The 57,359-nt window shown below is 71.2% G+C and carries 48 protein-coding genes and 2 tRNA genes (1 of these 50 running past the window's edge); 29 read left to right on the forward strand and 21 right to left on the reverse strand.

What is annotated here, in order from left to right; genetic code table 11:
• The 14 genes from tuf (at window position 1) to acuI (ending at window position 19,471) form a co-directional block, all read left to right on the forward strand.
• Complete coding sequence (gene tuf / locus ACTJK8_RS21660) at window positions 1-1,191, forward strand: elongation factor Tu (protein ID WP_012319185.1); 1,191 nt, start codon at window positions 1-3, stop codon at window positions 1,189-1,191.
• Window positions 1,192-1,399: 208 nt separating this feature from the next.
• A tRNA-Trp gene (locus tag ACTJK8_RS21665) sits at window positions 1,400-1,476 on the forward strand.
• Between the two features lie 182 nt (window positions 1,477-1,658).
• Window positions 1,659-1,955, forward strand: a complete 297-nt coding sequence (gene secE, locus ACTJK8_RS21670) for a preprotein translocase subunit SecE (RefSeq protein WP_012320779.1) — start codon at window positions 1,659-1,661, stop codon at window positions 1,953-1,955.
• Between the two features lie 58 nt (window positions 1,956-2,013).
• Window positions 2,014-2,547 carry a transcription termination/antitermination protein NusG gene (nusG, locus tag ACTJK8_RS21675; protein WP_012320778.1) on the forward strand — a complete coding sequence of 178 codons (534 nt, stop codon included), beginning with the start codon at window positions 2,014-2,016 and terminating at the stop codon, window positions 2,545-2,547.
• A gap of 217 nt (window positions 2,548-2,764) precedes the next feature.
• A complete protein-coding gene (rplK, locus tag ACTJK8_RS21680; RefSeq protein ID WP_043074305.1) occupies window positions 2,765-3,214 on the forward strand; it encodes a 50S ribosomal protein L11 in 450 nt (149 codons plus the stop codon).
• 11 nt (window positions 3,215-3,225) lie between these two features.
• A complete protein-coding gene (gene rplA / locus ACTJK8_RS21685; protein ID WP_012320776.1) occupies window positions 3,226-3,924 on the forward strand; it encodes a 50S ribosomal protein L1 in 699 nt (232 codons plus the stop codon).
• A gap of 301 nt (window positions 3,925-4,225) precedes the next feature.
• Window positions 4,226-5,869: a B12-binding domain-containing radical SAM protein gene (locus ACTJK8_RS21690; protein WP_012320775.1), complete on the forward strand. Its 1,644-nt coding sequence runs from the start codon at window positions 4,226-4,228 to the stop codon at window positions 5,867-5,869.
• A gap of 535 nt (window positions 5,870-6,404) precedes the next feature.
• Window positions 6,405-6,923 (forward strand): 50S ribosomal protein L10, encoded by a 519-nt coding sequence (rplJ, locus tag ACTJK8_RS21695; protein WP_012320774.1) that lies wholly within the window; start codon window positions 6,405-6,407, stop codon window positions 6,921-6,923.
• A gap of 49 nt (window positions 6,924-6,972) precedes the next feature.
• On the forward strand, window positions 6,973-7,350 hold the full coding sequence (gene rplL / locus ACTJK8_RS21700; protein ID WP_012320773.1) for a 50S ribosomal protein L7/L12: 378 nt from the start codon (window positions 6,973-6,975) through the stop codon (window positions 7,348-7,350).
• Window positions 7,351-7,594: 244 nt separating this feature from the next.
• The gene (gene rpoB, locus ACTJK8_RS21705; RefSeq protein WP_012320772.1) at window positions 7,595-11,719 is read left to right on the forward strand and encodes a DNA-directed RNA polymerase subunit beta; all 4,125 of its coding nucleotides are present in this window, start codon (window positions 7,595-7,597) and stop codon (window positions 11,717-11,719) included.
• A 175-nt stretch (window positions 11,720-11,894) separates the two neighbouring features.
• Window positions 11,895-16,106, forward strand: a complete 4,212-nt coding sequence (gene rpoC / locus ACTJK8_RS21710; protein WP_012320771.1) for a DNA-directed RNA polymerase subunit beta' — start codon at window positions 11,895-11,897, stop codon at window positions 16,104-16,106.
• Between the two features lie 410 nt (window positions 16,107-16,516).
• Window positions 16,517-17,614 (forward strand): cell wall hydrolase, encoded by a 1,098-nt coding sequence (locus tag ACTJK8_RS21715; protein WP_012320770.1) that lies wholly within the window; start codon window positions 16,517-16,519, stop codon window positions 17,612-17,614.
• Window positions 17,615-17,826: 212 nt separating this feature from the next.
• Window positions 17,827-18,411 (forward strand): hypothetical protein, encoded by a 585-nt coding sequence (locus tag ACTJK8_RS21720; RefSeq protein WP_012320769.1) that lies wholly within the window; start codon window positions 17,827-17,829, stop codon window positions 18,409-18,411.
• Between the two features lie 73 nt (window positions 18,412-18,484).
• Window positions 18,485-19,471: an acrylyl-CoA reductase (NADPH) gene (gene acuI, locus ACTJK8_RS21725; protein ID WP_012320768.1), complete on the forward strand. Its 987-nt coding sequence runs from the start codon at window positions 18,485-18,487 to the stop codon at window positions 19,469-19,471.
• A 12-nt stretch (window positions 19,472-19,483) separates the two neighbouring features.
• Here the strand turns inward: acuI and ACTJK8_RS21730 are convergent, their stop codons facing one another.
• Window positions 19,484-20,293 (reverse strand): class I SAM-dependent methyltransferase, encoded by an 810-nt coding sequence (locus ACTJK8_RS21730; RefSeq protein WP_043074302.1) that lies wholly within the window; start codon window positions 20,291-20,293, stop codon window positions 19,484-19,486.
• Window positions 20,294-20,420: 127 nt separating this feature from the next.
• Between ACTJK8_RS21730 and greA the strand changes: the two genes are divergently transcribed.
• The gene (gene greA / locus ACTJK8_RS21735) at window positions 20,421-20,894 is read left to right on the forward strand and encodes a transcription elongation factor GreA (protein WP_012320766.1); all 474 of its coding nucleotides are present in this window, start codon (window positions 20,421-20,423) and stop codon (window positions 20,892-20,894) included.
• Window positions 20,895-20,900: 6 nt separating this feature from the next.
• Here greA and ACTJK8_RS21740 read toward each other — a convergent pair whose 3' ends face one another.
• Window positions 20,901-21,773 carry a LysR family transcriptional regulator gene (locus tag ACTJK8_RS21740; RefSeq protein WP_012320765.1) on the reverse strand — a complete coding sequence of 291 codons (873 nt, stop codon included), beginning with the start codon at window positions 21,771-21,773 and terminating at the stop codon, window positions 20,901-20,903.
• A 133-nt stretch (window positions 21,774-21,906) separates the two neighbouring features.
• Between ACTJK8_RS21740 and wrbA the strand changes: the two genes are divergently transcribed.
• Window positions 21,907-22,509 (forward strand): NAD(P)H:quinone oxidoreductase, encoded by a 603-nt coding sequence (wrbA, locus tag ACTJK8_RS21745; RefSeq protein WP_012320764.1) that lies wholly within the window; start codon window positions 21,907-21,909, stop codon window positions 22,507-22,509.
• Between the two features lie 133 nt (window positions 22,510-22,642).
• Here the strand turns inward: wrbA and ACTJK8_RS21750 are convergent, their stop codons facing one another.
• Window positions 22,643-23,641, reverse strand: a complete 999-nt coding sequence (locus ACTJK8_RS21750) for an L-threonylcarbamoyladenylate synthase (RefSeq protein ID WP_440762488.1) — start codon at window positions 23,639-23,641, stop codon at window positions 22,643-22,645.
• 137 nt (window positions 23,642-23,778) lie between these two features.
• Between ACTJK8_RS21750 and ACTJK8_RS21755 the strand changes: the two genes are divergently transcribed.
• The 5 genes from ACTJK8_RS21755 (at window position 23,779) to ACTJK8_RS21775 (ending at window position 29,666) form a co-directional block, all read left to right on the forward strand.
• Window positions 23,779-25,518 carry an acyl-CoA dehydrogenase gene (locus ACTJK8_RS21755; RefSeq protein WP_440762489.1) on the forward strand — a complete coding sequence of 580 codons (1,740 nt, stop codon included), beginning with the start codon at window positions 23,779-23,781 and terminating at the stop codon, window positions 25,516-25,518.
• Window positions 25,519-25,528: 10 nt separating this feature from the next.
• Window positions 25,529-26,296, forward strand: coding sequence for an enoyl-CoA hydratase-related protein (locus ACTJK8_RS21760; protein WP_043074300.1), 768 nt, complete (start codon window positions 25,529-25,531; stop codon window positions 26,294-26,296).
• Entirely contained in the window at window positions 26,293-27,135 is an 843-nt protein-coding gene (locus ACTJK8_RS21765; protein WP_440762490.1) for an SDR family NAD(P)-dependent oxidoreductase, read from the forward strand. The genes ACTJK8_RS21760 and ACTJK8_RS21765 overlap by 4 nt, the downstream gene beginning before the upstream one ends.
• 243 nt (window positions 27,136-27,378) lie before the next feature.
• Complete coding sequence (locus ACTJK8_RS21770; RefSeq protein WP_012320759.1) at window positions 27,379-29,064, forward strand: B12-binding domain-containing radical SAM protein; 1,686 nt, start codon at window positions 27,379-27,381, stop codon at window positions 29,062-29,064.
• 281 nt (window positions 29,065-29,345) lie between these two features.
• Window positions 29,346-29,666, forward strand: a complete 321-nt coding sequence (locus ACTJK8_RS21775; protein ID WP_012320758.1) for a DMT family transporter — start codon at window positions 29,346-29,348, stop codon at window positions 29,664-29,666.
• Window positions 29,667-29,669: 3 nt separating this feature from the next.
• Here ACTJK8_RS21775 and ACTJK8_RS21780 read toward each other — a convergent pair whose 3' ends face one another.
• The 5 genes from ACTJK8_RS21780 to ACTJK8_RS21800 all read right to left on the reverse strand — a co-directional run bounded on the left by ACTJK8_RS21780 (window position 29,670) and on the right by ACTJK8_RS21800 (window position 35,088).
• Complete coding sequence (locus tag ACTJK8_RS21780; protein WP_012320757.1) at window positions 29,670-31,355, reverse strand: methyl-accepting chemotaxis protein; 1,686 nt, start codon at window positions 31,353-31,355, stop codon at window positions 29,670-29,672.
• 97 nt (window positions 31,356-31,452) lie between these two features.
• Entirely contained in the window at window positions 31,453-32,457 is a 1,005-nt protein-coding gene (locus ACTJK8_RS21785) for a magnesium transporter CorA family protein (protein ID WP_012320756.1), read from the reverse strand.
• Between the two features lie 239 nt (window positions 32,458-32,696).
• A complete protein-coding gene (locus tag ACTJK8_RS21790; RefSeq protein WP_043074299.1) occupies window positions 32,697-32,969 on the reverse strand; it encodes a hypothetical protein in 273 nt (90 codons plus the stop codon).
• 53 nt (window positions 32,970-33,022) lie between these two features.
• Window positions 33,023-34,300 carry a class I SAM-dependent RNA methyltransferase gene (locus ACTJK8_RS21795; RefSeq protein ID WP_440762491.1) on the reverse strand — a complete coding sequence of 426 codons (1,278 nt, stop codon included), beginning with the start codon at window positions 34,298-34,300 and terminating at the stop codon, window positions 33,023-33,025.
• Window positions 34,297-35,088: a TlyA family RNA methyltransferase gene (locus tag ACTJK8_RS21800; protein ID WP_440762492.1), complete on the reverse strand. Its 792-nt coding sequence runs from the start codon at window positions 35,086-35,088 to the stop codon at window positions 34,297-34,299. The genes ACTJK8_RS21795 and ACTJK8_RS21800 overlap by 4 nt, the downstream gene beginning before the upstream one ends.
• Before the next feature lie 109 nt (window positions 35,089-35,197).
• Between ACTJK8_RS21800 and ACTJK8_RS21805 the strand changes: the two genes are divergently transcribed.
• Complete coding sequence (locus ACTJK8_RS21805; protein ID WP_012320752.1) at window positions 35,198-35,737, forward strand: superoxide dismutase family protein; 540 nt, start codon at window positions 35,198-35,200, stop codon at window positions 35,735-35,737.
• On the opposite strand, the gene ACTJK8_RS21810 is transcribed toward ACTJK8_RS21805, so the two are convergent.
• The 4 genes from ACTJK8_RS21810 to ACTJK8_RS21825 form a co-directional block, all read right to left on the reverse strand.
• Window positions 35,730-36,185 carry an acyl-CoA thioesterase gene (locus ACTJK8_RS21810; protein ID WP_012320751.1) on the reverse strand — a complete coding sequence of 152 codons (456 nt, stop codon included), beginning with the start codon at window positions 36,183-36,185 and terminating at the stop codon, window positions 35,730-35,732. The genes ACTJK8_RS21805 and ACTJK8_RS21810 overlap by 8 nt on opposite strands.
• Before the next feature lie 25 nt (window positions 36,186-36,210).
• The gene (locus ACTJK8_RS21815) at window positions 36,211-36,348 is read right to left on the reverse strand and encodes a hypothetical protein (RefSeq protein ID WP_012320750.1); all 138 of its coding nucleotides are present in this window, start codon (window positions 36,346-36,348) and stop codon (window positions 36,211-36,213) included.
• A 149-nt stretch (window positions 36,349-36,497) separates the two neighbouring features.
• Window positions 36,498-36,767: a hypothetical protein gene (locus ACTJK8_RS21820; RefSeq protein ID WP_012320749.1), complete on the reverse strand. Its 270-nt coding sequence runs from the start codon at window positions 36,765-36,767 to the stop codon at window positions 36,498-36,500.
• 164 nt (window positions 36,768-36,931) lie between these two features.
• Entirely contained in the window at window positions 36,932-37,117 is a 186-nt protein-coding gene (locus ACTJK8_RS21825) for a YegP family protein (RefSeq protein ID WP_012320748.1), read from the reverse strand.
• Window positions 37,118-37,339: 222 nt separating this feature from the next.
• Between ACTJK8_RS21825 and ACTJK8_RS21830 the strand changes: the two genes are divergently transcribed.
• Window positions 37,340-39,478: a molybdopterin-containing oxidoreductase family protein gene (locus tag ACTJK8_RS21830; protein WP_024829112.1), complete on the forward strand. Its 2,139-nt coding sequence runs from the start codon at window positions 37,340-37,342 to the stop codon at window positions 39,476-39,478.
• Between the two features lie 53 nt (window positions 39,479-39,531).
• Here the strand turns inward: ACTJK8_RS21830 and ACTJK8_RS21835 are convergent, their stop codons facing one another.
• The 6 genes from ACTJK8_RS21835 to ACTJK8_RS21860 form a co-directional block, all read right to left on the reverse strand.
• Complete coding sequence (locus tag ACTJK8_RS21835; protein ID WP_440762493.1) at window positions 39,532-42,711, reverse strand: efflux RND transporter permease subunit; 3,180 nt, start codon at window positions 42,709-42,711, stop codon at window positions 39,532-39,534.
• Window positions 42,708-44,204 carry an efflux RND transporter periplasmic adaptor subunit gene (locus ACTJK8_RS21840; RefSeq protein ID WP_440762494.1) on the reverse strand — a complete coding sequence of 499 codons (1,497 nt, stop codon included), beginning with the start codon at window positions 44,202-44,204 and terminating at the stop codon, window positions 42,708-42,710. Before ACTJK8_RS21840 ends, ACTJK8_RS21835 begins: the two co-directional genes overlap by 4 nt.
• Window positions 44,201-44,605, reverse strand: coding sequence for a FixH family protein (locus ACTJK8_RS21845; RefSeq protein ID WP_012320744.1), 405 nt, complete (start codon window positions 44,603-44,605; stop codon window positions 44,201-44,203). Before ACTJK8_RS21845 ends, ACTJK8_RS21840 begins: the two co-directional genes overlap by 4 nt.
• A gap of 80 nt (window positions 44,606-44,685) precedes the next feature.
• Window positions 44,686-45,105, reverse strand: coding sequence for a hypothetical protein (locus ACTJK8_RS21850; protein ID WP_440762495.1), 420 nt, complete (start codon window positions 45,103-45,105; stop codon window positions 44,686-44,688).
• A gap of 150 nt (window positions 45,106-45,255) precedes the next feature.
• Complete coding sequence (locus ACTJK8_RS21855; RefSeq protein ID WP_012320742.1) at window positions 45,256-46,776, reverse strand: DEAD/DEAH box helicase; 1,521 nt, start codon at window positions 46,774-46,776, stop codon at window positions 45,256-45,258.
• Between the two features lie 266 nt (window positions 46,777-47,042).
• A complete protein-coding gene (locus ACTJK8_RS21860; RefSeq protein ID WP_440762496.1) occupies window positions 47,043-48,986 on the reverse strand; it encodes an OPT family oligopeptide transporter in 1,944 nt (647 codons plus the stop codon).
• Between the two features lie 452 nt (window positions 48,987-49,438).
• On the opposite strand from ACTJK8_RS21860, the gene ACTJK8_RS21865 reads away from it, so the two are divergent.
• A complete protein-coding gene (locus ACTJK8_RS21865) occupies window positions 49,439-50,416 on the forward strand; it encodes a helix-turn-helix domain-containing protein (protein WP_059409482.1) in 978 nt (325 codons plus the stop codon).
• A 215-nt stretch (window positions 50,417-50,631) separates the two neighbouring features.
• Here the strand turns inward: ACTJK8_RS21865 and ACTJK8_RS21870 are convergent.
• Window positions 50,632-50,716: transfer RNA gene (locus ACTJK8_RS21870), tRNA-Leu, on the reverse strand.
• A gap of 118 nt (window positions 50,717-50,834) precedes the next feature.
• Entirely contained in the window at window positions 50,835-51,140 is a 306-nt protein-coding gene (locus ACTJK8_RS21875; RefSeq protein ID WP_020095633.1) for a FliM/FliN family flagellar motor switch protein, read from the reverse strand.
• A 116-nt stretch (window positions 51,141-51,256) separates the two neighbouring features.
• Here ACTJK8_RS21875 and lipB point away from each other — a divergent pair, with 116 nt between their 5' ends.
• Window positions 51,257-51,988 (forward strand): lipoyl(octanoyl) transferase LipB, encoded by a 732-nt coding sequence (lipB, locus tag ACTJK8_RS21880; RefSeq protein ID WP_059409481.1) that lies wholly within the window; start codon window positions 51,257-51,259, stop codon window positions 51,986-51,988.
• 34 nt (window positions 51,989-52,022) lie between these two features.
• Here lipB and ACTJK8_RS21885 read toward each other — a convergent pair whose 3' ends face one another.
• Window positions 52,023-54,185: a carbohydrate porin gene (locus tag ACTJK8_RS21885; protein ID WP_440762497.1), complete on the reverse strand. Its 2,163-nt coding sequence runs from the start codon at window positions 54,183-54,185 to the stop codon at window positions 52,023-52,025.
• Window positions 54,186-54,538: 353 nt separating this feature from the next.
• On the opposite strand from ACTJK8_RS21885, the gene ACTJK8_RS21890 reads away from it, so the two are divergent.
• The 4 genes in view from ACTJK8_RS21890 to ACTJK8_RS21905 are tightly spaced (at most 53 nt apart) and all read left to right on the forward strand, a layout consistent with a single transcriptional unit that may run on beyond the window.
• Complete coding sequence (locus ACTJK8_RS21890) at window positions 54,539-55,102, forward strand: iron transporter (RefSeq protein WP_041372370.1); 564 nt, start codon at window positions 54,539-54,541, stop codon at window positions 55,100-55,102.
• 17 nt (window positions 55,103-55,119) lie between these two features.
• A complete protein-coding gene (locus ACTJK8_RS21895; RefSeq protein WP_440762498.1) occupies window positions 55,120-55,470 on the forward strand; it encodes a cupredoxin domain-containing protein in 351 nt (116 codons plus the stop codon).
• Window positions 55,467-56,900, forward strand: a complete 1,434-nt coding sequence (locus tag ACTJK8_RS21900) for a 4Fe-4S binding protein (protein ID WP_012320734.1) — start codon at window positions 55,467-55,469, stop codon at window positions 56,898-56,900. Before ACTJK8_RS21895 ends, ACTJK8_RS21900 begins: the two co-directional genes overlap by 4 nt.
• Before the next feature lie 53 nt (window positions 56,901-56,953).
• On the forward strand, window positions 56,954-57,359 hold the 5' portion of the coding sequence (locus tag ACTJK8_RS21905) for an FTR1 family iron permease (protein WP_012320733.1). Its footprint extends 419 nt past the window's final position; the window shows 406 of its 825 coding nt (coding positions 1-406); the start codon lies at window positions 56,954-56,956; its stop codon lies off the right edge, out of view.

Raw genomic sequence — 57,359 nt, forward strand, 5'->3', positions numbered from 1 at the left:
ATGGGCAAGGAAAAGTTCTCCCGCACCAAGCCGCACTGCAACATTGGCACGATCGGCCACGTCGATCACGGCAAGACGTCTCTGACGGCTGCGATCACGAAGGTTCTGGCCGAGACGGGCGGGGCGACGTTCACGGCCTACGACCAGATCGACAAGGCGCCTGAGGAGAAGGCGCGCGGGATCACGATCTCGACGGCGCACGTGGAGTACGAGACGCAGAACCGTCACTACGCGCACGTCGACTGCCCCGGCCACGCCGACTACGTGAAGAACATGATCACGGGCGCGGCGCAGATGGACGGCGCGATCCTGGTTGTGTCGGCGGCCGACGGCCCGATGCCGCAGACCCGCGAGCACATCCTGCTGGCCCGCCAGGTCGGCGTGCCGGCGCTGGTGGTGTTCCTCAACAAGGTCGACATGGTCGACGACGAGGAGCTGCTGGAGCTGGTCGAGCTCGAGGTGCGCGAGCTGCTGTCGAAGTACGACTTCCCCGGCGACGACATCCCGATCACCAAGGGCTCGGCGCTGATGGCGCTCGAGGACAAGGAGCCGAAGATCGGCAAGGAGGCGGTCCTGGCGCTGATGGCGACCGTGGACGCCTACATCCCGCAGCCGGAGCGTCCGATCGACATGCCGTTCCTGATGCCGATCGAGGACGTGTTCTCGATCTCGGGCCGCGGCACGGTGGTGACGGGTCGCGTCGAGCGCGGCATCGTGAAGGTGGGCGAGGAAGTCGAGATCGTCGGCATCCGGGCGACCACCAAGACGACGGTGACCGGCGTCGAGATGTTCCGCAAGCTGCTCGACCAGGGCCAGGCGGGCGACAACGTCGGCGTGCTGCTGCGCGGCACGAAGCGCGAGGACGTGGAGCGCGGCCAGGTGGTGTGCAAGCCGGGTTCGGTGAAGCCGCACTCGAAGTTCAAGGCCGAGGCGTACATCCTGACCAAGGAGGAGGGCGGGCGCCACACGCCGTTCTTCACCAACTACCGGCCGCAGTTCTACTTCCGGACCACGGACGTGACCGGGATCTGCACGCTCCCCGAGGGCACCGAGATGGTGATGCCGGGCGACAACGTGACCATGGACGTGGCGCTGATCGTGCCGGTGGCCATGGAGGAGAAGCTGCGCTTCGCCATCCGCGAGGGCGGCCGCACCGTCGGCGCCGGCGTCGTCGCCGCCATCAACGACTGAGCCCGCTGCCGGGGCGGCGCCGCGCGCCGCCCCGCCTCTCCGGCGCCGGTCCCCGTCTCGACGGGGGCCGGCGTCGTCGTTTCGGGGGGCAGAGCCGATCGGCGTCGCTTCCCGGCCGCTTCCCGGCCGCTCCCCGACCCCTTCCCGGCCACTTCCCGCGCGCGACCCCTTGCAAGCCGCGCCGCGATGGGGCATTGGGCGGTGCGCTAGGAGTGTAGCTCAACTGGTCAGAGCGCCGGTCTCCAAAACCGGAGGTTGCGGGTTCGAGTCCCTCCACTCCTGCCAGACATTCAGCCCGATCCCGCGCGGTGGCCCGGTCGACAAGCCGGGGGAGTTGCGCTAGAGCGGGCGCAATCCGAGATCTGAAGCGACCGTCGGTGCGGGCCCATCCGGGTCCTCGGCGCCGACGTTCGCATTCCCGGATGCGGTCTCTGCCTCGGGGCCGAACACGCACAGATACTGGCGCCATGGCATCGAACGAAGCGACCAAGAAGGTGGACCTGGTGCGCGGCGCGGCCCGCGGTCCCGCGAATCCGCCGCCCGCCCGGCCCGCGACCCCTGCCCGCGCGCCGCAGAAGCGCGCCACGCCGGGCGAGTTCTTCGCCCAGGTGCGCGACGAGGCCCGCAAGGTCACGTGGCCGACCCGCCGGGAAACCACGATCACGACGATCATGGTGTTCGTCATGGTCGTGGCCGCGAGCCTGTTCTTCACGGTCGTGGACCAGGCCCTGCGCTTCGTGGTCGGCCTGATCCTGGGCGTCTGAGGGCGGCTCGCCGCCGAACGGGGGTGTCCCCGGGGACTTGTCGGAGTTGAACGGAACCGTGTCGAAGCGCTGGTACATCGTCCACGCCTACTCGAACTTCGAGAACAAGGTCGCCCAGTCCATCAAGGACCAGGCGGCCCAGCGCGGGCTGACCGAGCTGTTCGACGAGGTGATGGTCCCGACCGAGAAGGTCGTGGAGGTGCGCCGCGGCCGGAAGGTCGACGCCGAGCGCAAGTTCTTCCCCGGCTACGTGCTGGTGAAGTGCGACCTCACCGACGAGGTCTACCACCTGATCAAGAACACCCCGAAGGTCACGGGCTTCCTCGGCGCCGACAAGTCGAAGCCGGTGCCGATCCCGGACGCCGAGGCCGAGCGGATCAAGGGCCAGGTCGCCGAGGGCGTCGACCGGCCGAAGCCCTCGATCTCCTTCGAGATCGGCGAGACCGTCCGTGTCGCCGACGGCCCGTTCGCTAGCTTCAACGGCACCGTCGAGGAGATCGACGACGCCCGCTCCCGCCTCAAGGTGGCGGTGTCGATCTTCGGCCGCGCCACGCCGGTCGAGCTCGAATACGCCCAGGTCGAGAAGGCCTGAGCCTCCTGATCGCGGCGGCGCTCCGGCCGCCCGCCCGTTCCGGCCGTCGCCCCGCGGCGGCCGCGAAACCGCCGCATCCCGGTGAGGATGCGGCACCATCCGCGGGAGAACCGCCCGGCTTCGCCTCCGGGATCCACGGCTCGCACCGCGACCTGCAACCGTCCGACCCGCCGCGCTTCAGGCCGCGTGGGGGCGGATTCTCATTGGGAGCAGTCCCATGGCGAAGAAGATCACGGGCTACGTGAAGCTTCAGGTCCCGGCCGGCGCCGCCAACCCGTCGCCGCCGATCGGCCCCGCGCTCGGTCAGCGCGGCCTCAACATCATGGAATTCTGCAAGGCCTTCAACGCGAAGACCGCGCAGATGGAGAAGGGCACCCCGATCCCGGTGATCATCACCGCGTATCAGGACCGCTCCTTCACCTTCGAGATGAAGCAGCCCCCGGTCACCTTCTTCCTGAAGAAGGCCGCCGGCCTGAAGCTCGGCAAGAAGCCGGCCTCCGGCTCCAAGACCCCGGGCAAGGGCCCGACGGTCGGCAAGATCTCGGAAGCGCAGCTCCGCGAGATCGCCGAGAAGAAGATGCCCGACCTCAACTGCGACACGGTCGACTCGGCCGTCGCGATGATCCGTGGCTCCGCGCGGGCCATGGGCCTCGAAGTCGTCGCGTAAGGGAGGGCAGCATGGCTAAGGAAGGCAAGCGCATCCGCGCCGCCCGCGAGGGCATCGAGGCGACCAAGCTCTACGCCCTCGACGAGGCGATCAAGCTGGTGAAGGAGCGGGCGACCGCGAAGTTCGACGAGACCGTCGAGGTCTCGATGAACCTCGGCGTCGATCCCCGCCACGCCGACCAGATGGTCCGCGGCGTCTGCAACCTGCCGAACGGCTCCGGCCGGACGGTGCGCGTGGCGGTCTTCGCCCGCGGCGCGAAGGCGGACGACGCCCGCGCGGCCGGTGCCGACATCGTCGGTGCCGAGGATCTCCTCGAGATCGTGCAGGGCGGCAAGATCGAGTTCGATCGCTGCATCGCGACCCCCGACATGATGCCGCTGGTCGGCCGTCTCGGTAAGGTGCTGGGCCCGCGCGGCCTGATGCCGAACCCGAAGGTCGGCACCGTCACCATGGACGTGAAGGGCGCCGTCGCCGGCGCCAAGGGCGGCTCGGTCGAGTTCCGCGTCGAGAAGGCCGGCATCGTCCACGCCGGCGTCGGCAAGGTCTCGTTCGACGCCGACAAGCTCGTCGAGAACATCAAGGCCTTCGCGGACGCCGTCGCCAAGGCGAAGCCCGCGGGCGCCAAGGGCACCTACGTCCAGCGCATCGCCGTCACCTCGACGATGGGCCCGGGCGTGAAGGTCGAGCCGAACACGGTTCTGACCGCCTGAGGCGAGGCACAGCGTCCACGCTGCGGAGCGCCCGGCCGGGAACGGCCGGGCGTTCTCCGTCGTGGGGGGCTCGCACCGGATCCCGGAGCGGGTCCCGCCGAGAGCCTCCCCGCCGCCCCGGAGCGGGGCGGTGTCGCGCCGCGCGTATCCCCGTCGCGGTTACGAAGGGCGCCGGCGCGATACGGCCCGGGCCTCGGCAGGAAGACAAGCCGCGGTGGCCGCCACCGGGCCCGCGCTCCTCACGCCATTCTTAACCGCCGAGGGGGGCGCCAACGGCCGCGGCTGTGCTAGATAGGGCGCCATGCGATGCACCCTGACGGTCACCTCCAAGCGACGCATCCTGTGCGTCTTTCCCGCCTACACGCCGTCCTTCGGGACATTCTCCCACGCCTACCCGCTGATGGGCGGGGTGAAGGCGTTCATGCCGCCGCAGGGGCTGCTGCTGATCGCGGCCTACATGCCCGAGGCGTGGGAATGCCGGTTCATCGATGAGAATATCCGCCGCGCCGGCCCGGCCGACTTCGCCTGGGCCGACGCGGTCTTCGTCTCCGGGATGCACATCCAGGAGCCGCAGATCCACGACATCCGCGACCGCGCCCGCGCCGCCGGCAAGGTCACGGTGCTGGGCGGCCCCTCGGTCTCGGGCGCCCCGGAGAAGTACGGCGACTTCGACTACCTCCATATCGGCGAGATCGGCGACGCCACCGACCAGCTCGTCGCGCGCCTCGACGGCGACGTCACCCCGCCGCCCGACCAGGTGGTGCTGGAGACGAAGGACCGCCTCGCGCTCGCCGACTTCCCGGCCCCGGCCTACGAGCACGCGCCGCTCAAGCGCTACCTGATCGGCTCGCTGCAGTTCTCCTCGGGCTGCCCCTACCGCTGCGAGTTCTGCGACATCCCGCAGCTCTACGGCCGCCAGCCCCGCCTGAAGAGTCCCGAGCAGATGTGCGCCGAGCTCGACGCCATCGTCAGCCAGCCGGGCCATCCGGCGGTGGTCTACTTCGTCGACGACAATTTCATCGGCAACCGCAAGGCGACGCGCGAGATGCTGCCGCACCTCGTCGCGTGGCAGAAGAAGAACAACTACCCGCTCCAGTTCGCCTGCGAGGCGACGCTGAACATGGCCAAGCAGCCCGAGATCCTCGAGCTGATGCGGCAGGCCAACTTCATGACGGTGTTCGTCGGCATCGAGACGCCGGAGGCGGAGGCGCTCAAGGGCATCGACAAGACCCACAACGCCGCCGTGCCGATGTACGAGGCGATCGAGACCCTCAATTCCTACGGCCTGGAGGTGACTTCCGGCATCATCCTCGGCCTCGACTCCGACACCGACAAGTCCGAGCAGAACCTGATCGACTTCATCGACCGCTCGGCCATCCCGGTCCTGACCATCAACCTGCTCCAGGCGCTGCCCAAGACCCCGCTCTGGGACCGGCTGGAGCGCGAGGGCCGGCTGCTGCACGACGCCAGCCTCGAGTCGAACGTGCTGTTCAAGCGGCCCCACGATTCGGTGGTGTCGAGCTGGCGCCGGGCGATCGCGCACGCCTACGAGCCCGAGAAGATCTTCGAGCGGTTCAAGCACCAGTGCGCGGTGACCTACCCGAACCGGATCACCACGCCGACGGCCGGCAAGCTGACCTTCACCAACCTGCGCCGCGGCCTGATCCTGGGCTTCAACATCATCACCCGGGTCGGGATCTTCTCCGACTACCGCAAGCCGTTCTGGAGCGCGGCCGGCTACGCGCTGAAGCGCGGGCAGATCGAGGCGGTGTTCAACATGGGTTTCGTGGCCCACCACCTGATCCGCTTCACCCGCGAGGCCCTGCGCGGCGAGCACAACGCCTCGTTCTACGCCGCGAAGGCCGCGGAGGCGAAGGCCGCCCGCGACCGGAGCTGGTGGGAGGCGGCGCGGCGCAAGCTCGTGCCGGAGCGCGAGGCGGCGTAGCCCGGGTCCCGGGCCCGTCGGAGCGATGCAGCCGCGGCAGGGCTCCCGAGCAAGTCCTTGCCTGCGGCGGAAAAGTCGCGTTCCGGCCCTTGGCAGGCGGCTTGCTAGGCTCTATACACCGCGCCTCACGCATTTCATCCTCACGGAAGGAGAACGGCCGATCGGCCGGTTTCCGCTCGAAATGTCGCCCGGGCAACCGGGTGGCACTGGCCGGAAGGATCCCAGGGGCGACGAGCCCCGCGGAGCCTTGTCCGGCCATGTCCTGTCCGAGACTGCAGGTGCCGGTTCGCCGGCTTAATCCGCCAGCCTGCACAGACGGGGAAGACCGAATTCGTAAAGCCTCGCCCGGCCCCGGCCGCGGAGGGGTGTCGGTTTGAACCAACTCGCCCGAGGCGGCCCGGAAGGGTGCGCGCGGGGACAGGGCCGCGAAGCGTCGTTCGGACGTTCCCGGTCTTCCTGAAGGCCGAGACCACGTCCGGGCGGCATGTGCAACCGGCGGACCCGAGACCGGGTTCCGCCAACCGGAGAGAGCCCAGTGGACCGGACAGCTAAAGCTGATCTCGTCTCGACGCTCAACGGCGTGTTCAATGAGAGCGCCGTCGTCGTCGTGGCCCACTACAAGGGCCTCACGGTCGCCGACATGCAGAAGCTGCGCGCGCAGATGAAGCAGGCCGGCGCCACCGTGAAGGTCGCCAAGAACAGCCTCGCCGGCATCGCACTCGATGGCACGGACGTCGCCTCCATCAAGCCGCTCCTGAAGGGCCCGACCCTGCTCGCCTATTCCGGCGATCCGGTCGCTGCCGCGAAGGTCGCGGTCGATTTTGCCAAGGCTAACGACAAGCTCGTGATCCTCGGCGGCGCGATGGGGAAGACCGCCCTGAACCCGGACGGCGTGAAGGCGCTCGCCTCGCTCCCGTCCCTCGACGAACTGCGCGCCAAGATCGTGGGCCTCGTGCAGGCGCCCGCGACCAAGATCGCTCAGGTCGTCAACGCGCCGGCTTCCAAGCTCGCCCGCGTGTTCGGGGCCTATGCCAAGAAGGACGAGGCCGCCTGAGGCCCTTCAAAATCCATCCGTTCAAACCGATATCTGAGAGGAATTCAAAATGGCTGATCTCGCCAAGCTCGTCGACGACCTGTCCTCGCTGACCGTGCTCGAGGCCGCTGACCTGGCCAAGATGCTCGAGGAGAAGTGGGGCGTCTCGGCGGCCGCTGCCGTCGCCGTCGCCGCCGGCCCGGCCGCCGGTGGTGCCGCCGCCGCCGTCGAGGAGCAGACCGAGTTCACGGTCGTCCTCGCCTCCGCGGGCGACAAGAAGATCGAGGTCATCAAGGAGGTCCGCGCGATCACCGGCCTCGGCCTCAAGGAGGCCAAGGACCTGGTCGAGGGCGCGCCGAAGCCGGTCAAGGAAGGCGTCGCCAAGGACGAGGCCGAGAAGCTCAAGGCCCAGCTCGAGAAGGCCGGCGCCAAGATCGAGCTCAAGTAAGTCGACGATGGGCCGGTCCCGGCCCATCACCCCACGGAGGCTCCGCGCGAGCCTGTCGTGACCGGAGCCCGCGGGTCAGCGCCCGCGGGCTTTAGGCCGCTTCGGCGGATGGTCCCGCGAGGGACCGGCAAGAGATTCGGATCGGTGGCGCGGCTCGGCGGGGCGCGCGTCACGGCCCGGTGCGGGAGGTCCCTTTCGGGAACGCTTCCCCGGGCGCGAGGCACGCGGGTAGGAGCGAGGTCACATGGCCAACACGCTGGTCGGTCGCAAGCGCATTCGGAAGTTCTTCGGCAAGATCAAGGAAGTTGCCGAGATGCCGAACCTCATCGAGGTTCAGAAGGCGTCCTACGACCAGTTCCTGATGGTCGACGAGCCCGAGGGCGGGCGCGCCGACGAGGGGCTGCAGAGCGTGTTCAAGTCGGTGTTCCCGATCTCCGACTTCGCCTCCACGGCGCTGCTGGAGTTCGTGCGCTACACCTTCGAGGCGCCCAAGTACGACGTGGACGAGTGCCGCCAGCGCGGCATCACCTTCGCGGCGCCGCTGAAGGTCACGCTGCGCCTCATCGTGTTCGATGTCGATCCCGACACCCAGGCCAAGTCGGTCAAGGACATCAAGGAGCAGGACGTCTACATGGGCGACATGCCCCTGATGACGGAGAACGGCACCTTCATCGTCAACGGCACCGAGCGCGTCATCGTCTCGCAGATGCACCGCTCGCCGGGCGTGTTCTTCGACCACGACAAGGGCAAGACCCACTCCTCGGGCAAGCTCCTGTTCGCCGCCCGCATCATCCCGTACCGGGGCTCCTGGCTCGACGTCGAGTTCGACGCCAAGGACATCGTGCACGTCCGCATCGACCGGAAGCGCAAGCTGCCGGCGACGTCGCTGCTCTACGCGCTCGGCCTCGACGGCGAGGAGATCCTGTCGACCTTCTACAACAAGGTCGTCTACGACCGGGACGGCGCCGACTGGCGCGTGCCGTTCGACGCCGAGCGCATGAAGGGCATGAAGGCGACCGTCGACCTGATCGACGCCGATTCCGGCGAGGTCGTGCTCGAGGCCGGCAAGAAGCTCAACGCCCGCAACGCCCGCCAGATCACCGAGAAGGGCACCAAGTTCCTCAAGGCGACCGACGAGGATCTCGTCGGCCAGTACGTCGCCGAGGACCTCGTCAACGCCCAGACCGGTGAGATCTGGGCCGAGGCCGGCGAGGAGGTCACCGACAAGCTCCTGAAGAGCCTGGAGGAGGTCGGGATCACCGAGCTGCCGGTGCTCGACATCGACCACGTCAACATCGGCCCGTACATCCGCAACACGCTGGCGGTGGACAAGAATTCCAACCGCGAGGGCGCGCTGTTCGACATCTACCGGGTCATGCGCCCGGGCGAGCCGCCGACCCTCGAGACCGCCGAGGCGATGTTCCACTCGCTGTTCTTCGATTCCGAGCGCTACGACCTCTCGGCGGTCGGCCGCGTGAAGATGAACATGCGTCTCGACCTCGACGCCGCCGACACGGTCCGCACCCTCCGCAAGGAGGACATGCTGGCGGTGGTCAAGGCGCTCGTGGAGCTGCGCGACGGCAAGGGCGAGGTCGATGACATCGACCACCTCGGCAATCGCCGCGTCCGCTCGGTGGGCGAGCTCATGGAGAACCAGTACCGTCTGGGCCTCCTGCGCATGGAGCGCGCCATCCGCGAGCGCATGAGCCAGGTCGACATCGACACGGTCATGCCGCAGGACCTGATCAACGCGAAGCCCGCGGCCGCGGCCGTGCGCGAGTTCTTCGGCTCGTCGCAGCTGTCGCAGTTCATGGACCAGACCAACCCGCTCTCCGAGGTGACGCACAAGCGCCGCCTCTCGGCGCTTGGCCCGGGCGGTCTGACCCGCGAGCGCGCCGGCTTCGAGGTGCGCGACGTGCACCCGACCCACTACGGCCGCATCTGCCCGATCGAGACGCCGGAAGGCCCGAACATCGGCCTGATCAACTCGCTCGCCACCTTCGCGCGGGTGAACAAGTACGGCTTCATCGAGACCCCGTTCCGCCGCGTGCGCGACGGCGTGGTCACCGACGAGGTCGCCTACCTCTCCGCCATGGAGGAGGCGAAGTACTACGTCGCCCAGGCGAACGCCCAGATGGACGAGAACCGCAAGCTCACGGAGGACCTCGTGGTCTGCCGCCGGGCTGGCGAGGTGATCGTCGTCGGGCCTGAGCGCGTCGACCTCATGGACGTGTCGCCGAAGCAGCTCGTCTCGGTCGCCGCGGCGCTGATCCCGTTCCTCGAGAACGACGACGCCAACCGCGCGCTCATGGGCTCGAACATGCAGCGCCAGGCGGTGCCGCTGGTCCGCGCCGACGCCCCGTTCGTGGGCACCGGCATGGAAGCGGTGGTCGCCCGCGATTCCGGCGCCGCCATCGCGGCCCGCCGGGCCGGCATCATCGATCAGGTGGACGCCACCCGTATCGTCATCCGCGCCACGGAAGAGGCCGACGCCAACAAGCCCGGCGTCGACATCTACCGTCTTCAGAAGTTCCAGCGTTCCAACCAGTCGACCTGCATCACGCAGAAGCCGCTGGTCCGCGTCGGCGAGTTCGTGAAGAAGGGCGAGATCATCGCCGACGGTCCCTCGACCGAGTTCGGCGAGCTGGCGCTCGGCCGGAACGTGCTCGTCGCGTTCATGCCGTGGAACGGCTACAACTTCGAGGACTCGATCCTGCTGTCGGAGCGGATCGTGAAGGATGACGTGTTCACCTCGATCCACATCGAGGAGTTCGAGGTGATGGCCCGCGACACCAAGCTCGGGCCGGAGGAGATCACCCGCGACATCCCGAACGTTTCGGAAGAAGCGCTCAAGAACCTCGACGAGGCCGGCATCGTCTATATCGGTGCCGAGGTGAATGCGGGCGACATCCTCGTCGGCAAGATCACCCCGAAGGGCGAGAGCCCGATGACGCCGGAGGAGAAGCTGCTCCGCGCCATCTTCGGCGAGAAGGCCTCGGACGTGCGCGACACCTCCCTGCGGGTGCCGCCGGGCGTCACCGGCACGATCGTCGAGGTCCGGGTGTTTAACCGCCACGGCGTCGACAAGGACGAGCGCGCCCAGGCGATCGAGCGCGAGGAGATCGAGCGGCTCGCGAAGGACCGCGACGACGAGCAGGCGATCCTCGACCGCAACACCTACGCGCGTCTCGCGGATGTGCTGATCGGTCAGGCGCCGGTGGCCGGGCCGAAGGGCTTCAAGAAGGACACCACGCTCACCCGCGAGCTGATCAACGACTACCCGCGCTCGCAGTGGTGGCAGTTTGCCGTCATCGACGACCGTCTCATGACCGAGATGGAGGCGATGCAGAAGCAGTACGACGAGTCGAAGAAGCGCCTTGAGCAGCGCTTCCTCGACAAGGTCGAGAAGCTGCAGCGCGGCGATGAGCTGCCCCCCGGCGTCATGAAGATGGTCAAGGTCTTCGTGGCGGTGAAGCGCAAGATCCAGCCGGGCGACAAGATGGCCGGCCGTCACGGCAACAAGGGTGTCGTGTCGCGGATCGTGCCGATCGAGGACATGCCGTTCCTGGAAGACGGGACGCACGCCGACATCGTGCTCAACCCGCTGGGCGTGCCCTCGCGCATGAACGTCGGGCAGATCCTGGAGACGCACCTGGGCTGGGCGGCTGCGGGCCTGGGTCGCAAGGTGTCGAAGGCGGTGGATGCCTATCTGAAGACCCAGGACATCGCGCCGCTGCGGGAGGAGATGAAGGCGATCTACTCCCCCGGCGAGCTCGACGGCCTGACGGACGAGGAGCTGGCCGAGGCCGGCAACAACGTCCGCCGCGGCGTGCCGATGGCCACCCCGGTCTTCAACGGCGCCAAGGAGGCCGACATCGAGCAGATGCTGGAGATGGCCGGGCTGGACCGCTCGGCGCAGTCGACGCTCTACGACGGGCGCACCGGCGAGCCCTTCGACCGCAAGGTCACCATGGGCTACATCTACATGCTGAAGCTCCACCACCTCGTGGACGACAAGATCCACGCGCGCTCGATCGGCCCGTACTCGCTCGTCACCCAGCAGCCGCTGGGCGGCAAGGCGCAGTTCGGCGGCCAGCGCTTCGGCGAGATGGAGGTCTGGGCGCTCGAGGCCTACGGCGCGGCCTACACGCTGCAGGAGATGCTCACGGTGAAGTCGGACGACGTGGCCGGCCGCACCAAGGTCTACGAGGCGATCGTCCGCGGCGACGACACGTTCGAGGCCGGCATCCCCGAGTCGTTCAACGTGCTCGTCAAGGAGATGCGCTCGCTCGGCCTCAACGTCGAGCTCACCTCCTCCAAGAAGGCGGCCAACGACCAGCTGGAGCCGCCGGCGGACGCGGCCGAGTAAGAGAGAACCACACCTCCCGTGGCGGCGGGTCACCGCCGCCACGGTCGAGCGGGAAGGGGAGGGGCCTTCCGAGGTTGGACGACGGTGAGCAGCGCCCGCGCGGGGCGCGGCGCCGGATCTTTTTCAGGACGCGGTGGCCCGGCGCGGGGCTGCCGGCGTCAACAAGGAGCGGATCATGAACCAAGAGGTCATGAACCTTTTCAACCAGCAGGCCCAGCCGGTCAGCTTCGACCAGATCAAGATCTCGATCTCGTCCCCGGAGAAGATCCTCTCCTGGTCGTACGGCGAGATCAAGAAGCCCGAGACCATCAACTACCGGACCTTCAAGCCCGAGCGCGACGGCCTGTTCTGCGCGCGCATCTTCGGACCGATCAAGGACTACGAGTGCTTGTGCGGCAAGTACAAGCGCATGAAGTACAAGGGCGTCATCTGCGAGAAGTGCGGCGTCGAGGTCACCCTCGCGCGCGTCCGGCGCGACCGCATGGGCCACATCGAGCTGGCCGCCCCCGTCGCGCACATCTGGTTCCTGAAGTCGCTGCCGAGCCGCATCGGCCTGCTGCTCGACATGGCGCTCAAGGACCTCGAGCGGATCCTGTACTTCGAGTCGTACTGCGTCATCGAGCCGGGCCTCACCCCCCTGAAGGAGCGTCAGCTCCTGTCGGAGGAGGAGTACCTGCGCGCGCAGGAGGAGTACGGCGAGGACAGCTTCACGGCCATGATCGGCGCCGAGGCCATCCGGCGCATCCTGCAGGAGCTCGACCTCGACAAGATCGCCAACGACCTGCGCGAGGAGATCGCGGTCACCACCTCGGAGCTGAAGCCCAAGAAGCTCCTGAAGCGGCTCAAGATCATCGAGGCCTTCCAGATGTCCGGCAACAAGCCGGAATGGATGATCCTCACGGTCGTGCCGGTGATCCCGCCGGACCTGCGCCCGCTGGTCCCGCTGGACGGCGGCCGCTTCGCGACCTCCGACCTGAACGACCTGTACCGCCGCGTCATCAACCGCAACAACCGCCTGAAGCGGCTGATCGAGCTGCGCGCGCCCGACATCATCATCCGCAACGAGAAGCGGATGCTGCAGGAGGCGGTCGACGCCCTGTTCGACAACGGCCGCCGCGGCCGCGTCATCACGGGCGCCAACAAGCGCCCGCTGAAGTCGCTCGCCGACATGCTGAAGGGCAAGCAGGGCCGGTTCCGCCAGAACCTGCTCGGCAAGCGCGTCGACTACTCGGGCCGCTCGGTCATCGTGGTCGGCCCGGAGCTGAAGCTGCACCAGTGCGGCCTGCCCAAGAAGATGGCGCTGGAGCTGTTCAAGCCGTTCATCTACGCGCGCCTCGACGCCAAGGGGTTCTCGGCCACCGTCAAGCAGGCCAAGAAGCTCGTCGAGAAGGAGAAGCCGGAGGTCTGGGACATCCTCGATGAGGTGATCCGCGAGCACCCGGTGATGCTGAACCGCGCGCCGACGCTGCACCGCCTCGGCATCCAGGCCTTCGAGCCGAAGCTGATCGAGGGCAAGGCGATCCAGCTGCACCCGCTGGTCTGCGCCGCGTTCAACGCCGACTTCGACGGCGACCAGATGGCCGTGCACGTCCCGCTGTCGCTCGAGGCGCAGCTGGAAGCGCGCGTCCTGATGATGTCGACCAACAACATCCTGCACCCGGCCAACGGTCAGCCGATCATCGTGCCGTCGCAGGACATCGTGCTCGGCCTCTACTACCTGTCGATCGTGGCCGAGGGCGCGCCGGGCGAGTACAAGCCCGACAACGCCAAGAACCCGATGCAGGGCGTCTACGGCGACATGGGCGAGCTCGAGCACGCCCTGGCCGCCAAGGCCGTGTCGCTGCACTCGAAGATCAAGTGGCGCTGGACCGGCATCGGCCCGGACGGCGAGCCCCTGACCAAGACCTACGAGACCACCCCCGGCCGCGTGATCCTCTCCGGCGCTCTGCCGAAGCACGCCAAGGTGCCCTTTGACGTCGTCAACAAGCTGATGACCAAGAAGGAGATCTCGGCGATGATCGACACCGTCTACCGCCACTGCGGTCAGAAGGAGTCGGTGATCTTCTGTGACCGGATCATGGCGCTCGGCTTCAACCACGCGTTCAAGGCCGGCATTTCGTTCGGCAAGGACGACATGGTCGTGCCGGAGAACAAGTGGTCGATCGTCGACACGACCCGCGCGCTCGTGAAGGATTACGAGCAGCAGTACAACGACGGCCTGATCACCCAGGGCGAGAAGTACAACAAGGTGGTCGATGCCTGGGCCAAGTGCTCGGACAAGCTGGCCGCCGAGATGATGGGCCGCATCTCCAGCGTCCAGAAGGACGAGAAGGGTGCGGACAAGCAGGTCAACTCGATCTACATGATGAGCCACTCGGGTGCCCGTGGCTCGCCTGCCCAGATGAAGCAGCTCGCGGCGATGCGCGGCCTCATGGCCAAGCCGTCGGGCGAGATCATCGAGACCCCGATCATCTCGAACTTCAAGGAAGGTCTGGACGTGCTGGAGTACTTCAACTCCACGCACGGTGCCCGTAAGGGCCTCGCCGACACCGCGCTGAAGACCGCCAACTCCGGCTACCTGACCCGCCGCCTCGTCGACGTGGCGCAGGACGCGGTCATCCGCGAGGTGGATTGCGGCACGACGAGCGGCATCAAGATGCGCGCCATCGTGGATGCCGGCCAGGTCGTGGCGACGCTCGCCACCCGCATCCTCGGCCGCGCCACGGCGGAGGATCTGGTGGCCGCCGACGGCACGGTGATCGTCAAGACCGGCGAGACCATCGAGGAGCGGCACCTGCCGGCGATCAACGCCGCCGGCATCCAGGAGGTGAAGATCCGCTCGGTGCTGGTCTGCGCGACCAAGAGCGGCGTCTGCGCCACCTGCTACGGGCGCGACCTCGCCCGCGGCACGCCCGTCAACATGGGCGAGGCCGTCGGCGTCATCGCGGCGCAGTCGATCGGCGAGCCGGGCACGCAGCTCACGATGCGCACCTTCCACATCGGTGGTGCGGCCCAGATCGCCGACTCGTCCTTCATCGAGTCGAGCTTCGAGGGCACGATCAAGATCCGCAACCGGGCCGTGGCCAAGAACACGGACGGTGACCTGATCGCCACCGGCCGCAACGTGGCGGTCGTCATCGTCGGGTCGGACGGGGTCGAGCGGGCGGTCCACCGCCTGCAGTACGGCGCCAAGCTCCGGGTCGACGAGGGTGACAAGATCAAGCGCGGGCAGCGGATCGCCGAGTGGGATCCCTACACCCGTCCGATCCTCACCGAGGTGGACGGCATCGTGGCCTACGAGGATCTGGTCGACGGCCAGTCCATGACCGAGACCACCGACGAGTCGACCGGCATCGCCAAGCGCGTCGTCGTCGACTGGCGCGGCTCGGCCCGGACCTCGGACCTGAAGCCCGCGATGGTCGTGGTCGACCGGGACGGCAAGGCGCTCAAGCTGCCGCGCGGCTCGGACGCCCGCTACTTCCTGCCGGTCGACGCCATCATCGGCTTCGACCCGGGCGCGACGGTCAAGGCCGGCGACATCCTCGCCCGCGTCTCGACCGACTCGGCCAAGACCCGCGACATCACCGGCGGTCTGCCGCGGGTGGCGGAGCTGTTCGAGGCGCGGCGCCCGAAGGACGCGGCGATCATCGCCGAGAAGTCGGGGACCATCGCGTTCGGCCGCGACTACAAGAACAAGCGTCGGCTCACGCTGACGCCGCATGACGGCTCGGAGGCGGTCGAGTACCTGATCCCGAAGGGCAAGCACATCCACCTGCAGGACGGCGACGTGGTCGAGCTCGGCGATTACATCGTCGACGGCAACCCGGCGCCGCACGACATCCTGGCGATCAAGGGCGTGGAGGAACTCGCGGCCTACCTCGTCAACGAGATCCAGGAGGTCTACCGGCTGCAGGGCGTGTCGATCAACGACAAGCACATCGAGGTGATCGTCCGTCAGATGCTGCAGAAGGTCGAGGTGACCGACGGCGGCGACTCGGACATCCTCTCGGGCGACCAGATCGATCGCACGGAGCTGACCGACTACAACGAGAAGCTGCTCGCCGAGGGCAAGAAGCCGATCCAGGGCGTCCCGGTCCTGCTCGGCATCACCAAGGCTTCGCTGCAGACGAAGTCGTTCATCTCGGCGGCCTCGTTCCAGGAGACCACCCGCGTCCTCACCGAGGCGGCGGTCAACGGAAAGGTCGACACGCTGGAAGGCCTGAAGGAGAACGTCATCGTCGGCTCGCTCATCCCGGCCGGCACGGGCTCGATGGTGGCGGACATCCGCTCCATCGCCCGCCGCCGCGACGCGATGATCCTGCAGCAGAAGCAGGCCGAGAGCGGCGCGATGCCGGTCGAGGAGCTTCCGCCGGCCGCTGCCGAGTAAGATCACGGGTCGGACTGAGACGAGAGAGGGCGGCCTGCGGGCCGCCCTTTCCTTTTGTGGCGCGCCTTTCTCGGCGCGGCCGACTTTGCGGGCGCCGCGAAGCGATCCAGGGCGGCACCGCGAGTCCCGACGTCCCGCTGCCCTGGGCCCCATCGCTCCGCCCAGGGTGACGGTGAGGGCCGCGTCGACGGCAGCCGCCAACCCGAGCGCGGATCGAGACACCCGCAACCGTGCGGCCTTAACGGCGGCTCAACCATACCGCGCGATAAATCCCGTGCGGCCGCAGAAACACCCTGGAAACGGGGAGGATCGGGCCGGTTCGGGTGCGTGAGTGCGGGTCTGGCGTCGTGGGCACGAGACGAGGACGGGAATCGAGCCTGCGCTGGCTCTCGGCGGCCCTGACGCCCTGGATGGTCGGGCTGGGCCTCCTGGTGTCGTTCACCGCCGATGCCGGCACGGAGAACGCCATCGGGGCGAGCCGGCTCGGCGTGATCGACGCCGGCACGGTCCCGCCGCTGCCGCCCGGCACCGTGCTGATCGGATCGGCGCTCCGCCGCCTCGGGGACGAGCCGCCGCAGGCCGTCTTCAAGACCGGCGCGCACGTCTTCCCGGTGGTGCAGCGGGCCGGCAAGGGCGACCCCGCCCGGCCGCCGGCCGAGAGCTTCGCCCGCCGGGCGGCCAACCTGCGCGAGGCCGGTGGCGCCCTGGTCTTCGGCGACGTCACCGGCAGCGTCACCGGCGTGCTGACGCAGGGCTCCGCCGTCTGGGATCCGGAGTCCGAGCCGGAGGCCGCCTTCGTCCCCGTGCCGGATCTCGGCCTCACCACCGGCAGCGGCACCGCCGCCTCCACGGGCGAGGGGACGGCCGACCTCACCGAGGACGGCGGCCCCGAGCGCTTCGACGGCTCGACTCCGCCGGTGCCCCGCGCCATCGCGCTGTCCTCCACGACGCCGGCACCCGCGGACGCCATCCCGGTCGAGATCGCCGCGGCGAGCCTCGCGCTCCCCGATTTCGCGATCCGCACCGAGCGCCCGGACAATGCCCAGCCGGTGCCCGAGGACGCGCGCCGGCGCTACGCCGACCTGATCGACCCGAACGCCCTCGACAAGGAGCAGCGCTGCCTCTCGGAGGCGGTCTATTTCGAGGCCCGGAGCGAGCCCGAGGCCGGCCAGGCCGCCGTCGCCCAGGTGGTGCTCAACCGGGTGAAGAGCGGCCTCTACCCGGCGAGCGTCTGTGGCGTCGTCTACCAGAACCGGCACCACTACATGGGCTGCCAGTTCTCCTTCGCCTGCGAGGGCAAGTCCCTGCGCATCACCGACGCCGGCGCCTGGGAGAGCGCCACCCGCATCGCCCGCTCGGTGATCGAGGGCCGGACCTACCTCGCCGAGGTCGGCGCCGCGACCCACTACCACGCCGACTACGTGCGCCCGGGCTGGGCCCGCCGCCTGCGCAAGATGGACGTGATCGGCCGGCACATCTTCTACCAGCTCCGGGCCGGCCAGACCTGACCCCAGCCGGATCCGGCTTCGTAAGAGAGACTGTGGAAGATCCGAACAATCCTACCTAGGTAGGCGACGTCTAAGCAGTCGAAACCAAGGGTTAATTTTACCTTCGTTCCCGATAATGCTTGCGCGCCGGGCAACGAGTCTGGCCTCTGGTACGTCGAGACGAGCGCCGCGTCCGCGCCGCGTCTCGTAGTAATGCGTATCAGAGGACTCCCATGACCGCGCCGGTCGCTCGCACCGCTCTCCTCGCCGCCGCCCTCGGCGGCGCGCTCCTCGCTGCACCCGCCCAGGCCGGCGGCTGCTACGGCTCCGAATGCTATCGCCGCGTCGTCACGCCGCCGGTCTACGACACCGTGCAGGAGAACGTGCTGGTGCGTCCGCCCCGCACGGTCTACCGCACCACGCCGCCGGTCTACGACACGGTGTCGGAGCGCGTGATGGTCTCGCCCGGCGGCCGCTACTGGCAGACCAGCCGCGGCCCCGGCGGCGAGCTGATCGGCTGCTGGGTGACCACGCCGCCGCGCTTCGCCGTCCGCACCCGGACCGTGCTGATCCGCCCGGCGCAGACGATCCCCGAGACGATCCCGCCGGAATACGCCAGCGTCAGCCGCCGCGTCCTCGTGGCGCCCGCCCGGGCCGGCTGGGCGCCGATCGGCGGGGGGTACGGCTACCGGCCCGCGGCCTACGGTGGCCCGGTCGTCGGCTCGATCCCGGACGCCCTCGGCATCACCGGGGCCAGTTCGTCGGATATCGGCGTCGGTCTCGGCTTCTACACGGGCAGCCGGTACGAGGGATACTGAGCCGGCAGCGACCGCCGTCGCCTTGATTCCGGGCGGCCCGGCCACACCTCACCGCGCAGCACGGGAGGTGACGATGGGGACGTTCAAGGCCTGGGTGGTCGAGAAGAACGAGGCCGGCCAGAGCCTCGCCTTCAGGGATTTCGACGACGCCGACCTGATGGACGGCGACGTCACCGTGCGGGTGACGCACTCGACCCTGAACTACAAGGACGGCCTCGCGCTCACCGGCAAGTCGCCGGTGGTGCGCCGCTTCCCGATGATCCCCGGCATCGACTTCTCGGGGATCGTCGAGACCTCGGACCATCCGGAGTACCGGCCGGGCGACGCGGTCGTGCTCACCGGCTGGGGCGTCGGCGAGACGCATCTCGGCGCCTACGCGCAGCGCGCCCGGGTCAGGGGCGACTGGCTGGTGCCGCTGCCCCGGGGACTCACGGCCGAGCAGGCCATGGCGGTGGGCACCGCCGGCTACACGGCGATGCTGTGCTGCATGGCGCTGGACGCCCACGGCGTGAGGCCCGAGCACGGCCCGGTCATCGTCACCGGCGCCTCGGGCGGCGTCGGCTCCGTCGCGGTGGCGCTCCTCGCCCGGGCGGGCTGGCACGTGATCGCCTCCACCGGCCGGGACGGCGAGTCCGACTACCTGAGAGGGCTCGGCGCCGCCGAGATCCTCGACCGGGCCGAACTGTCCAAGCCCGGAAAGCCGCTGGGCAAGGAGCGCTGGGCCGCGGGCGTCGACGCCGTGGGCTCCACGACCCTCGCCAACGTCCTCGCCATGACCCGGGCGGACGGCGCCGTCGCGGCCTGCGGGCTGGCGCAGGGCATGGACCTGCCGACCTCGGTGGCACCCTTCATCCTCCGCGGCGTCTCGCTGCTCGGCATCAACAGCGTGACGACCCCGCAGAAGAAGCGGCGCGAGGCCTGGGCGCGCCTCGCCCGGGAACTCGACCTCGGCAAGCTCGCCGCCATGACCAGCAGGGTCCGTCTGGAGGAGGTCGGCCGGCTCGGCGACGAGATCCTGGCCGGCAAGGTCCGGGGCCGGACCGTGGTGACGGTGGCGTAGGGCCGGCGCCCGTCAGGCGGCTTTCCGGGCCTGCAGCAGGTAGCTCATCGGCAGGAGCCGGTCGGCGGCGAGCACGTCGCAGGCCGTCGTGCTGATGTTGTCCGGAAACTCCCGGAACCGCTCGATCGCGAGGCCCGCACCGATCAAGGTCTCGATCAGCGCCCCGAGGGGGTGGGCGAACCAGTAATGCGGTCCGACCCGCGGGGCCGGGCCGTCCCCGTACACGATGGCGTCCTCGCCCACGAACGGCGCCGTGCGGAAATAGGAGTGCCGAACCAGGAGCGGCTGCTCCGCCCGCGGCTCGAACATGTTCACGACGGGATGCTCCTCGTGGATGAGGATCCGGCCGCCCGACCGCAGGAGGCGCGCCGCCACGGCGAGGAAGCGCGGCAGGTCGGGCATCCAGCCCAGCACGCCGATGGTGATCACCGCGAGGTCGTAGGCCCCGTCGTGCTCCGCGTCGATCGCGTGCACGTCGCCCGCGACGAAGCGGCAGTCGCGCCCGGCGATGCGGGCGAGGTCCCTGGCCTGGGCGAGGAACGCCTCCGACTGGTCGAAGCCGGTCGCCGACCGGGCGCCGAGATTCATCAGCGACACCGTCTCCCGGCCGTTGTTGCAGCAGAGTTGCGCGACCGAGGCCCCGGCGAGCCCGACCGCCCGCAGGGCCGCCTCCATCGGGGGATCGAAGCAGGAGAAGCCGGGATCCTGCGCGAAGTGCTGCGTCAGCCGATGCCACGACGGGTCGCTCCGGTGCAGGGGCGCCGAGGCATCCCAGGCCTGGCGGTTGGCGGCGACGACCTCGGCGGCGGACAGGGACGACATCGTTGGCTCCGCGTGAATCGCCGGAGAATCTAGCGAGCGGTGCCCGGGTCGCGCCACGGCGAAAACACCGGGCGGGCCGAGCACCCGTCGCGGGAACCTTTGCCGTAGCTCGCGTGTTGGCGTCTTCATGAGCGTCGCATTCGTCAAAGAGCCCGAGGGTGGGGAAGCGTTCGAGAATCTGCCGGATCGGCCGATCTCGCCGCACACGAACTTCGTCACGCCGGAGGGCCTCGCGCAGATCGAGGCCGAGGTCGCGCGCCTCGAGAAGGAGGTCGCCTCGCTGGATCCCGCCGACAAGGCGGAGGATTCCCGCATCGGGCGCGACCTGCGCTACTGGGCGGCCCGGAAGAACACCGCGCAGCTCGTGGAGCCCAAGGGCGGCGACACCGTGCAGTTCGGGTCCACCGTCACGGTGGTCCGCGAGGACGAGTCCGGCAAGGAGACCCGGCAGACCTTCCGGATCGTCGGCGAGGACGAGGCCGACCCGCACAAGGGCTCGATCTCGTACGTGGCGCCCCTCGCCCGGGCGATCACCGGCAAGACGATCGGCGACGTGGTCGAGGTGAACGGCCACGAGGTCGAGGTGCTCGAGATCCGCTGAGCCGGATCAGCGGCCCTCGAAGCGCGCCCGCAGCGGCAGCAGCGCCTCGGCGACGTGCTCCATGAAGGCCCGGACCCGCGCCGCGTGGCGCAGGTCCGGATGCGTCAGGATCCAGAGGTCCGCCCCGAGTTCGGGGTGCGGCCCGGACAGGCGGCGCAGCGCCGGGTTCACGTCGGCCGTGAAGCAGGGGAGCGGGCCGATGCCGAGGCCGGCCTCGACCGCCGCCTCCAGGCCCGGCACCGCGTTGATCCGCAGGCGGACACGGTCGGACGGCGCCCGCGCCTCCACGAACCGCGTGAGCGAGCCCCCCGCCACCAGCGGCCCCGGGCTGATCCAGGCCTCCCGGGCCAGGTCGCCGTAGGCGCGATCGGCGCGGCCGTAGACCGCCCACGCGGTGAGGGCCAGTCGACGCCCGACCAGGGTCTCGCTCGGTTCCCGGCTGATCCGGATCGCCACGTCGGCGTCGCGCCGGGAGAGGTTGAGGGTCGCCTCCGCGAGGATGAGCTCGATCCGGATCTCCGGGTAGCGCTCCGCGAAGCTCGCCAGCATCGGCATCAGCAGCTCGGCGGCGAAGCCCGCCGGTGCGGTCACCCGCAGCTCGCCGGACGGCGTCTCGCCCTGTCCCGCCACCGCGCGGGCGAACCGCGTCACGTCCGTCTCGATGCGCCCGGCCGCGTCGACCATCGCCTGCCCGGCCGCGGTCGGCACGTAGCCCGTGCGCAGCCGCTCGAACAGGCGCGTGCCGAGCCGCGCCTCCAGGGCGGCGAGACGCCGGAATGCCGTCGAGTGGTTGATGCCGAGCTCGGCCGACGCCGCGGTCAGGCCGCCCCGGTCGGCCACCGCCTTCACGAACCGGAAGTCGTCCCAGTCGAGCTCCACGCCGGATCCTTGCATCTGCGCAAGGTTAGTCTTGCAGGTCGGGGCATTCTTGCAAGACGGCAAATGCGCGATGCAGGGGCCAGCCGCCGGCCGACGATTCGGCCGGACGTCCGACAGGCAGGAGAGACCACACATGGCGAAGGTTCTGGTGCTGTACTACTCGACCTACGGTCACGTGGAGCAGATGGCCTACGCCGTCGCCGAGGGCGCCCGCGAGACGGGGGCCGAGGTCGTCGTGAAGCGCGTGCCCGAGCTGGTGCCGGAGGAGGTCGCCCGGCAGAACCACTTCAAGCTGGATCAGGCGGCGCCGGTCGCGACCGTCGCCGAGCTCGCCGACTACGACGCGATCATCTTCGGCACGCCGACCCGCTACGGCAACATGGCCTCGCAGATGAAGCAGTTCATCGACCAGACCGGCGGGCTCTGGATGAAGGGCGCGCTGGTCGGCAAGGTCGGCTCCGTCTTCACCTCCACGGCCTCGCAGCACGGCGGCCAGGAGACGACGCTGACGAGCTTCCACACGGTCCTGTTCCACCACGGCATGGTTGTGGTCGGCCTGCCCTACAGCTTCCAGGGACAGGCGGGCGTCGAGGCGGTGAAGGGCAACACGCCCTACGGCGCCAGCACGATCGCAGACGGCGACGGGTCGCGCCAGCCGAGCGCCGTCGAGCTGGAGGGCGCGCGGTTCCAGGGGCGCCACGTGGCCGGCATCGCGGCCAAGCTGGCCCGGGACTGAGGAGCCAAGAAAAAAGGCTCGGATTGCTCCGAGCCTGAAAGGAAAAAGGCCATTGGGGGCTGAGAAGGCCTTCGTGATCAGTAAACGGGTCAGGCCGAACTCTGTTCCGCTGCCGGCGAAAATTTCTCCGCCGTCAGCGGGGCGCGGCCGCCCGGGCGAGGCGATCCCGGATCGCCTCGCCGAGGCCGTCCTCGGGGATCGGCGCCACCGCGATGGTCTCGGCCCCCGAGGCGTCGAGGTCGCGCAGGGCGCCGAACAGCCGGGCAGCGGCCTCTGCGGGATCGCCCGCCGGGCTCAGGTTGAGACTGGCCCGCGCGGTCTCGTGACCGGCCGGGGGGCGGGGCCCGAACAGCAGGGCCGCCTCGCCGGGCTCGACCCGCACCGCGTCGAGGCGGACCCGCGCCCGCGGCGCGTAGTGCGAGGCGAGCATGCCCGGGCCCGCCGGCCGGTCGGCATCCGCCGCCCCGGGCGCCGCCGGATCGCGACCGAGCACGTCGCGGAGCGCCGCCCGGGTGATCCCGCCGGGCCGCAGCAGCCGCGGCGGGCCGCCGAGGCAGGCCACCACCGTCGATTCGACGCCGACCGGCGTGTCACCGCCGTCGAGCACCGCGGAGATCCGGCCGGCGAGATCGTCGAGGACGTGGGCGGCCCGGGTCGGGCTCACCCGCCCTGACCGGTTGGCCGAGGGCGCCGCGACCGGCCGCCCGACCTCCGCCAGGAGGTCCCGCGCGAGCGGGTGCGCCGGGACCCGCAGCGCGAGGCTCGGCAGGCCGGCGCGGGCGAGATCGCAGACCCGCGTGCCCGTGTGCGCCGGGACCACCAGGGTCAGGGGGCCGGGCCAGAAGGCCTCCGCGAGGCGGCGCGCCGGCGCGTCGAAGACCCCCTCCGCCAGGGCCGCCGCCGCGTCGGGCAGGTGCGAGATCAGCGGGTTGAAGCGCGGCCGCGCCTTGGCGGCGAAGATGCCCGTCACCGCGGCGGGGTCGGTGGCGTCCGCCCCGAGCCCGTAGACGGTCTCGGTCGGGAAGGCGACGAGACGGCCCGCCCGCAGGAGGGCGGCGGCCTCCGCGAGGCCGGCCGCGTCGGCGGGAAGCCGCCGGGTCGCGGACGGGACCGTTGACCCGGGATCGTTCATGCGGGAAGCCGTCTCCGAGGTCATGGCGGTGCGAGCCCCGCGCGCCTATCCTCGCCCCGCCCTAGCGCCGGTGCGCGGGCGCGGTCAAACCCGCCCCGGATCGAACGCGCGGGCGGGCCGCCACACGGGAGGATCGTATGAGTTACCGCGCCCCGGTCCCCGAGATGCTCTTCACGCTGCGGCACGTGGCCGGGCTCGACGCGGTCGATCCCGACGACGCCGAGGCGATCCTGACCGAGGCCGGGCGCATCGCCGCCGGCGTGATCGCGCCGCTCAACCGGGTCGGCGACCGGCACGGCACCCCCTTCGCGGACGGGCAGGTCACCACGCCGCCGGGCTGGCGCGAGGCGTACCGCACCTTCACGGAGGGCGGCTGGAACGGGCTCTCGGCCGAGGCCGATCACGGCGGCCAGGGCCTGCCGAAGCTGATCGAGGCCGCCTGCACCGAGATGTGGAACGGTGCCAACCTCGCCTTCGGCCTCTGCCCGCTCCTGACCCAGGGCGGCATCGAGGCGCTCGCCGCCCACGGCTCCGACGACCTGAAGGCGCGCTACCTCGAGAAGCTGGTCTCGGGCGCGTGGCCCGCCACCATGAACCTCACCGAGCCGCAGGCGGGCTCCGACCTCGCCCTGCTGCGCACCCGGGCCGTGCCGGCGGGCGACGGCACCTACCGGATCACCGGCAACAAGATCTACATCACCTACGGCGAGCACGACCTCGCCGACAACATCGTCCACCTCGTCCTGGCCCGGCTGCCCGACGCGCCCGCCGGCACGCGCGGCATCTCGCTGTTCCTCGTGCCGAAGGTGCTGCCGGACGGGACCCGCAACGACCTGCGCTGCTCCGGCATCGAGCACAAGCTCGGCATCCACGCCTCGCCGACCTGCTCCATGGCGTTCGGCGACCAGGGCGGCGCGACCGGCTGGCTGATCGGCCAGGAGAACAAGGGGCTGGCCTGCATGTTCACGATGATGAACGCGGCCCGGCTCAATGTCGGCCTGCAGGGCGTCGGCGTCGCCGAGGCCGCGACCCAGCGCGCGCTCGCCTACGCGCAGGAGCGCCGCCAGGGCAAGGCCGTCGGCGCCGCCGAGGCGACGAGCCCGATCGCCGCCCATCCGGACGTGCAGCGCATGCTGCTCACCATGAAGGCCTCGACGGCCGCCGCCCGCGCCATCTGCTACCTCACCGCCGCGGCCCTCGACGCGTCGAAGGGGCCGGAGGGGCAGGCGGCCCTGGACCGCGCCTCGCTGCTGACCCCGGTGGCGAAGGCCTTCGCGACGGACCTCGCCAACGAGGTGACCTCGCTCGGCGTGCAGGTCCATGGCGGCATGGGCTTCGTGGAGGAGACCGGCGCGGCGCAGCTCATGCGCGACGCCCGGATCCTCGGCATCTACGAGGGGACCAACGGGATCCAGGCGATCGACCTCACCGCCCGCAAGCTGCCGCTGAACGGCGGGGGCACCGCGCGGTCGCAGATCGCCTGGATGCGCCGGGCCGCGGAGGGGCTGCTCAAGGCCGGCGACCCCGCCTTCGGCCACATGGCGGCGCGGCTGCGCGACGGGATCGGCAGCCTCGACCGGGCGACGAGCCACCAGCTCGCCGCGCTGACCTCGAACCGCCCCGAGGCGGCGCTCGCCGGCGCGACGCCATACCTGCGCCTGTTCGGCCTGACGCTGGGCGCCGCCTGCCTCGCGCGCAGCGCGCTCGCCGCGAGCGCCGCCCGGAAGGCGGGCGAGACGGACCCGGCGCACGCGGCCCGCATCGCGCTCGCCCGGTTCTACGCCGAGAACCTCCTGGTGGCCGCCTCCGGCCTGGAGCAGGCGGTGGTCGAGGGCGGCGCCTTCACGGACGACGCCGCCCTGGCGCTGGCGGTTTGAGGAGCGGACCATGGCCGAACCCGTCACGATCGACGACCTCGCGGGCGGCGTCCGCCTGATCACCCTGAACCGTCCGGAGAAGAAGAACGCCCTCACGGGCGCCATGTACGACGCGATGCGCGCGGGCCTGGCGGAGGCCGACGCGTCGGACGCGGTCGGCGCCGTGGTCTTCGCCGGGCAGCCCGGCATGTTCAGCGCCGGCAACGACCTCGCCGACTTCATGGGGCATGCCGGTGATGGATTCAGCACCTCGCCGGCGCTGGCCTTCATCCGCCAGCTCGCCCGCACCCGCACCCCGATGGTGGCGGCGGTCGACGGGATCGCGGTCGGCATCGGCGCGACCCTCTGCCTGCACTGCGACCTCGTCTACGCGAGCCCGGCGGCGCGCCTGCGCATGCCCTTCGTCGAGCTCGGCCTCGTGCCGGAGGCGGCGTCGAGCTACCTGCTGCCCCTGCGGGTCGGCCGGCTCCGGGCCACCGAGCTGCTGCTCCTGTCGCGGCCGCTCGAGGCCGACGAGGCGCAGGCGCTGGGTCTCGTCAACGCGGTGCTGCCGGCCGACATGCTGGTCGAGCAGGCGATCGCGCAGGCGGCGCGCCTCGCCGCCCTGCCGCGCGGGGCGCTGACGGCGTCCCGGGCGCTGATCCGGGGCGACCAGGCGCAGGTCGAGGCGGCCCTGGAGGCCGAGGCCAAGGCCTTCGACGCCCAGCTGCGCTCGCCCGAATCCCAGGAGCGGCTCGCCGCCTTCCTGTCGCGGTCGAAGCCCGCCGCCTCGGCGTGAGCCCGCCCGACCTCTCCGAGAAGATCTGCCTCGTCGCGGGCGCGTCGCGGGGTGTCGGCCGGGGACTCGCCCGGGCGCTGGGCGAGGCGGGGGCCACGGTGATCGTCACGGCCCGCTCCAGCGAGATCGGCCCGCGCACCGAGATGCGCGCGGAGGCGATCGAGGACACGGCCCGCGCGGTCGACGCGGCCGGCGGGCGCGGGCACCATTACCTGTGCGACCACCGCTCCGAGCGCGCCACCGACGCGCTGATGCACTGGGCGCTCCGCCGGTTCGGGCGGATCGACGTCGCGGCCTGCAGCGTGTGGAGCGGCAACGAGGGCTACGACGGCGAGCGCTACCCGGACGGCGCCGGCTGGGGCACGCCGTTCTGGCGCCGCTCGGCGGAGCCGTATCTCGGCCTCCTCGAGGCCGGGCCCCTGCCGGCCCTGCTGCTCGCCCGCGCGGTCGCCCCCGCCATGGTGGCGGCGCGGGCCGGGCTGCTGGCGCTCGTCTCCTTCGGGACCGAAGATTACCTCGGCGACGTGTTCTACGATTCCGCCAAGGCCGCGACCAACCGGCTGACCCTGGCCTTCGCGCGGGAGCTCGCGCCCCACGGCGTCACCGCCCTCGGCCTCTCGCCGGGCTTCGTCGCCACCGAGCGGGCGCGCGACCTCGGCCACGCGCAGCACGCCACCGAGAGCCCGCTCTATGCCGGCCGGGCGCTGGCGGCGCTCGCCGCCGACCCCGGCATCGCCGCGCGGGCGGGCGCCGTGCTGCATGCCGGCGACCTCGCGCGGGTCTACGGGTTCACCGACGCCGACGGGACGCGGCCGGAGCGGTTCCGCGTCGGGCCGTGACGGTTCCGGCTAGACCTGTCGCCCGAATGGCGCAGCCCCGCGGCAAACGGGCCGGATCCGCCCCATGACCCGTCGGCGGGGTTGATTCACCGGGTCCGGACGCGCGTCCTGTCGGGATCGGCGGCTCCGATTGCTGCGGGAGCGAAAAACGGCCTTAATTCGCCCGCAGGTCAGGGGTCGATCCTGTGCCCGTTCCGATCTCCGGTCGGGCCGGGACCGCGCGTGTGAACGAGGGAAACTGGCATGTCGGAAGCGAACACGGCCCCGCGCGTGCTGATGGTGTTCCCGAAGTTCTACGAGAACTCCATGTGGAACTTCAAAGAGGCCATGGAGCTGCAGGGCGCCCGCGCGCCCGCGCCGCCGCTCGGCCTGATCACGCTGGCCGCGATGCTGCCGCCGGCCTGGCAGGTGACGCTGGTCAACCGCAACTGCGAAGAGCTGACGGACGCGCAGATCCAGGCGGCCGACCTCGTGATGACTGGCGGCATGCTGCCCCAGGAGCCGGACTGCCTCGTGGTCATCGACCGCTGCGTGGCGCTCGGAACCCCGGTCTGCGTCGGCGGCCCGGCCCCGACCTCGACGCCGGAGGTCTACGACAAGGCCGACTTCCTGGTGCTGGGCGAGGCCGAGGGCATCCTCGACAAGTTCGTGGCCGCCTGGGAGGCGGGCGAGCGCCGCGGCCGGCTCACGGCCGAGAAGTTCAAGGCCGACGTCACCAAGAGCCCGATCCCGCGCTTCGACCTGCTGACCTTCAGCCACTACCTCTATATCGGCGTCCAGTTCTCGCGCGGCTGCCCGTTCACCTGCGAGTTCTGCGACATCATCGAGCTCTACGGCCGCGCCCCGCGGACCAAGACCACGCCGCAGATGCTGGCCGAGCTCGACCGGCTCTACGGCCTCGGCTACCGCGGCCATGTCGACTTCGTCGACGACAACCTGATCGGCAACAAGAAGGCGATCAAGCTGTTCCTGCCGCACCTGATCCAGTGGCAGGAAGCGCACGGCTACCCGTTCAAGTTCTCCACCGAGGCCTCGCTGAACCTCGCGGACGACGACGAACTGCTCGGGATGATGCGGGACGCGAACTTCTTCGCCCTGTTCACCGGGATCGAGACGCCCGACGAGGCGACGCTGATCCAGACGCAGAAGAAGCAGAACACCAAGCGCTCGATCGCCGACAGCGTGCACAAGCTCTACGAGCACGGCATGTTCGTCACGGCCGGCTTCATCGTCGGCTTCGACACCGAGAAGGACAGCATCAGCAAGGCGATGTCGCTGTGCATCGGCCAGACCGGCATCCCGATCGCCATGGTCGGCCTGCTGTTCGCGCTGCCGAACACGCAGCTCTCGCGCCGCCTGCGCAAGGAGGGCCGCCTCTACGAGAACTACGCGGCGACCACGGCCGACCAGGGCGACCAGTGCACGCAGGGCATCAACTTCGTGACCCTGCGCCCGCAGCGCGACGTGCTCGCCGACTACCGCGACGTCCTCCAGGAGATTTACGACCCGCCGAACTTCTTCGACCGGGTGCGGGTGGTGGCGCGGCGGGTGAAGCGGCCGAGATTCGCCGCGCAGAAGCTCAACTGGCGCCACGTTGCCCACGATCTCTACTCGCTGCTGCGCGTGTGCTGGCGGATGACCGTGCGGCGTCCGGAACTCGCCAAGCACTTCTGGAGCGTGTTCCTGGAGACCGCCCGCCGCAACCCGGCCGCCCTGGAGGCCGTGGTCACCAACATGGTGATCTACCTGCACGTCTACCCGTTCTCGCGCTACGTCATCCGCGAGATCAACGGCCGGATCGCCGACCTCGACGCCGGCCGCTGGGTGCAGCCGCCCGTCCTGGCGCCCGAGGCCGAGACCTGCAAGGCGCCGCCGGTCGGCAAGGTGGTGGCCAAGGCCGAGGTCAAGCACCTCGCGGCCGTGGCCTGACGGGTCGCCCGTTCAGCGCATCCCGCCGGCGCCCTCACCCTGTGGGGCCGGAGCGCAGCGGAGGCCTCGAAGGAGGGCTCCAGCAGCCGCCCCGATCCCTGGAGCCCTCCGTCGAGGCCGCTGACGCGGCACCTCAGGATGGGGACGGTTCGTGGGATGTGATGCCGCCGCGCTTGCGGGCTTGGCCGATCATCGCTAGCTGACCCGCCGCGAGGCCACGTCCTCCCCCCGTCGCGCGGGGCACAAGTCCGGGACGGCCCGGCCCTTTCCGGAGGGCCGCCATGGCCTGGATCTATCTCGTCATCGCGGGCCTGCTGGAGGTCGTCTGGGCCTTCGCGATGAAGCAGTCGGACGGCTTCACGCGCGTCTGGCCGACCGCCATCATGGCCGTATCGATGGCCGGCAGCGTCGGCTTCCTGGCGCTGGCCATGCGCACGCTGCCGCTGGGAACCGCCTACACGGTCTGGACCGGCATCGGCGCGGTCGGCGCCTTCCTGGTCGGCATTGCCGTCCTCGGGGAGCAGGCGAGCGCCGGCCGCATCCTCGCCGCCGGCCTGATCGGCTCCGGGCTCGTCCTGATGAAGCTGTCGAGCCCCGGCTGAGCGTCAGGCGGCGCGCACCGTGTGCAGGAACGCGTCGATCTCCCGGCGCAGCTCGGCGGCTTCCTCCGAGAGGCTCGACGCCGAGGCCAGCATCCGCGTGGCGGCCGTGCCCGTGTCGTCGGCCGCCCGCGCCACCGCGTCGATCGTGCCGGTGACGGCGCCGGTCCCGGACGCCGCCTCGGCGACGTTCCGGGCGATCTCCCGGGTGGCCGCGCCCTGCTGCTCGACGGCGGCCGCGATCGAGGTCGCCACTCCGTCGATCTCGCGGATGCGCGCCGCGATCCCGTCGATCGCGTCCACGGTCTGCCCGGTCGCCCCCTGGATCCGGCCGACCTGACCGGCGATCTCCTCGGTGGCCCGAGCGGTCTGGGCGGCGAGCTGCTTCACCTCGCTGGCGACCACCGCGAAGCCGCGCCCCGCGTCGCCGGCGCGGGCCGCCTCGATCGTGGCGTTGAGCGCCAGCAGGTTCGTCTGGCCGGCGATGTCGGTGATGAGGCGCACGACGTCGCCGATCCGGCCCGCGGCATTGCTCAGCTCCTGCACGAGGCCGGCCGTGTCGCCGGCCTGGACCACCGCGCTCCGGGCGAGTTCGGCCGACCCGTCGACCTGGCGGCCGATCTCCTGCACCGAGGCGCCGAGTTCCTCCGCGGCCGCCGCGACCGTGCCGACGTGCTGGGCGGCCTCCTGCGCGGCCCCCGCCACCGTGGCCGAGCGCTCGGCCGTGTGCGTCGCCGTGCCGCTCATCGCCTCGGCATCGGCCCGCAGGCCGAGGGCGGCGTCCGCCACCCGGGCCAGCACGCCGCCGACCGCGGCCTCGAAGGACTCGGCCATGGCGTGGACCGCGCGCCGGCGCTGCACCTCGGCGCCCTCGCGCGCCAGGGCGGTCTCGCGCTCCAGGGCGCGGGTGTGGATCAGGTTGTCCTTGAAGACCTGCACGGCCGCGGCCATCGCGCCGATCTCGTCGCGGCGTCCCGTATGCGGGACCGGCACGGTCTCGTCGCCCTCGGCGAGGCGGCCCATCGCCCCGGTCATGCGCTGGATCGGCCGCGCGATCCCGAACAGGGCGAACAGCATCGCGGCCGCCGCGACCGCGAGGCCGACCACAGTGGCGATCATGGCGATCAGCTTGGCCCGCGTCGCCGCCTGCACTGTCTGGGTGACGTTGGCCACGGTCTGGCCCCGGGCCGCCGCGATCGACTCGGTCAGGCTGGCCACCGCGGCGTCGTTCTGCGCGCCCGTCGCGGGGTCCAGCACGAGCGCGAGGGCGCCCGGCTGATCGCCCGCGATCATCAGCTCGACCACCTGCAGCTGGACGTTCTGGTAGGCGTTCCACGCGTTGGTGAAGCGCTCGTAGATCGCGCGGGCCTCCGGGCTCGTCAGGCGCTCCTGATAGGCCTGCCGGAGCCCGGACAAGTCGCCGAGGGCGTCGGTCAGCGCCGCCTGGTTCCTGTCGAGGGCCGCCGCGTCGGGCGAGGCCACCGCGAGTCGGTAGAGCCGCAGGCGCGCGTCCCGCACGGCCGTTCCGATGGCCTCCGCCTGGTTCTGCGCCGGCAGGGCCTGCTCCGAGATGGCCGCGGCGTTCCGCTCGATCTCCGACAGGCTCACGACGCTGGCGATCCCCTGGCCGACGGCGGCGAGGGCGAGCAGGCCGATGGCACCGGCGAGGACCGTCTTGAGGGAGAAGCGCATGGGAGATTCCGTCCTCGCGGCCGCGCCGCGCCTTCAGGCCCCACCATGCTCCCGCAGAGGTCTTAAAATCTTATCGGCTCTAGACCAGCATTTGTTGTCAGAGCCACTTCTTCCAACGGAAGAAGAAGTAGGGGAATACGGCGGCCACGACCATCATGATCAGCGCCATCGGGTATCCGAATGCGAAATCTAGTTCCGGTATGGACTTAAAATTCATGCCGTAGATCGACGCGATCAGGGTCGGCGGCATGAAGACGACGGCCATGACCGAGAACAGCTTGATGATGTTGTTCTGCTCGAGGTTGACGAGCCCGAGGGTCGCGTCGAGCAGGAACTGGATCTTCGTCGACAGGAAGGTCGCGTGCTCCTCCAGGGACTGGAGATCCCGCAGGGTCGAGCGCACATCCTCGCGCAGGTCGCGCGGGGCCTTGTTGGTCCGGTAGGTCGCCGACAGCGAGAGCAGGATCCGCTCCATGGAGACGAGACTTTCCCGCTGCTTGGAGATGAGATCGCCGTGCCGGCCGAGGGCGCGCAACGTATCCTGCAGCGCTGTGTTGCGCGCGGAGGGGTCCTCCTGCACTTCGAAGATCTTGCCCGACAGGCGGTCGATGCGCTCGCCCTGGAGCTGCAGCACGTCGGCGGCCCGGTCGATCACCGCCTCGATCAGCCCGGCCAGGATCGACTCGCCCGAGGGCGTCGACGCGCCGCCGTTGCCCATCGAGCGCCCGGCGCGCTGCGTGTACATGCGGAAGGCCTGCGGCTCCTCGTGGCGCACGGTCACCAGCCGGTTGCCGCGCAGGATGAAGGTGATGCCGGCCAGCCCCGGCTCCTCGGCGTCGCTGACCTTCGAGAGCACCCGGCCGGTCATGTAGCGGGCGCCGTCCTCGACGTAGAGCAGCTCCGAGGGCTCGATGTCCTTCATCTCCTCGCGGGTCGGCACCTCGATGCCCGCGAACGACTCGACCTTCAGTTCCTCCTCGCGGCTCGGGCGGATCAGGTCGAGCCAGACCGTGTCCTCGGGGATCGTGTCCTGGAGATCGATGACGCGGCGCTCAAGCAGCGTGGCTCCGGCGCCGACGGCGGGCTGGTGGATGAAGATCACGTACGGGTCTCGGATGCGGGTCGGTCACGGGACAGCGCGGGGCCGCAGCCCGCATCCGGCACCACGGTGGCCGATGCAAGCTGTGCCGCGGATGTGGCGCTGTTTTCTGACGCTTCCGTGACGCCGCGCGCCCGCCCCGCGGGTGGACGGGCGCGCGGCGCGGCGCGCGCGCATTCACGGTGTGCCGGGTCGGAGGCCGGGCACCGGGCTCCGCCGCAGCGGTCGGCTCCGGTTCGATCTCAGTTGCAGCCGTCGCAGATGCTGCCTTCGATCTTGTCGGTCAGGGCGCGCTCGCGCCGCCGCTGCTCGCGGGTCGGCATTTCGCCGGGGCCGAGGGACGTGCCGGGCGGCTTGGTCACGCCGAGGCTGTTGGTGTTCGGCGCCGTGATGGTCGAGGCCGGGCCGCTGCCGGTTCCGGTCTGGTCGGGCGCCAGCGTCTGCGCCGCGAGTGGGGTGGCGAGGGCGAGGCTCAGTGCGCCGAGCGTCGCGGGGCGAAGGATTCCGCGGATCATGATAGCTCTCCGGTCGCCGGGAGAACGTGAAACTTGACCGCAGGTTGCTTGGCTTAGCGCCGCCGTGCCGGCTCGCGCCGGAACACCCCGACCATCTCGACATGGCCCGAATGGCGGAACTGGTCGACCGGTGTCACGGTCTCCAGCCGGTACCCGCCGGCGACCAGGGTCGCCGCGTCCCGCGCGAAGGTTCCGGCATCGCAGGCGACGCCGAGCACGAGGGGAACGCGCGCCGCGGCGATCTGGCGGGCCTGGGCCTCCGCGCCGGCCCGGGGCGGGTCGAACACCACCGCGTCGAAGGGGTCGAGTTCGGTGGGGAGCAGGGGCCGCCGGAACAGGTCGCGGCGCTCGCTGGTGATCCTGCGCAGGCCCGATGCGGCGCGCGCGGCGCGGTCGAGGCCCGCGAGGGCGGCGGCGTCGGACTCGACCGCGTGGACCGCGGCCGTCCGGGCGATCGCCAGGGTCAGCGGCCCGCAGCCCGCGAACAGGTCGGCGACGCGCCGGACGCGGGGTCCCAGGGCCGCCAGGGTCAGGTCGCAGAGCGTCGCCTGCCCGGCCGCGGTCGCCTGCAGGAAGCCGCCGGGGGCCGGGTAGAGGCGCGCGGCGCCGGAGGTGCCGCCGGCGGGATCGCCCGCCGTGACCGAGACCGGCTCGGCCTCCATCAGGCGCTCGCCGTGCAGCGACAGCCGGGCGAGGCCGAGCTCGCCGGCGATCCGCACCAGCGCGGCGCCGACGCCGGCGCTCACCGGTCCGTGGCCGCGCAGGTCGACGTCGAGGCCCTGGTCGGTGGCCGTCACGGCCACGTCGAGGGGCTTGCGCCCGTGGCCCAGCGGGGCGGCGAGGCGGCGCGCGACCTCGGGGGCCGGGTGCAGCGCCGGCACGGTGATCGGGCAATGGTCGATCGGCACCAGCGCGTGGCTGCGCGCCGTCATCAGCCCGGCCTCGGCCCGGCCGCCGATCTCCCGCACGTGCAGGGTGAGGCGGCGGCGTCCCGCCCCGTGGGCGTCGAGGGTCGGGCCTGGCGTGACGTCGAGGCGCGCCTGGGACAGGGCCTGGGCGACGAGGTCGCGCTTCCAGGCGAGTTCCGCGGGCCGCGCGAGGTGCTGAGTGCGGCAGCCGCCGCAGCGCATGTAGTACGGGCAGAACGGCTCGACCCGGTCGGGCGAGGCCTGCGCGACGCCGAGCAGGACGCCGCGCCGCGCCTCCCGGCGGATCTCCGCGCGCTCCCCGGGCAGCGTGTAGGGTACCAGAGTCCCGTCCTCGGCGATCCCGTCGCCGCGGGCGCCGAGCGCCCGGATCGTGACCGTCTCGCTATTCGCTGGCTCGCTCACGGGAACCTCGCACCGATCAGGAACTCGGCATTGCCGTCGCCGCCCGGCACCGGCGAGTCGATCAGGCCCAGGATCGTGGCCCCGAGCCCCTCCAGGGTTTCGCGGACGGCCGCGCAGACCTCCGCGTGGACTGCCGGGTCGCGCACGAGGCCGCCGCGGCCGACCCGGGCGCGGCCGGCCTCGAATTGCGGCTTGATCAGCGCGACGATCGCCGATGCCGGCCTCAGCAGGACCGGGAGGACCGGCAGCACGAGGCGCAGGCCGATGAAGCTCACGTCCACGCTCGCGAGGTCGGGCGGCGGGACGAGGGTGTCCGCGCCGAGGCCGCGAATGTCGGTGCCCTCGCGGTTGGTCACGCGCGGGTCCCCGGCGAGGCGCGGATGGAGCTGGCCCCGGCCTACGTCGAGGGCGTGGACGTGGCGCGCGCCGCGGGCGAGCAGCACGTCGGTGAAGCCGCCCGTCGAGGCGCCGACGTCGAGGGCGACCCGGCCGGCCGGATCGACGCCGAACGCGTCCAGCGCGGCGGCGAGCTTGAGGCCGCCGCGGGAGGCGTAGGGATGCTCGGGTTCCGCCTCGACCCGGGCCCCGGGGGCGATCGAGTCCGAGGGGCGCGCGAGCGGCCGCCCGTCGACCCGCACGAGTCCGGCACGGATCGCCGCCTGGGCGCGGGCCCGGCTCTCGAAATGGCCGTGCGCCACGAGGTACAGGTCGGCGCGTCGCGGACCAGGGTCGTCCGCGGGGTCGTCCGCGGGGGCCGCGCGGTCCGGGCTGGTCCGGTCTCGGGTCATCGGGGCTTCGTGCGGTTCCGGCAGGTCTGCGGCGGAGGTTTCGGGCCGCCGCCCTGTCGAAGGCCGGCGCGCTCCCTAACTAGACCGGGCCGGAAAGGAGAGCCACCGCATGACCCGCACCCTGCCGCTGCTCGCATTGCTCGGGACCGCCGCCGCCGGCGGCGCCCTGGCGCAGGAGCCTCCCAAGGAGGCGGCCAAACCGGCAGAGACCTACACGGCGCCGATCAAGAACGCGAAGGGCGACCCGATCGGAACGCTGGCGATCCGCGACGGGGCGAATACCCTGGTCCTGCGCGTGACGATCCAGCCCGGCGGACTGCCGCCCGGCTGGCACGGGATGCATTTCCACGCCGTGGGCGACTGCTCGGACCCGAAGTTCATGAACTCCAAGGCCCACGTGAACCACGACCAGAGCAAGCACGGGCTGCTCAACGCGGAGGGGCCCGACGAGGGCGACCTGCCGAACCTCTACGCGGCGCAGGACGGCTCGGCCAACGCCGAGGTCTCGAGTGAGACCCCGCTGAACGGCGAGGGCGGCCTGAAGGACGGCGACGGCGCGGCGCTGATCATCCACGCCAACGAGGACGACCACAACACCCAGCCGATCGGCGGTGCCGGCGACCGCATCGCCTGCGGGGTGATCAAGTAGCCGTCGCGGAGGGGGACGGCACGGCCGGCGGGATCGGCCGCGGCCGGCCGTCCTCGTCGATGGCCACGAAGGTGAAGGTGGCCTGCGTGACCCGCTCGCGGACCTGGGTGCAGAACCGCCGCGCCCAGGCCTCGACCTCAATCTTCATCGAGGTCCGGCCGACATGCGACACCCGGGTGTAGACGCACAGCACGTCGCCGACCCGGACCGGCCGGATGAAGGTCATCGATTCCAGCGCCACGGTGACCACCCGGCCCTGGGCCCGGTCGACGCCCGCGATGCCGCCGGCCTGATCCATCTGCGAGAGCACCCAGCCGCCGAAGATGTCGCCGTTGGCGTTGGTGTCGGCCGGCATCGCGATGGTGCGGACCGTGAGGTCGCCCTTCGGCAGATCGACTTCCGCGGGCGACGGCGCGCTTCCGGCCGGTGAGAGTGCGACGTGCTGCATGCCGTCCATCCGCCCCCGCGCGCCGTCAGGACATCAGGCCGGCGAGCTTGAGCCCCGCCGCCAGCAGAACGGCGACCGCACTCAGGATGCATTCGAGCGGGATGGATTGCCAGAGGTCCGGCGTCGCCGCCGCGGGCTCGGCGGGTTGCGCAATATCGTTCATCGGGCTTCCTCTCGGGCGCGCCGATCTGCCGTCGGCGGTCCCGTTCCCGGCACGATAAAGCAAGGCTCGCGCTCGCGCACCCCGAATCGGGGCACGATAAAGCCCGGCGGCTCGATGGAGCCGCCGGGCCGGTCAGGTCGGAGAGCCGATCAGTAGTAGAACCGACGGCGCCAGTAGGGACGACGGTAGTAGGGGCGCGGGCCGTAGTAGAACCGGCGGCCGTAGTACGGGCGGCGCCAGTAGGGGCGCGGGCCGTAGAAGCGGCGACGGTAGTAGTACTGGGCCTTCTCGGCCACCGCCGGCGCGGCTTCGGCCGGCAGAGCCAGCCCCGGGCCGATGGGCGCGGCGGACGCGCCCTCAGGCGCCGCGGCCGCGAAGCCCAGCACCAGCAGGGCCGCGAGCAGGAATTTCCTCAGCACGGTCTCGACTCCCTTGGTATGGTTACGTCCTGGTCGACGAACCGCACGGGAAGCGAGGGCCCTCCGCCCGGTCCGAACCGCTGCAACGCACGGGCGAGCGGAAGCGTTGCAGCTTAACCGCTGCGACGTTTCGGACAGGGTTGACCGCGGGTTGAGACGCGCGGTCAGGCGATCTTCGTCGTCATGTCCTCAATGCGCGCCTCGGCGCTCTGGCGCACCAGGGCGATGCCGTGCTCGCAATCCTCGCGGCGGACATAGCCCTCGCCCGACTCGGCGATCACCTCGCCGTTGCGCGCCCGCAGGCGCCAGCGCCACTCGCCCTTGGCGTCCCGGTAGAGTTCGAACCGCATGCTGCAGGTCCCCGCTTCGTCCGCCCTTCAGATGGGTGCGGGCGCGCGCAAGGGAAGGCGCGGCCATGACGGCTCAGGGCCGCGGGATCATCCCGCGGCCCGCGCGATCGGGGCCCCGCGACTCGAATTAGAACTTTTCTTCCTCTCGTTGTACGCTTCTCCCGCCGGGAGCCGGGACGCCTGAACAATAACGGGACGCCTGCGGCCGATGAGGGAGAGAGCATGAACGAGATCGTCCAGCCCGAGGCCTACTCGGAGGTCTTCTACGGCGCCTGCCCGCACGATTGCCCCGACACCTGCTCGATGCTCTTCGAGGTGAAGGGCGGCGAGCTCCTGAGCGTGCGCGGCAACCCGGACCACCCGATGACCCGCGGCGGTCTCTGCGTGAAGCTGAAGGATTACGAGAAGCGCCACTACCACCCGGACCGGGTGCTCTACCCGATGAAGCGCGTCGGCCCGAAGGGCTCCAAGCAGTTCGAGCGGATCACCTGGGACGAGGCGCTCGACACGATCGTCGACCGCTGGACGGCGATCATCGACCGGTACGGGCCGCAGGCCATCGCGCCCTACAGCTACCTCGGCAACCAGGGCCTCGTGCACGGTCTGAACGGCGGCGACGCCTTCTTCAACCGCCTGGGCGCCACCGTGACCGAGCGGACGTTCTGCGGCGAGGGCTCGTGCACGGCCTGGCTCCTCACCGTCGGGCCGACGGCCGGCCTCGATCCCGAGAGCTACATCCACTCCAAGTACATCGTGATCTGGGCCTGCAACTCGGTCAGCACCAATCTGCACCACTGGGCGATCGTGAAGGACGCCCAGAAGAAGGGCGCGAAGGTCGTCGTCATCGACGCCTACGCCTCGCGCACCGCGAAGGCCGCGGACTGGCACATCGCGCCGAGGCCGGGCACCGACGGCGCGCTCGCCATGGCGCTGATCAACTCCATCATCGCGCAGGGCCTCGTCGACCAGGACTACGTCGACAACCACACGATCGGCTTCGCCGACCTGAAGGAGCGGGCGGCCCCGCGCACGCCGGAATGGGCCGCGGAGATCACCGGCGTCCCCGCCGAGGATATCCGCAAGCTCGCCTACGAGATGGCGACCGAGCAGCCGGTGGGCATCCGCATGGGCGTAGCGCTGGAGCGGCACTACGGCGGCGGCCAGACCATCCGGGCGGTGACCTGCATCCCGGCGCTCACCGGCGCGTGGCGCCACGTCGGCGGCGGCGTCACCCAGTTCCCGGTCTGGGAGCATCCCTACAAGTTCGACGTGATGTGCCGGCCCGACCTGATCCCGGAAGGGACCCGGGTCGTCTCGAACCTCCAGATCGGCCGGGCGCTGACCGGCGAGCTGAAGCTCGACCCGCCGATCATGTCGATGATGTGCTGGAACTCGAACCCGGTCACGCAGGCGCCCGAGACCGACAAGATCGTCGAGGGCCTGATGCGCGAGGACCTGTTCATGGTCTCGGCCGAGCACTTCATCTCCGACACGGCCGCCTACGCCGACATCCTCCTGCCGGCCGCGATGGGCGCCGAGATGGAGGACATGATCCTGTCCTGGGGCCACCTCTACCTGACCTACAACACCAAGTGCGCGGAGGCGCCCGGCGAGGCGATCCCCAACAACGAGATCTTCCGCCGCCTCGCCGCGCGGCTCGGCTTCGAGGAGGAGAACTTCAAGTGGACCGACGCGGAGTGCCTGGAGCACTACGTCGACTGGTCGTCGCCGGCCTGCGCGGGCATCGACCTCCAGTACATGCGCGCGCACGGTTTCGCCCGGCTCAAGGTCGGCACGCCGGACGACCGCGCTCCGCACCGCGACGGCAACTTCCCGACCGATACCGGCAAGTGCATGCTCAAGATCGAGGGCGCCACGAACTTCGTCGCGCCGCCGTTCCGGCAGATGTACGAGGGCTTCCAGCCGGGCGAGCCCCTCGACCCGCTGCCCGATTACGTCGGCGCGCGGGAATCGCACGCGAACGATCCCGAGCTGGCCAAGCGCTACCCGCTCAACATCGTCTCGCCCAAGAGCCACTACTTCCTGAATTCCTGCTACGCCAACATGGAGGACAAGCAGAAGGGTCAGGGCGAGCAGTTCGTGATGATCAGCCCGGCCGACGCGTCGGCCCGCGGCATCGTCGACGGCGACCGCGTCCAGGTCGCCAACGCCCGCGGCGCCTTCAAGGGCGTCGCGCGCGTGACCGACGACGTCACGCACGGCGTCGTGGTGGCGACGCTGGGCTACTGGCGCCAGCTCAACGAGGGGACGGTGAACAGCATCTCGTCGGCGGCCTTCACCGACATGGGCCACGCGCCGTCGTTCTCCGACAACCTCGTCGAGGTCTCGCGGGCGAACTGATCGGCGCGGCGCGGCGACCCGCTCCCGGTCGCCGCGCTCGCACGGTCGCCCGGTCAGCCGGCGGCGCTGTCGGCGCTCCGCCGCCGGCGGGGCCGCGCCGCCGGCCGGATGTCCCCTCCGGCTGCCGGCAGGCCCCAGCCCTTCACCAGGGCGTAGACCGCCGGGATGACGATCAGGGTCAGGAGGGTCGACGAGACCATTCCGCCGATCATCGGCACCGCGATCCGCTGCATCACCTCCGAGCCTGCCCCCTGGCTCCAGAGGATCGGCAGCAGTCCCGCCATGATCGCCACGACCGTCATCATCTTGGGCCGCACCCGCTCGACCGCGCCGACCATGATGGCCGCCCGCAGATCCGCGCGGGTCAGGGGCCGCCCCGCCCGGTCGCACGCGGCCCGCGCCGCGTCGAGGGCGTGGTCGAGATAGACCAGCATGATCACCCCGGTCTCGGCGGCGACGCCGGCCAGCGCGATGAAGCCCACCGCCACCGCAACCGACAGGTTGAAGCCCATCCACCAGAGCAGCCAGACCCCGCCGACCAGCGCGAAGGGCAGGGACAGCATGACGATGAGGGTCTCGGTGAGCCGCCGGAAGTTCAGGTAGAGGAGCAGGAACACGAGCAGCAGCGTCAGCGGGACGACGATCGCGAGGCGCGCCTCGGCCCGTTCCAGGGATTCGTACTGTCCGCTCCACTGGAGGGTGGTGCCGGCCGGCAGCGTCACCGCGTCGGCCACGGCCTGCCGCGCCGCCGCGACGTAGCCGCCGAGGTCCCGGCCGGCGATGTCGACGTAGATGTAGACCGCGAGCTGTCCGTTCTCGGTGCGGATCGCCGTCGGCCCGCGGGCCAGCGCCACGGCCGCGACCTCGCGCAGGGGCACGGTCCCGCCCGCCGGAAGCGGCACCTGCACCGTGTCGGCGATGGCGGCCGGGTCCGAGCGGAAGGCCCGCGGGTAGCGGACATTGACCGTGTAGCGCTCGCGGCCCTCGACGGTCTCGGTGACGCTCTGGCCGCCGAGCGCGGTGGCGATCACGTCCTGGACGTCCCCGACCCGCAGGCCGTAGCGCCCGAGCGCCTCCCGGTCCGGGGTGATGTCGAGGAAGTAGCCGCCGATCACCCGCTCGGCGTAGGCGCTCGACGTGCCGGCCACGGTCCGGAGCGCGCTCTCGACCTGCCGGGCCACCCCCTCCATCGCCATGAGGTCGGTGCCCAGCACCTTCACGCCCACCGGCGTGCGGATGCCGGTCGCCAGCATGTCGATGCGGGCGCGGATCGGCTGCGTCCAGGCGTTCGACACGCCCGGGAACTGCAGCGCCGCGTCCATCTCGGCCTTGAGGCCGGCGAGCGTGACTCCCGGCCGCCACTCCGCCTTCGGCTTCAGGGCGATGACCGTCTCGAACATCTCCATCGGCGCCGGGTCGGTCGCCGTGGCCGCCCGGCCGGCCTTGCCGTAGACGGAGGCCACCTCCGGGAAGCTCTTGATGATCCGGTCCTGGGTGGCGAGCAGCGCGCCGGCCTGCGTCACTGAGATCCCCGGCAGCGTCGTCGGCATGTAGAGCAGGCTGCCCTCGTCGAGGTCCGGCATGAACTCCGAGCCGAGCTGCCGGGCCGGCCACGCGGTCGCGGCCAGGAGGCCGGCGGCGAGCAGGATCGTCGGGACCCGGGCCCGCAGCACGGCGGCGATCACCGGACGGTAGATCCCGACGAGGAGCCGGTTCAGCGGGTTGCGGTGCTCGGGGACGATCCGCCCGCGCACGCACAGCACCATCAGGGCCGGCACCAGCGTCACCGACAGCAGGGCGGCCGCCGCCATCGCGAAGGTCTTGGTGTAGGCGAGCGGCCCGAACAGGCGGCCCTCCTGGCTCTCCAGGGTGAAGATCGGCAGGAAGCTGACCGTGATCACCAGGAGCGAGAAGAACAGGGACGGCCCGACCTCGGCGGCCGCCGCGATCAGGATCGCGACCCGGTCGCTCCCGGGGGGCGCCCGCTCCAGGTGCTTGTGGGCGTTCTCGATCATCACGATGGCGGCGTCGATCATGGCGCCGACCGCGATGGCGATGCCGCCCAGGCTCATGATGTTGGCGCCGAGGCCCAGGGCCTTCATGCCGGCGAGCGCCATCAGAATTCCCACCGGCAGCATCAGGATGGCGACGAGGGCGCTGCGCACGTGCAGCAGGAACACGACGCAGACCAGGGAGACGACGAGGCTCTCCTCCACCAGGGTGTGCCGGAGGGTGTCGATGGCGGCCTCGATCAGCCGGGAGCGGTCGTAGACCGGCAGGATCTCGGTGCCGGCCGGGAGGCTCCGGGCCACGTCGGCGAGCTTCGCCTTCACGCTGTCGATGACCGACAGGGCGTTGGCGCCGAAGCGCTGGATCACGATGCCGCCGGCGACCTCGCCGTCGCCGTTCATCTCGGCGATGCCGCGCCGCTCGTCGGGCCCGAGCTCGACGCGGGCCACGTCCCGCACCCGCAGCGGCGTGCCCGCCGCACTCTTCAGGACGATGTTCTCGATGTCGGCGACGCCGCGCAGGTAGCCGCGGCCCCGCACCATGAACTCGAACTCGGAGAGCTCGACCGTGCGGCCGCCGACATCGGCGTTGCTCGCCCGGATCGCGTCCCGGAGCGCCGCGAGGGTGATGCCCTGGGCGCGCAGCCGGTTCGGGTCGACGACCACGTTGTACTGCTTCACGAAGCCGCCGACGCCCGCGACCTCCGCGACGCCCTCCGCGCGCGAGGCCGCGAAGCGGATCACCCAGTCCTGCAGCGAGCGGAGTTCCGCCAGCGTCCGCTCCCGCGCGACCACGACGTACTGGTAGACCCAGCCGACGCCGGTGGCGTCGGGGCCCAGCGTCGGCGTCACGCCTTGCGGCAGGCGGCGCGCCGCGCCGCTGAGGTATTCCAGCACCCGGGAGCGGCCCCAGTACGGGTCGGTGCCGTCCTCGAAGATGACGTAGACGAAGGAGACGCCGAAGAACGAGAAGCCCCGCACCACCTTGGCCCGCGGCACCGTCAGCATGGCGGTGGTGAGCGGGTAGGTGACTTGGTCCTCCACCACCTGCGGCGCCTGGCCGGGATACTCGGTGTAGACGATGGCCTGCACGTCCGAGAGGTCGGGGATGGCGTCCAGCGGCAGCGTCCGGAGGGCCACGAGGCCGGCGCCGACCGCCAGCGCTGTCCCGACCAGCACCAGGACCAGGTTGCGGGCCGACCAGTCTATGAGGCGGGCGATCACGGGGCATCTCCCGCACGGGCGGCCTGCCGGTCGTCCCGCGGCGGGGCAAGGCTCTGAAGTGCCGCCTTCAGGTTGCTCTCGGCGTCGATCAGGAAGTTCGCCGCCGTGACCACCCGGTCGCCGGCCGCGAGGCCGGCGCGGATCTCGGTGAAGCCCTCACCCCGCGCGCCGAGGGTCACGGCCCGCGGCTCGAAGCGGCCCTCGCCGCGCTCGAGCAGCACGACCTGGCGCGTGCCGGTGTCGAGGACGGCGTCGTCCGGGACCGCCACCACCGGCTCGGCGCTCCCCGTGGCGATCGCGACGTCGGCGTACATGTCGGGCAGGAGCGCGCCGTCCGGGTTCGGCAGCTCGATCCGCACCCGGGTGGCGCGGGTCTCGGGATTCACCTGCGGGTAGATCACCGCCACCCGGCCGGTGACGGTCCGGCCCGGCGCGGAGCGCGGGCGCACGGTCGCGACCTGGCCGACTCGGATCCCCGCGAGGTCGCGCTCGGGCACGTCGGCCAGCACCCACAGCACCGCGATGTCGGCGATGCGGAACAGCGTGTCGCCGGCCGCGGCCTTCATGCCCTCCACGGCGTTCCGCTGCAGGACGAGGCCGTCCCGGGGCGAGGCCCACGTGATGGCCATCGGCACCGTGCGGGTGCGCTCCATCGCGTCGATGACGTCCGCGGAGACGTTGAGGTTCTGCAGCCGCCGGCGGGCGCCGTCGAAGCCGGGATTGGCGATGAGCTGGGCCGCGGCCGCGTTGATCTCCGGCGCGTAGATGTGGACCAGGGGCTGGCCGCGGCGGACCCGGTCCCCGGTCGTGACGCTCTCGACCCGGTCGACATAGGCGTCGGAGCGCGTCGCCACGACGGTGACGCGGCGCTCGTCGAGGGCCAGCGTGCCGGGCACGCGCACCGGCTGCGCCACCACCCGCCGCTCGGCGGTCGCGATCCGCACGCCGGTGCGCTGGATCCGGCCGGCCGGGACCGTCACGACCGGGCCGCCCGCCTCCGCGTCGGCGTAGACGGGGATGTAGTCCATCCCCATCGAGTCCTTCTTCGGCACCGGCGACGTGTCCGGCAGGCCCATCGGGTTGCGGTAGTAGAGGATCGCGCGCATGCCGGAATCGGGCCGGTGGCCGGCGGCCTCCGCGCCGGCCGTGTCGGGGCCGGGAACGTCGTCCGGGAGATCGAAGCGGACGTCCTCGCTGGCGCGCACCGGCCGGAACTCGCGCCCGTCCGCGGTCATCATCGGCGCCAGCGAGTAGACCGGCTTCCCGTCCGGATCCCGGTAGTAGACCACCGGGCCGGTCGCCGCCGCATTCGGCGCCGGGACGGATGGGGCCGGGACGGACGGGGCCGGACCGCTCGGCCGCCACGCGGCGAACCGCGTCCGGGCGGCCGCGACCAGCGCCGGCACGGGGTCGCCCCCGTGCCCCGCGCCGTAGCCGATACCCCCCGCCGCGAGCGCGGCGAGGGCCCCGGCGAACCAGGCGGTGCGGCTCACTTGGCGGCCTGGACGATCAGCTGGTCGTCGACCGTGCCGGTCTCACCCTGGACCTTCGCGGCGAGCGACAGGCGCCAGCGGCCCTGCATCGAGAGCTTGGCCTTGAAGCGGTAGATCCCGGGCTCGGTGGACGGCAGCTGCTCGACCTTGGTGGCCATCTCCTCCATGGCGTCGGGCGCCATGTCGAGGCGCTTGGCGAAGACCACGGCGTCGGGCACCGGCTTGCCGGTCCGCCGGTCGACGAGCCGGACGGCGAGGATCGCCTCGCCGACCTTGGCGTCGGGCTGCACGAGTTCGAAGCGGTAATCCTTGACGTCGGCGCGCGCCGGCAGGGCCGGGACCGACAGGACGGCGCCGAGCAGCGCGGCCGCGGCGGCGCGCGCGAGGGGAAGCTTGATCACGGGTTTTGTCTCCTGAACGCGATGGGAGGTGCGCGCGGACGCGCGTCACCGTGCCGGCGCGCGCGCCGGCGGCATCGGGTTCAGGCCCGGGGAGGCTCGGGCAGCGGGGCTCCCGGCCGGCTGGCGAAGGCCGCGGCCTCGGGCCAGCGGGTGCTCAGACCGCGCGCGGTCGGTACGGGGAGGGCGATCGCGGCCGGGAGGAGCGAGGCCAGGCCCGCCAGGCAGAGCGCCATCAGCGGGCAACCCTTGACACAGTCAGGTTTGGCCGGCTTCGGGCAGCACGGCATGGCGTCCATGTCCGCGATCGTGCCGGAATCGCCGGACTCCGCGGCGGCCACCTCCGGCGCGCCGGCGTGGTGGTGGTCCATGTGGCCGTGGGCCGGCGCCGCCATCGGCGCGTGCGGGCCCGCGATGGCCGCGGGCGCGGTCACCGGCGTCAGGGCGAGGCTGATCACCGCGAGGAGCGGTAACAGGCGCCGAAGGGCCGACCAGGGGTTCACGGCGTCAGGATGCCAAATTCCGGGCGGGAGCGGAAGTGCGGGCTCGACCCGCGATGAGGGCGCGCCGCTCCATCGGCGGGTGATCGCCTGAGCGCTCACCGGAAACGAGGCCGCCCGGGACGTTTCCGTCCCGGGCGGCGTGATCGTCACTCAGGAACGGGGCGCCCGCTCCAGCCAGCCGATGCTGCGCCCCTCGCCGCCACCGCCGCCGCTGCGCGGACGGGCCTCGGCGCGCTGGGGACGCCCGTCTCGGTTCGGGCGGCCCTGGTTCGGGCGCTCGCCCTGCGGGCGGGCGGGCCGGTCCGCGCGTGCGTCGCGGCCGTCCTGGGGCCGACCCTGCCGGGGTGCGCCCTGGCCTGGACCGCCGAAGCCGCGGCCGCCCTCGGGCCGGCCCTGCTGGGGACGACCCTGCTGGGGACGGCCCTGCTGCTGCCGGGGCCGCTGGCCCTGGCGGCCGCCGCCGGGGCGCTGCTGCGGACGCTCGGGCCGGCGCTCCTCCTCCCGGGCGATCTCGGCCGCCTCCTGGCGGGACGGCGGGGTGAAGCCCTCGGGGAAGCCCGCCACCGGGACCTTCTGCCGGGTCACGCGCTCGATGTCGCGCAGGTAGGCCTTCTCCTCGTCGTTGCAGAACGAGATGGCGAGGCCGTCGGCGCCGGCGCGGGCGGTGCGGCCGATCCGGTGGACGTAGCTCTCCGGCACGTTCGGCAGGTCGAAATTGACCACGTGGCTCACGCCCTCGACGTCGATGCCGCGGGCGGCGATGTCGGTGGCGACCAGGACCCGGCAGGAGCCGTCCTTGAAGGCGGCCAGCGCCCGCTCGCGCTGCGGCTGGCTCTTGTTGCCGTGGATCGCGGCCGCCGCGATGCCGACCTTGTCGAGCCCGCGCACGACCCGGTCCGCCCCGTGCTTGGTGCGGGTGAAGACGAGCACGCGCTCGATCGCCGGATCGCGCAGGATGTGACCGAGCAGCGCCTGCTTGGCGCCGGTATGGACGAAGATCACCTCCTGCTCGACTCGCTCGGCCGTGGTGGCGACGGGGGTCACCGCGACCTGGACCGGGTCGGTCAGGTACTGCGCCGCGAGGCCGGCGATGTTCTTCGGCATGGTGGCCGAGAAGAACAGGCTCTGGCGCTTCTCGGGCAGCATCTTCACGATGCGCTTGAGGGCGTGGATGAAGCCGAGGTCGAGCATCTGGTCGGCCTCGTCGAGGACGAGGATCTCGACGCCCTCCAGGGTCAGCGAGCGGCGGTCGACGAGGTCGATCAGCCGGCCCGGGGTCGCGACGAGGATGTCGACGCCCGGCGCCAGCGCGCGCTCCTGGCGGCTGATGGTGACGCCGCCGAACACCACCGTCGTGGTGTAGGACAGGTGCCGGCCGTAATCGGTGAACGATTCGGCGATCTGATTGGCGAGCTCGCGGGTCGGCGAGAGCACCAGCACCCGGCAGCCGCGGCGCGGGGCGCGGCGGTCCGAGAGCGAGAGGCGGTGCAGGATCGGCAGCGCGAAGGCCGCGGTCTTGCCGGTGCCGGTCTGGGCAATGCCGCAGAGGTCGCGGCCCTCCATGGCCGGCGGGATCGCCTGGGCCTGGATCGGGGTCGGCGCGACGTAGCCGGCCTCGCTGAGCGCCCGCAGCACGGGCTGGGCGAGGCCGAAATCGGTGAATTGGGTCAAGGATGTATCCGATGCAGCAGGGCCGGCCGGGCGCCTCGCGTCTCGCGCGCGGTGCCGTGTTGAAGCCGGTCCGTTGGCAGGGGGCAGCCCGCGTGATGGGGCGGCCCGGGTGCATGCACGTTATGAAGAGGGGGGCCGGATCACGCCGGGTGGCGCCCGATCCGTCACGCAGCCCCCTCAAGCGGGCCATGACGGCCGCTGACGCTGCGCCGCCGATATGCGTGTGTGCGGCTGCGAAGTCAATGCAGGGCCGGGTTGCGGCCCGGTCAGGCCGAGCGCCGCGCGGTCCGGTACAGGGCCGCCGTCGCGCCGGCGAACAGCGCGAGGCCGGCGAGCAGCGCGGGGCCCTGCGCCTCCGAACCGGGCAGCGCCAGGGGCGCGTCGCTGCCCGACAGGTAGACGATCAGCGCGAAGGCGACGCCCCACAGGCTCTCGCCGACGATCGAGCCGGTCGCGGTGAGCGTGCCCATGCGCAGGGCCAGCTCCGGATCGGGCCGCCCCCGGGCCCAGCGGTCGTAGAACGTGCCGATCGCGGCGCCCGCCACCAGCGGCAGGACCAGCTTCATCGGCAGGTAGATCCCGAGGGCGACGGCCAGCGGCGGCAGGCGCAGGACATTCAGGCGCCCGAGAGCCGCGTCCAGGCCGACGAGGCCGAGGCCGGCGACGGCGCCCCAGGCCAGCATCCGCCAGTTGGCATCGCCGGTCAGGACGCCCCGGGCCAGTGCCGAGATCAGCCCGGCCTGCGGTGCCGCGAGGGCGTTCGGGCCCGCCCCGGGCGCGCCCGCGAAGCCGAAGCTGGTGCCGAGGAGGTTCAGCACCGGTGGGATGATGACGGAGCCGAAGGCCACGCCGATGACCAGGGCGACCTGCTGCTTCCAGGGCGTCGCGCCGACGAGCTGCCCGGTCTTGAGATCCTGCAGGTTGTCGTTGGCGATGGTGGCGACGCCGAACACGATCCCGGTGACCGCCAGGGCGTAGGCGACCAGCGCCCGGGTGCCCTCCGGATCGGTCCCGCGGCCGAACAGCCCCAGGAGAAGGGCCGCGCTCGCCAGCACGGCGAGGATTCCGACGCCCGACAGGGGAGAGTTCGAGGCGCCGATCAGCCCGGCCATGTAGCCGGTCACGGCGGCGACGCAGAGGCCGATCACGAGGATGAACAGCAGGGCGCCGGCGATCAGCGGGAGGGCCTCGCCTTCCAGCGGCGTCCCGGCCAGCACGGTCCACAGCAGCCAGCCGATCGGCGCGAGCAGGGCCAGGGAGACCAGCACCACTGCGGCGACCGGCAGGTCGCGCTCCGCGACGGCGAGCGCCGCGCCGGCCGCGCGGGCGCGCCCGGCCGCCAGCGCCGAGCGGATGCCGCCGAGTACCGGAGCGGCGATCCGCACCAGGGTCCAGACCGCCGCGACGCCCATCACGCCGGCGCCGAAGAAGCGCACGTCCTGGCGGAACACCGCGCCGACCCAGGCCTCCAGGCCGGCGCCCGGCATCGGCTGCGCGGCGGTCAGCAGCGGGATGAGGCCGCCCCAGGCGATCGCCAGCCCCAGGGCCATCGCGGCCCCGACCGAGGGCCCGACGAGGTGGCCGACGCCGATCAGCGCGAAGGACAGGTTGCCGGCGATCCCGGTGGCGCCCGCGCCGACCCGGAACCACGTGCCGGCGCTGTCGAGGACGAGCCGGGTCTGGGCCAGCGCCGCGAAGGCCGCCGAGACGAGGCCGTTCCACGCGAGGAGCCGCAGGCCGCGGGCGCTGTCGGCTTCCCCGGCACGGCTGCCGGAGCCCACCGCCAGCACCTCGGCGGCGGCCCGGCCCTCGGGAAAGGGCAGGTCGGCCTCGACCACGAGGGCGCGGCGCAGGAGCACGGAGAACATCACGCCGAGGATCCCCCCCGTCGCGGTGATGCCCGCGGTGGTGAGCCACGGAAAGCCCTGCCACCAGCCGATCATCACCAGACCGGGCAGCACGAAGATGATCGCCGACAGGGTGCCGGCCGCGGAAGCGACGGTCTGGACGATGTTGTTCTCCAGGACCGTGGCGCCGGGCAGGCGCCGCAGGATCGCCATGGAGATGACGGCGGCGGGAATCGAGGTGGCGAAGGTCAGGCCGACCTTGAGGCCGAGATAGACGTTGGCGGCGGTGAAGATCAGCGTGATCGCGCCGCCGAGGGCGATGCCGCGCAGCGTCAGTTCGGCGGGCTGGGGGACGCTGGACATGCGGACCGGACCCGGCTGCGGGACCGGACCAGTCTAGGAACAGGACCGGAGAAAAGACAGCCGCGCCCACGATCAGCCGCCGGTATCCGAAGCCGCGCGGCGGGCAAAGCCGCGTCCCGGTCAAGGATCCCGGCCGCGCCGCGGCCCGGCATTGCCTGGCTGTCCGTCGCCGTCCGGCGGCGGTGCGCCCGACGCGCCGAGGATTTCCCGAGAACCCGGTTCGACCACCGGTCCACGCTGGTGCCGTCTTCCGGACGTTGCCGGGCCGAGCCTTTCTCGGCGCTGTGACTGATGAAGGCCTCTGTTTTGCGCGGAAAGCCCTGATTTTTTCAGAATTGACGGTATTTATGTCTCGTTCGATCGTGAGAATGTATGGAAATATACTTAGCGATCGGGCCGAGTCACCGCTGCGCGGCCGGCCGATATCGCGGCGGCGACTCCAGATGTTGCCCATGCAGACTGTGTTCTCGACGGAAGGGCTACACCCGAGGAACGGGTTCAGGCTGTGGCGGGACCTCCTGGGGGAGCGGCTCGTGCCGATCGAGGTCGAGCGCCTCGACGACGGACCGTTCCGGGGCAAGCTCGACATCGCCGAGATCGGCGCGCTGCACGTCTCCCGCCTGACGCAGAGCGCGCTGAAGTGCGAGACGACGCCCAGCGCGGCCCGGCGCCACGACAGGGCCGGGATGGTCGTGGTGCTGTTCAAGCTCGCGGGCCTGTCGACGAGCGTTCAGGACGGCCGGGAGGCGGTGCAGCGGCCCGGCGACATGCTGGTGCTCGACCACCGCCCCTCCGTACTGACGACCCACAGGGACAGCCAAGCCCTGTTCCTGGAGCTGCCACGGGAGCGCCTGGAGGGCGCGCTCGGCTCGACGCGGCTCTACACTGGCCTGTCGGTCGGGGCGGAACTCGCCTCGGCCACGCTGGCGACCCGCTTCATCCAGGAGTTGATCCGGGTGCGTCACCAGCTCACGCCCGACGCCGCCGAGCGCATGTCGGCGATCGGAGTCGACCTGATCGTGGCGAGCCTCGCCGAGCGGCTCGCGCAGGACGTGCCCCGGCCCATCCACGGCAGCGTCGTCGTTCAGCGCGCCAAGGCGTATGTCGAAGCTCATCTGGGCGACCCGGGCCTCGACCCGCCGCAGCTCGCGGCCGTCATGGGCGTCTCGCTGCGCCGCCTCCAGGAGCTGTTCCACGAGCGCGGCCAGCACATCTCAGACTGGATCTGGGAACGCCGGCTGGCGGCGGCGGCCAAGCGCCTGGCGGACCCGGCCTGCCTGCAGCTGTCGATCGGGATGCTCGCCTATGGCTGCGGATTCACGAGCCAAGCGCACTTCTCCCGCCGGTTCAAGGATTGCCACGGCCTGACGCCGCGCGAGTACAGGGATGCGGCCGTGCTGCGGGCCTCCGGCGCTCCGTCGGTTCGCTGACCGCGACGGTGGACGGCCTCGGCCGATCCTGCCCCGCCCCGGCGCGCGGGCCGGCCTCGCGACTCCGCCGATCCGGCGAAGGCGCCGCCGCGCGAGCGGGACTTCAGCCCCGACCCTGCGCGTCCGTTCAGATGATGCTGCGTCGTGATCGGCGGCGTACCGCCCTGTCTTGCACCACATCCGGGCTGCCGCAGATCCGGGCAACCGAAACAATGTGGTGCGGCCAAGAGGACTCGAACCTCCACCCCTCGCGGGACTAGCACCTCAAGCTAGCGCGTCTACCAATTCCGCCATGGCCGCATCGGACGCGAAGATCGGTCCGGTTGCCCGACCGTCGCACCCCGCGGGAGAACCCGGGGCCGCTTTCGTGTCGCGCGGCGCAGCGGATAACAGATCGTCCGGCCGCCGACAAGCGCACTCACGGGGAATCGTAGCCGCCCTCCAAGAATGGCGCCGCACCGTCGCCGATGCTGACGCCCGGCTCGACGATCGAGGCCGCCTTGCGGATCAGCTCGGTCACCTCCACGGAGATGCGGTCGCCCGTCACCACGATCTGCCCGCGCGCGATCGGGTGGTCGTTGGCCAGGATCTCGACCATGTCGCTGTCGCTGGCCTCCAGCTCGATCACGGCGCCGCGGCCCATGCGCAGAAGCATGTGCAGCGGCATGCGGGCGCGGCCCAGCACCACCGTCAGATCGACCTTCAGGGTCTCGAAGACCGCCACCGCCCGCCATCCCGTCTCGCCGCCGGTCCGGTCCGGGCAAGCCTTCGCAGCAAGCCCTTGCAACCGCCGGCCGCGGGTGTTGAAGGCTTCGACCATCGACGCAGGATGGTGAACTCTTGGTAAACGCGCCCCGCCTCACGGTCAGCCCGCACGCGTTCCCGAAGCGGCCCGGCACCGACCCGGTCGCCGGCCCGGTGGGCTGGCGCGTGAGCGACGCGCCGGTGGAGTACGCGGCCGCCCTCGCCTGGATGGAGGCGCGCGCGGAGGCGATCGCCCGCGGCGCGGCGCCCGAATGCGTCTGGCTGCTGGAGCACCCGCCGCTCTACACCGCGGGCACGTCGGCCCGGCCCGAGGATCTCGTGGCGCCGGACCGCTTCCCGGTCCACGCGACGGGGCGGGGCGGGCAGTACACCTATCACGGCCCCGGCCAGCGGGTGGCCTACGTGATGCTCGACCTCGACCGGCGCAGCCGCGACCTGCGCGCCTACGTGGCGAGCCTGGAGGCGTGGCTGATCGAGACCCTGGCCGCCTTCAACGTCCGCGCCGAGCGCCGCGAGGACCGGGTCGGGGTCTGGGTGCACCGACCCGAGAAGGGGCCCGGCGTCGAGGACAAGATCGCGGCGATCGGCATCCGGGTCCGCCGCTGGGTCAGCTTCCACGGCGTCAGCCTGAACGTGGAGCCCGACCTCGCGCATTTCGACGGCATCGTGCCGTGCGGCGTCCGGGAGCACGGCGTGACGAGTCTGGTCGATCTGGGCCTGCCGGTGAGCATGGCCGAGGTCGACATGCAGCTCCGCGCCGCCTTCGAGGACATTTTCGGTGCGACCGCGATCGAGGCGGATTTCTGATCGGGCGCGCCGCCGAAGCCTCCGGCCGCGCCGATCAGAAATCCGCGTGCAGTCGCGAGGCGAAGAAGTGTGCCGGGCCGCGGTCGCGGTTGTATCCGGGATTGTCGATGAACTGGTAGTCGAAGGTCAGGGTGACGAACTTCGTGAGGTTCAGGGCGTAGTAGGTCTCCAGCGCGCGCTCGGTGCCGTATTTGAGGCGCCCGTCCCCGATCAGCAGGCCGAGATAGCCGGCCGCGAAGGCGGCCCGGTGCGACGGCGAGAGCCCGTTCATCGCGGCGCCGATGCCGACCGTGTCGTCGGGCCGGTCCCAGGCCTTGCCCTTCAGCGACAGGCCCCCGGAGAAGCTCTGGTCGATGTCGGTGAAGGAGATGTTCTCGGTGCGCCCGTCGTTCAGGCTCGCCCGGGCGAACAGCCCGAGTTCGGGCGTCAGCGCCTGCTCCAGGTTGATGTAGCCGCCGGTCTTGCGGCGGGGCCGCCGGGTCGCCGCGACGGCGTCATTGATGTCGTCGAACAGGCCGAGCTGCGTCAGGGTGACCACGTCGCGGTTGTTGGCCGAGACGCCGACATTCGAGAACAGCCCGATGCGGATCTTGCCGGGCTGCTCCAGCCACGGGAGGACGTGGCGCTCCTCGAACTCGACGTTCAGCCCGGCGCGCCGGAACACCCGCGGGTCGAGCACGTCGCTCGACGGCTCCTTGGGCACCTGCGTGTAGGCGGCGCGGATCGCGAATTCCGGCCGGTTGTACTCGGCGTAGACGCCCTGCGTGAAGCCCGGGAGATTGGCCGGGAAGTCCCAGGCCGACGAGCCCCAGAGCGACCAGTTGAAGAAGTCCACGCGCGGATCGTGCGCGTAGATGTTGCCGTCGAAGAAGTCGCCCAGCGCGAACTTGCCGGCGATCAGCGTGATCCGCTCGGCGTCGTAGCGGGTGGCCACCTGGTTCGGGCCGTCCGGCACCTCCACGGTCTCGCCGCCCAGCCCGAAGGTCTGCTTCACGTAGTAGCGGTTCGAGCGCAGCTTCGGGAAGGGGGCGCCGGCCTTCTGCGCCTCGCCGTTGACGAAGCCGGCGACGCCCAGCGTCCGCGACAGGCCGAAGCCCTGGCTGAACTCGGGGTTGTAGTAGACCTCGGTGCTGTCGGTGAGCTTGAGCCCGAGGAAGATCGTGGCCGTGGTGGTCTGCCGGGCCTGGTGGGGGATCAGGCTCTGCGCGCCCTCGTAGGGCGAGCGGAAGCCGGGCACGCCCTGCGCGATCAGCGTCGTCTGGCCGTGCAGCGAGAAGCGGCCGGTATCGCCGTTGTCGGGGTCGTGCGGGGCGGTCTCGTCCGGGTCCGGCGGGACCTTCAGGCCGTCCGGGAACCACATCAGCCGCGCGAACAGCTGGTTGGAGTTGAAGCTCGCCCGGGTCGTGACCGGCCCGCCCGCGTCGCCGGGCACAGCGCCCAGCGGGAAGCGCCGGCTGCCGCCGAGATCGATGTAGCGGTAGTCGATCCCCAGGGCGAGGCTGTCGGTGATGGCGTACTGCACGCCCGCGCCGAGGGTGAAGCCGACATAGTCGAGGTCCCGCCGCGCCGCGGTCTGCCCGCCCGCGTCGAGGTCCCGCCGCGCCGCGGTCTGCCCGCCCGCGTCGAGGTCCGGATAGTTCGCCAGGATGCGCGCGTTCGCCCCCGCGAGCCCGAAGGTGCCGTAGATCAGGTAGCGGTCGAAGCTGTAGCCCAGCCGGGCACGGAGGGCGCCGTAGAGGTCGGTCTTGGCGCGCACGATGTTGAAGGCCGGCGTCGCGTCCGCGTAGCCGAAGCCCGCGATGGTCGAGGGGACCGGCCGCTTCAGATTCGCCGCGTCGAGACTGGCCTCGATGCCGTAGACCCACGGCCCGGCCTGCCAGTTCCAGCCGCCGAACAGGCCGCCGGTTGCCGTCGTGGCGTTCTTGCCCTGATCGCTGCGGCCCGTGGAATCGCCGCTCTTGAACGGCGGGACCGGCCGGCCGCCGATCGTCGTGGGGCCGAAACTGTAGGCGCCGTAGGAGCCGCCGGCGCTCCCCTCCAGGCCGACATAGCCCCCCGACCAGTCGGTGTAGGCCGGCGCCTGGGCGGTTGGGCGCGGGGCGAACAGGTCGGCCGCCCGTGCCGCGACGGGCGCGAGGAGGGGCGCGGTCAGGACAAGCGCCGCGGTGCGGACCAGGGGCACGGAACGGGTTCTCATCCGACTCACAGAAAAGTATAGCACTTGCTTAAACGGGATCCGGTGTCGCGCAAGCCGCACCGCGCAGTCCAGTCACAGGGCGTCGCGCAGATCGTGGCCGTCCCGCCCCACATTCTCGGTTCGCTGCATGGCACTGGCATGACGAGCCTGGCTGGGCCGGCTCCGTCAAGATCCAGTGCAAGATTTTTGGGCGAATATCTGCGTGAGATCGCGTAATGAGGGTGTCGATCTCTCGGGAAGACGTGTGAATACGGTCGTGCCGACTCGACGACGTCCCAGATTAGAATTGTTATTATTTGATGCTCGTGCGATTCCGGTTTGAACTTCGGGCGGGGTGGATTATGTGCGGTCGCATGCACGCGTCGCACATCATCCCGGTTCTCCGCGGCCTCGCCGCGGCCTCGCTCCTCGCGTTCGCGGGCGCCGCGACGGCCAAGGAGGTGCCGATCGGGCCGCACGTGACGCGGAACGGCCTCGAGGTCGCCGCCGTCTATCTCCAGCCGATCGAGATGGATCCGCCCGGCATGATGCGCGAGGCCGCCAAGTCGGACATCCACCTCGAGACCGATATCCGCGCCGCCAAGGACAACCGCAACGGCTTCGCCGAGGGGGACTGGGTTCCGGCACTCGACGTCCGGTTCGAGGCGGTGAAGCTCGACGGCGACAAGCCCACCGACCAGACGGTTTCGGGCATGCTGATGCCGATGGTGGCCAATGACGGGCCGCATTACGGCGACAACGTCAAGCTGTTCGGCCCCGGTCGCTACCGTCTCAAGGTCACTGTCGCGCCCCCGGGCAAGGACAGCCATTTCGGCCGCCACGTCGACAAGGAGACGGGTGTCGGCCCCTGGTTCGAGCCCTTCGAGATCACCCAGGACTTCACCTTCGCGGGCGTCGGCAAGAAGGGCGCCTACTGAGAGTGCTGGAGCTGACCGTGTCCCGCTTGCCGCGCTCCCTCGTCCGAGTCATCCCGCTGCTGCTGGTCGCCGCCGCGTCGGCCTCCGCGCCGGCGCGGGCCGACGACATGCCGGTCATCAAGGTGGAGATGCGCGACGGCGTGATCATCCCGACGGTGATCGAGGTTCCGGCCAACACCCGGTTCAAGCTCGAGATCTCGAACACCGGCCAGACGCCGGTGGAGTTCGAGAGCACGGAACTCCGGCGCGAGAAGGCGCTGGCCGCGGGCTCGACCTCGGCGATCGTGTTCCGCACCCTCGATGCCGGCACCTACCAGGTGTTCGACGATTTCCACCCGGAAGCGAAGGCGACCCTGGTGGCCAAATGAGCGCGTCCACGACAGCGCCCGGCTCCCTGGCCCTGGCCGGCGTCACGCCGCGCCGGTCCGCGGTCGACGCGCGGCTCGCGCGGTTCGGCGACGTGCTGCGCCGGTACGGCTGGATCATCCGGTCCGTGCAGTGGCTGATCGTCGCGGTCTACGCGGTGCTGGTGATCGTCCCGGCCCTGCTGCCGCTGCCCGACAATGCCGCCCACATCTGGACCAACCTGACGCTGGCCGCCCAGTTCGCCTTCTGGGGGATCTGGTGGCCGTTCGTGCTGGTCAGCATGGTGCTGGTCGGGCGGGCCTGGTGCGGCGTGCTCTGCCCGGAGGGCGCGCTGAGCGAGTTCGCGAGCCGCTGGAGCCGCGGCTACGCCGTGCCGCGCTGGATCACCTGGCAGGGCTGGCCGTTCGTGGCCTTCGCGGGCACCACCGTCTACGGCCAGATGACCAGCGTCTACGGCTACCCGAAGCCGGTGCTCGCGGTGCTCGGCGGCTCGACGCTGGCGGCGATCGTGGTCGGCCTGCTGTACGGGCGCAACAAGCGGGTCTGGTGCCGCTACCTCTGCCCGGTCAACGGCGTCTTCGCGGTGCTGTCGAAGCTCGCGCCGGTGAGCTTCCAGGTCGACCGCGCCGCCTGGGCGGCCTCACCCAAGCCGGTCGGCGGCACCGAGGCCTTCAACTGCGCGCCCCTCGTGCCGGTGAAGACCATGCGCGGCGCGGGCGCCTGCCACATGTGCGGGCGCTGCAGCGGCCATCGCGGCGCCGTGCACCTCGCCCTGCGCTCGCCCAACCACGAGATCGTCCACGTGGCCGGCGCGGAGCCGAGCCTCGACCAGACCATGCTGATCCTGTTCGGCATGCTGGCGCTGGCGGTGGGCGCCTTCCAGTGGTCCTCGAGCCCCTGGTACGTCGATGCCAAGCAGTGGGCGGCCACGTGGCTCATCGAGCGCGGGACGACGTGGCCGCTGGAGCACTCGGCGCCCTGGTTCGTGCTGACGAACTATCCCGACCGCAACGACGTCATGACGCTCCTCGACGGCGGGCTGCTGCTGGCCTACATCGGCGCCGCCACAGTCGTGCTCGGGCTCGCCCTGTCGGGGATCGTGGCGCTCGCGACCCTGAGCCTCGGGGGCTGGTCGCTCCGGCGCTTCCACCACCTGACCCAGACGCTGATCCCGGTGGCGGGCTGCGGCGTCTTCCTGGGCTTGTCGGCGCTCACCGTGACGTTCCTGCGCGGCGACGGCATCGTGATCCCCTACGTGGCGGAGATCCGCGCGGGCCTGCTGGCCGGCGCGAGCCTGTGGAGCGTCTGGCTGGCTTGGCGGGTGGCGGGTCTCGACGCCGGCGGCCTGCGCCGGGTGGCGGCCTCGGCCTGCATCGCCGGCGCGGCCGCCCTCTCGGTGGCCAACTGGGTGCTCCTGTTCTGGATCTGGTAGCGCGCGGTTCGCGCGCCTCGCGTCACACGACCTCACAACTTCTGGAGACCGCCATGATCGGCGCCTTCGTCATCGCCTTCCGCGAAGTCATCGAGGCGGGCCTCATCATCTCCATCGTGCTGGCGGCGACCCGCGGCATTCCGGGCCGGATGCGCTGGGTCCTGCTCGGCATCGCCGGCGGCCTCGCGGGCGCCGCGCTGGTGGCCCTGTTCGCCGAGAAGATCTCCGACGCCTTCGAGGGTAGCGGGCAGGACATCCTGAACGCCGCGGTCCTGATCGTCGCCGTGCTGCTGCTGATCTGGCACAACACCTGGATGAGCAAGCACGGCAAGGAGCTGGCCGGCGAGTTGCGCGCCGCCGGTGCGGCCGTGCGCTCGGGCGAGCGGGAGGCGGCGGCCCTGTCGATCGTGATCGGCGCCGCGATCCTGCGCGAGGGGGCCGAGCTGGTCCTGTTCCTCT

This window comes from Methylobacterium sp. 22177, from assembly GCF_052045615.1.
Classification (GTDB): Bacteria; Pseudomonadota; Alphaproteobacteria; order Rhizobiales; family Beijerinckiaceae; genus Methylobacterium; species Methylobacterium radiotolerans.

Excerpts from the sequence above, each read along its gene's own strand:
- tuf (WP_012319185.1), top strand. The coding sequence starts at position 1 with ATGGGCAAGGAAAAGTTCTCCCGCACCAAGCCGCACTGCAACATTGGC.
- secE (WP_012320779.1), top strand. The coding sequence starts at position 1,659 with ATGGCATCGAACGAAGCGACCAAGAAGGTGGACCTGGTGCGCGGCGCG.
- rplK (WP_043074305.1), top strand. The coding sequence starts at position 2,765 with ATGGCGAAGAAGATCACGGGCTACGTGAAGCTTCAGGTCCCGGCCGGC.
- rplA (WP_012320776.1), top strand. The coding sequence starts at position 3,226 with ATGGCTAAGGAAGGCAAGCGCATCCGCGCCGCCCGCGAGGGCATCGAG.
- ACTJK8_RS21690 (WP_012320775.1), top strand. The coding sequence starts at position 4,226 with ATGCGATGCACCCTGACGGTCACCTCCAAGCGACGCATCCTGTGCGTC.
- rplL (WP_012320773.1), top strand. The coding sequence starts at position 6,973 with ATGGCTGATCTCGCCAAGCTCGTCGACGACCTGTCCTCGCTGACCGTG.
- rpoB (WP_012320772.1), top strand. The coding sequence starts at position 7,595 with ATGGCCAACACGCTGGTCGGTCGCAAGCGCATTCGGAAGTTCTTCGGC.
- rpoC (WP_012320771.1), top strand. The coding sequence starts at position 11,895 with ATGAACCAAGAGGTCATGAACCTTTTCAACCAGCAGGCCCAGCCGGTC.
- ACTJK8_RS21715 (WP_012320770.1), top strand. The coding sequence starts at position 16,517 with ATGGTCGGGCTGGGCCTCCTGGTGTCGTTCACCGCCGATGCCGGCACG.
- ACTJK8_RS21720 (WP_012320769.1), top strand. The coding sequence starts at position 17,827 with ATGACCGCGCCGGTCGCTCGCACCGCTCTCCTCGCCGCCGCCCTCGGC.
- acuI (WP_012320768.1), top strand. The coding sequence starts at position 18,485 with ATGGGGACGTTCAAGGCCTGGGTGGTCGAGAAGAACGAGGCCGGCCAG.
- ACTJK8_RS21730 (WP_043074302.1), bottom strand. The coding sequence starts at position 20,293 with ATGTCGTCCCTGTCCGCCGCCGAGGTCGTCGCCGCCAACCGCCAGGCC.
- greA (WP_012320766.1), top strand. The coding sequence starts at position 20,421 with ATGAGCGTCGCATTCGTCAAAGAGCCCGAGGGTGGGGAAGCGTTCGAG.
- wrbA (WP_012320764.1), top strand. The coding sequence starts at position 21,907 with ATGGCGAAGGTTCTGGTGCTGTACTACTCGACCTACGGTCACGTGGAG.
- ACTJK8_RS21750 (WP_440762488.1), bottom strand. The coding sequence starts at position 23,641 with ATGAACGATCCCGGGTCAACGGTCCCGTCCGCGACCCGGCGGCTTCCC.
- ACTJK8_RS21755 (WP_440762489.1), top strand. The coding sequence starts at position 23,779 with ATGAGTTACCGCGCCCCGGTCCCCGAGATGCTCTTCACGCTGCGGCAC.
- ACTJK8_RS21760 (WP_043074300.1), top strand. The coding sequence starts at position 25,529 with ATGGCCGAACCCGTCACGATCGACGACCTCGCGGGCGGCGTCCGCCTG.
- ACTJK8_RS21770 (WP_012320759.1), top strand. The coding sequence starts at position 27,379 with ATGTCGGAAGCGAACACGGCCCCGCGCGTGCTGATGGTGTTCCCGAAG.
- ACTJK8_RS21775 (WP_012320758.1), top strand. The coding sequence starts at position 29,346 with ATGGCCTGGATCTATCTCGTCATCGCGGGCCTGCTGGAGGTCGTCTGG.
- ACTJK8_RS21780 (WP_012320757.1), bottom strand. The coding sequence starts at position 31,355 with ATGCGCTTCTCCCTCAAGACGGTCCTCGCCGGTGCCATCGGCCTGCTC.
- ACTJK8_RS21790 (WP_043074299.1), bottom strand. The coding sequence starts at position 32,969 with ATGATCCGCGGAATCCTTCGCCCCGCGACGCTCGGCGCACTGAGCCTC.
- ACTJK8_RS21800 (WP_440762492.1), bottom strand. The coding sequence starts at position 35,088 with ATGACCCGAGACCGGACCAGCCCGGACCGCGCGGCCCCCGCGGACGAC.
- ACTJK8_RS21805 (WP_012320752.1), top strand. The coding sequence starts at position 35,198 with ATGACCCGCACCCTGCCGCTGCTCGCATTGCTCGGGACCGCCGCCGCC.
- ACTJK8_RS21810 (WP_012320751.1), bottom strand. The coding sequence starts at position 36,185 with ATGCAGCACGTCGCACTCTCACCGGCCGGAAGCGCGCCGTCGCCCGCG.
- ACTJK8_RS21815 (WP_012320750.1), bottom strand. The coding sequence starts at position 36,348 with ATGAACGATATTGCGCAACCCGCCGAGCCCGCGGCGGCGACGCCGGAC.
- ACTJK8_RS21825 (WP_012320748.1), bottom strand. The coding sequence starts at position 37,117 with ATGCGGTTCGAACTCTACCGGGACGCCAAGGGCGAGTGGCGCTGGCGC.
- ACTJK8_RS21830 (WP_024829112.1), top strand. The coding sequence starts at position 37,340 with ATGAACGAGATCGTCCAGCCCGAGGCCTACTCGGAGGTCTTCTACGGC.
- ACTJK8_RS21860 (WP_440762496.1), bottom strand. The coding sequence starts at position 48,986 with ATGTCCAGCGTCCCCCAGCCCGCCGAACTGACGCTGCGCGGCATCGCC.
- ACTJK8_RS21865 (WP_059409482.1), top strand. The coding sequence starts at position 49,439 with ATGCAGACTGTGTTCTCGACGGAAGGGCTACACCCGAGGAACGGGTTC.
- ACTJK8_RS21885 (WP_440762497.1), bottom strand. The coding sequence starts at position 54,185 with ATGAGAACCCGTTCCGTGCCCCTGGTCCGCACCGCGGCGCTTGTCCTG.
- ACTJK8_RS21890 (WP_041372370.1), top strand. The coding sequence starts at position 54,539 with ATGCACGCGTCGCACATCATCCCGGTTCTCCGCGGCCTCGCCGCGGCC.
- ACTJK8_RS21900 (WP_012320734.1), top strand. The coding sequence starts at position 55,467 with ATGAGCGCGTCCACGACAGCGCCCGGCTCCCTGGCCCTGGCCGGCGTC.